Origin of the sequence: Corynebacterium sp. HMSC05E07 (assembly GCF_001807225.1) — a bacterium.
Classification (GTDB): domain Bacteria; phylum Actinomycetota; class Actinomycetes; order Mycobacteriales; family Mycobacteriaceae; genus Corynebacterium; species Corynebacterium singulare.
In genome coordinates this window covers 112,939-168,530 of record NZ_KV788202.1, presented here as the reverse complement: position 1 = coordinate 168,530, position 55,592 = coordinate 112,939, and the positions used below count along the sequence as shown (strand labels likewise).

Below are 55,592 nucleotides of genomic sequence, written 5' to 3'. Positions count from 1 at the left end.
TAGCGGTAGCGGAATCTGGAGGGGGCTTGTTGAGTCATAAAGTAAGGTATGTGCGGCAGTGAAATAACCGCATTACAGACTACCCCTTTCGCGGGGTGGGGCCTAATACAGCGATGGGGAAGCGGATTTCCTATTTTCCTTCCTGATCGTTAAGGTTAGTGAGGTTGCCCATGCATCACGCGTAGATGACCGTGGACAACACTGACAACTTCATTTCTGCGTAACGCCGTCACCGCCTACGGACGGCCGGCATGTCACGCGCAGGATAAATCCAAGGGCTGAACCGGCGCGCCGAACCTGGCGCGCGTCTGCACTGCCCGGTGACTAGAAAAGGAGCCAAAACATGGCTGTAAAGATCAAGCTGCAGCGTATCGGTAAAATCCGCAACGCTGAGTACCGCGTCATCGTTGCTGATGCACGCACCCGCCGCTCCGGCAAGGCTATCGAGAACATTGGTATCTACCAGCCGAAGCAGGAGCCGTCCCTGATCCAGATCGATTCCGAGCGCGCGCAGTACTGGCTGGGCGTTGGCGCGCAGCCGACCGAGCCGGTTCTCGCTCTGCTCAAGGTGACCGGTGACTGGCAGAAGCACAAGGGCCTGCCGGGTGCAGAGGGCACCCTGAAGGTTGCTGAGGAGAAGCCGTCCAAGCTGGACCTCTTCAACGCTGCTCTGGCTGAGGCTAACAATGGCCCGACCATCGAGGCCATCACCGAGAAGAAGCGCAAGGCCAAGGAAGAGGCTGAGGCTAAGGCTGCCGCTGAGAAGGCTGCCGAGGAGGCCGCTGCCGCTGAGGCTGCTAAGGCTGAGGAAGAGGCAGCAGAGTCTGAGTCCGCTGAGGCTGAGGAGTCTGCAGAGTCCGCTGAGTAAAAATCTCGCGACTTAAAAAAATTCCCCGTCGACCATCTGGTCGGCGGGGATTTTCTAATTCTTTGGATAGTTGAGGTAAGGATCCGAGGGGTTTTCGAACTCCAAGCCACGGATTGCGGCGGCGAAAACGGACGTCGCGATATCGCGCTTATGCTTATCTGACAGCGATGCTAGGTGGCCGCTTGTGCACAGGACTGTAAAGCCATGGACCGTAGACCATCCAGCGAGGCAGTTCTGCACCATGAACTCCCAGTCGGGTTCTTGGCCGATAGCCCGAGCGTATTGCCCCATGTAGTCATAAAAGTTGAACGCTGCTCGCACGCGCGGATCCTCGCCGGGGCCGTCGGTGGCGGCGGCGAGACCCGCGGGGATATCGAAACCACGGGATGCCATCATGCATTCGAAAAAGTTCTGCTCATCGTGGGCGTAGTCGAAGTAGGCAAAGGCAGCCGCCATCAGCTTGTCCACGATGGAGCCCTCGGTGTCTTGAAAAGCAGCGCTGAGGTTCTCGATGAGTTCGGCGGTGGCGATGTCCGTGACGGAGTCGAGAAGCGAGGATTGGTCTTTGAAGTGGCGGTAGGCTGCGGTGGGGGAGACTCCGACTGCACGGGTCGCGGCCCGGATAGTCACCGCCTGAGGCCCGCCCTCGCGGGCTAGAGTGATGGCCTCGCGGAGGATGGCCTCATGCAGGTTTCCGTGATGGTAAGGCTTAGGGTTGCTCACAATCTAATGATATTACTAAAAGTCTAGACATTCGCGCTAGTGTTCGGTGTTAACATGGTGAGCAGCATGAGCGCTGGTTCCTTGTCGCACGTGACGGCGTGGGGGACGTAGGCTGGCAGGTGCACGATCCGTCCAGGGACCAGTTCTTCCTTATTATCTCCACATCTAAAGGCCACGGATCCTCGCACAACCTGGACAGTGATGGGGTGTGCTGCTTTATGGTCGGGAAGCTGGTGGCCGGGCAAAAAGGAAAAGAGGATGAGATTGGCGCCGTCTGCACTCAAGACTCTCTTGACCGCCGGCCGTGGGCGTTGAGGGTCTGGCTCAGGGGCCTCATCGAGCAGGTTGAGTGTGGTGAGAGCAGAGCCGGTGTGGGCGGCATCTCCAAAGGTGGTGAGGTCATTGATGGGAAGCTCAGTCATACCTTTCTAGGGTAGCCCGTTAAGCTAGCAGGCATGGAACTACTTATTGGTCGCGTGGTGAAGTCCCACGGCATTAAAGGCGAGGTCGCCGTCGAGGTGACTACTGATTCCCCCGAGGCGCGCTATACCGTCGGTGAGGTTCTGCATGGCAAGCAAGGCAAGAAGGAGCACGAGCTCACTATCGCTACGGTGCGTCCTCACAAGGGCCGTCTGCTCATCAGCTTTGACGAGATTCCAGATCGCACGGCTGCGGATTCCCTGCGCGGCACGCAGTTCTTTGCCGCCCCCATCGAGGATTCGGACGATGATGGTTTCTACGATCATGAGCTTGAGGGGCTGCGCGTGATGCTGGATGGCCAGGATAGTGGGGAGGTTACTGGCGTGACCCACGGTCCGACTCAGTCTCTGCTCGAGGTGTCTCTGCACAGCGGCAAGAGCGCCCTTGTGCCTTTCGTGGAGGCGATTGTTCCCGAGGTTGACCTTGAAGCTGGTACCTGCACCATCACGCCGCCGGAGGGGCTGCTCGAGCTATGAGGATTGACGTAGTCACCATCTTCCCTGAGTATCTCGACCCACTGCGCCACGCGCTGCTGGGCAAGGCTATTGAGCAGGGCGCCCTTGCCGTCGGCGTGCATGACCTGCGTCAGTGGGCCACGGACGTGCACAAGTCTGTCGACGATTCTCCCTACGGCGGCGGTCCCGGGATGGTCATGAAGCCCGAGGTGTGGGGCCCTGCGCTTGACGACGTCTCCTCCGGCACCGCCTCCACCACCGATCTCGACAGTGCGCTCCCGCACCTGAGCAAGCCGCGTCACGACGATATCCACGGCGTCGAGGCGCGCGCGTATAACTCAGCCGAGGATGCGGACACGGACAAGCCCTTGCTCATCGTGCCGACCCCGGCCGGTAAGCCTTTTACGCAGGCCGACGCACAGGCGTGGTCGTCGGAGGAACATATTGTGTTTGCGTGTGGGCGCTATGAGGGCATTGACCAGCGCGTGGTTGATGATGCCGCCAAGCGTTACCGTGTGCGGGAGGTGTCCATCGGTGATTATGTACTCATCGGTGGGGAAGTGGCTGTGTTGGTTATCGCGGAGGCCGTGGTGCGCCTCATTCCGGGCGTGCTGGGAAACCGGCGCTCCCACGAGGAAGATTCTTTCTCCGACGGCCTCTTGGAGGGGCCCAGCTATACCAAGCCTCGCGAGTGGCGCGGACTGTCCGTGCCTGAGGTCCTGACCTCAGGCGACCACGCCAAGGTGGATCGCTGGCGTCGCGAGCAGTCTCTGGCGCGTACGCTTGAGCGCCGCCCCGAGCTGTTGGAGGCCGCCGAGCTCGACGCCGCGGACCACAAATTTCTCGACACCCTGAAGGAGAACACTGATGGACGTGAGCACTGACCTGTCGATTCTCATGACCGAGGCCGAATGGAACAAGGTCTTGGCAGATATGCCTGAACGTTTGCGTGAAGGAGGCGTTGAGCCGCGCGATATTAACGCGGAGATTGTGTCCTTTACCTGCGAGCCGGACAATATTCTGGTCAATGAGTACATGGACAATAACGGGCACCCACCGGTAAGCGAGCACGTGTGGCGCGTTATCGTCAACGGTTCATCGGACCTGCCGCTGACGAAGGTCACCGCGGCAGTCGCGGACTGCCTGCCGCCGCATACGCTGTGGTACGGCACCTCTGAAATCGGCCACACCGAGTTTGGGCTAGGCACCTCCTGCGCGTGGCAGGGCGGGGTATAGGGTAGGGAGGTCTTTAAGTCCCCGACCCACTAAGAAGAGGTTTTGTGAACATCGCAGCCACCATCGCCACCGAGCTGGGCGTCAAGGAATCTTTTGTTGCCGCAGTGCTCAAGCTCATGGCAGAAGGCAATACCGTTCCGTTTATTGCCCGCTACCGCAAGGAGGCTACCGGCGGGCTGGATGATTCCCAGTTGCGCGTCATCGAGGAGCGCTCCACGTACCTGCGTGAGCTGGAGGAGCGCAAAGAGACGGTCCTTGCTGCGATTGAGGAGCAGGGCAAGCTGACGGAGGAACTGCGCGCCCTCATTGCGGGGTGTGAGACGAAGGCTCGCCTGGAGGATCTGTACCTGCCCTATAAGAAGCGCCGAAAGACCAAAGCGGATATCGCGCGTGAGGCTGGTCTTGAGCCGCTGACGGACAAGCTCATTGAGAACCCCACGGCAGACCCAGCCGAGTTGGCGGGGGAGTATCTCACCGAAGGGTTTGAGGAGACCAAGAAAGCTTTGGACGGCGCGCGGGCAATCCTCGTGGACCGTTTCGCGCTTGACGCCGACCTAGTGGGTGAGGTGCGCGAGCGCATGTACACCACTGGCTCTATGGCAGCCGGCGTGGTGGAAGGTAAAGAGAATGAGGGCGCGAAATTCAAAGATTACTTCGAGTTCTCTGAACCGTTTGAGAAGCTGCCCTCGCACCGCATCCTGGCGCTGCTGCGCGGCGAGAACGAAGGTGTGCTGCAGCTCAACCTCGATGCCGGCGACGATGCAGTGTATGAGGGCCTCATCGCAGAATGCTTTGACCTCGATGTGGCCACCTCGCGCTGGCTTGCCGACGCCGTCCATTGGGGCTGGCGCACCAAACTTTCCATCTCCTCGGGCCTTGATGTCCGCATGCGCCTCAAAGAGAAGGCCGAGGAAGGCGCACTCAAAGTCTTTGCCACGAACTTGCGCGATGTGCTGCTGGCTGCCCCGGCAGGGCAGCGCGCCACTTTGGGCTTGGACCCGGGCTACCGCAACGGCGTGAAGTGCGCGGTTGTCGACCCCACAGGAAAGGTACTGGACACCACGATAGTCTACCCGCACCAGCCGCAGAAGAAGTGGGCTGAAGCGGTGAGGGAGTTGGCGTCGCTCAGCGCTGCCCATTCCGTCGATCTCATGGCCATCGGAAACGGCACCGCCTCACGCGAGACAGAAAAGCTCGCGGGAGAGGTTGCTGACCTCATCGCGCAAGCAGGTGGCACTCGCCCGAGTCCCGTGGTCGTGTCGGAGGCCGGCGCGTCCGTGTACTCAGCATCGCAGCTGGCTGCTGACGAATTCCCCGACATGGACGTCTCTCTGCGCGGCGCGGTGTCCATTGCGCGCCGCCTCCAGGACCCACTGGCGGAGCTCGTGAAGATTGACCCGAAGGCCATCGGCGTGGGGCAGTACCAGCACGATGTCAACCAGGTTGCGCTGGCTCGTACCCTCGACGGCGTGGTCGAAGATGCCGTCAACGGCGTTGGTGTGGATCTCAACACTGCCTCCGCGCCGTTGCTGGAGCGCGTGGCTGGTGTGAATTCCACGATTGCCGCCAACATTGTTGCTTACCGTGATGAGAACGGCACGTTTGCCTCGCGTAAGGAGCTCAAGAAGGTGCCGCGACTGGGACCGAAGGCTTTTGAGCAGTCCGCCGGATTCCTGCGCATTAATGGCGGTAAGGATCCGCTCGATGCCTCGGCCGTGCACCCGGAGGCCTATCCAGTGGTGGCGCGCATTGCGGAGAAGACTGGGTTGGGTGTCGCGGAGCTCATTGGAAATTCGCGTGTGCTGACCAAGCTCGCACCGGCGGACTTTGCCGATGACACGTTCGGTGTTCCGACCGTCACGGACATCATCGCGGAGCTGGACAAACCAGGCCGTGACCCGCGCCCGGAGTTCAAGACAGCCACCTTCAAGGAAGGCGTGGACAAGGTTTCAGACTTGAAACCCGGCATGATTTTGGAGGGGACCGTCACCAATGTGGCGGCGTTTGGCGCGTTTATCGATGTCGGCGTGCACCAGGACGGCCTCGTCCACGTCTCGGCCATGAGCCATAAGTTCGTCTCCGACCCGCATGAGGTCGTGCGCTCGGGCCAGGTGGTCAAGGTAAAAGTCATGGAGGTCGACGTGGAGCGCCAACGTATTGGTTTATCGCTGCGCCTCGACGATGAACCAGGGTAACCTGCTCCCAAGCGCCGCGGCGGCAGCGGTGGTGGCCGTGGCAATTCCCAGAACTCGCGCCGTAGCTCGAACCGCACGGGCGGCAGCCGTGGCCGCTCAGAACGCGGCGGCGGCTCGATGGCTGATGCCCTCAAGAAAGCGGGCTTTTAGCAGGATGGAGCCCTCGGCTAACCAAACGGTCGAGGGCGCAGGATCGCCGATGGTGCCCACTGGCCACGATGCGTCGGTCACACTTCGCAACCGGAAGGGGGGAATAGAGAAAGCGTAAAACTAACGCCCATAAGTTCACATTAGTAACTCCACTAGTGGTATGTTTGTGGAAACAAATGAAACAGTGGCCTCGCTCACGCTTGGCCTTCCGGTAAAACTCCCTGGAAGGGCGGCTACAAGCGGACCTAAACAATCACTTTGAGGAGGCAGGCATGGACCGTGAAATGGATTCGCGTCACGTGCACGGAGCGAATGGCGCTTCGCCAGTGAAGGGGGGCGGGGGAGCTGAGGGGAGCGAAGCAATGGGGTGGCACCGCGTTCTGGATTGGCGTCCCACGAGCACCTTATCGCGGGTACTCATCGTCTTTCTTCTCGTGGCGCCCATCATCGTCGCCGGCACCATGATGTGGGCAATGTGGGATCCCTCCAAATACATGCGCAACATTGACTTGGCGGTGGTGAATGAAGATGTGGGCGTTGATAAGCAAGGTGAGTTCACCAACTACGGCGATCAGGTCGTAGAAGGCCTCATGGAAACGGAGTACCTCAACTTTGCGGAGGTCACTAAGGAAGACGGCGATGAGGGCCTCTTGAAGGGGAAGTACCTCATGGTGGTGACCATCCCCAAGAACTTCTCCGAGCAGGCGGTCACCATCATCAGCGATAAGCCCGTGAAACCGGAGATTCATTTCGCCACCAACGATTACTACGGCACGAATGGTTCGGTAATTTCTTCGAGCCTCATCCCGCAAGTGCAGACCAGTGTGGAAAACGCGATTTCTAAAAAATATGCAGATCAGGTCATTGAGGGGCTGAATAAACTTAGTGATGGGCTGGGGACAGCCGCTGAAGGAGCAGGACGTCTTGATGAAGGAGCAGGCAAACTGCAGGACGGAGGCGGGCGGGCTGTCGAAGGTATCGCGAAGCTCGATGCCGGTGCAGGGGATCTCAACGATGGAACCGGCCAGCTGGTGAACGGTACGACCCGCTTGAATGACGGCGTCGGGCGCCTTGGCGCCGGTGCCGCACAACTGGATGACGGTGCCGCTCAGCTTGCGGACGGTTCGGACAAGCTGCTTGCAGGAACCGGGCGCCTTGCTGATGGCGCGGGACAAATCGATGGGGGCGTCAACCAGCTCACCGGTATGCTCATCCCGCTGCTCAAGCAGGCCCAGATGGTGGTCCCGAGCTTGGTACAGCTTGTTGATGTCTTGCGTAGTCTCGGCATGGCTGAGCAAGCCGATCAGCTCTACTCGCTGGTGTCGAAATTAGATCCGGCGGCAAGCGGAAACATGGTGGCGCAACTCGAGAAGCTGGCAGAAGGCACCGGGCAGTTGTACTACAACCTGTCCGACCCGAACTCGGAATACCTCGGTGGTATGACCGCACTGAATGACGGTGCCCATCGGCTGGCTGGCGGAACAAAGGAACTACGTAGCGGTGTAGGTGAGCTGAGCAACGGTGCCGCCCAGCTGCAGGATGGTGCTTCCCGCCTTCATGAGGGCACGGGCACGCTTAAGGACGGTACGAGCCAGCTTGCTGCTGGCGGAACCGAACTGAAGGATGGCATGGATCAGCTCAAAGCGGGGTCCAACGAATTGGCCACCAAACTTGCTGACGGTGCCGCCAAGGCCCCATCCATTACCCAGCCGGACACGTCCGCTCGCAACATGGCCGTGCCCATCAACTTCACCTCCTCAAATGTGCACCCGGTACAGACCGTGATCAACCCGGTCGATCCGACGCAGAAGACCATCACAGGTGGTGCCTCCATGCTCTTCGTTCTGGTCTTCGGCTTCCTTGTCATGCTGCTCCTCGCGATGACGTTGCCGTACTACCTAGGCCGTCGCGGCCAGGTCGCTACCAGCCCGGTACGCGGTATCCTTGCGGCCTTCGGCGTGGTGACGGGACTGAATCTCCTCGTGCTGGCCTTTATGGCCTTCATGTCCTCCACCATGGGGTGGGCTCCCGCAAGCTGGCCGATGATAATGCTGGTCATCGCAGCGATTGCTGCCGTGGGTGCTGCAACGTATCAGTTCTTCCTCGTGACCTTTGGTCGGAAGATTGGGGCCATTTTTGCGGTGGTCGCATTTGCACTAGGAGTCATGGTCTTCGGCGGAGTCTGGCCGGTGGCTGCGATTCCGCGCCCGCTGAGTGTGCTGCATCCGTTCCATCCGATGTCTTATGCGAAGAATGCGTTCACCCGCGCCACCGACGGCATCCACGACGGCACGTTCTGGGCCGGTATCGTAGTTCTGTTCATCGTGACTGCCCTGGCGCTGGTTGCATCGTGTGCGGTGTTCCGTGCCCGCCACCACGGCACTGCCCGCGTTCTGGATGAGCACCTTTTCCGCCCGAACGTTGTAGCAGGGGCCTAAAACATTGCGGGGTAGGCGGTGAGACCGCCGGGCAGGTTGCGCAGCTCAATGCCCATGTCAGCGGCTAGATCTGCGTAGCGCAGGGCGAATCCAGCGCTGCGTCCGCCTGAGGGACAGGCCACATAAACCAGTGAGGAGTCGCAGGACAACAGGGCGCCGCGGACGGAGTCATCGTCGGAGACGGTGTGCCAGGGCAGCGACACCGCGGGGGCTGGTGCGGTGGGGGTGTCGGAGATGTCGAGGAGGCAGGCGTGGCCGCTGCGAAGCTCAGGCGGTAGCGAAGGTTGGCCCGGAAGCGCGGTGACGAGTGCGCGGTCAGGGTCGGCACCCACCTGTAGTGTGCGAAAGCTGCCGGGAAGAGCCTCGTAGGACGTTACGCGTCCCACGAGCTCCGAGTGGTGCGGCAGCTGCGCGAGTGCGGCAATGGTGGCTGTGGCCATGATCCCAGCTATCACTGATGTCGTCGCTCCCAGTACGCCGGCGGTGGAGCATTCGAGCGCTTCGCCGTGGGGAGGCTCGGGGAAGAGATCACGCAGGCCCACGCCGCGGCCGTCGATGCAGTCTGTACCGGAGTGCCATAGCCCGGCCTGCCCACCATAACGAAGCACGGTTCCCCAGGCCAGCGGGGTCGAGGTGATTTCGCAGGCATCGGCGACGAGGTACTTCGTGTCGAAGGTATCGGAGCCGTCGAGAACGAGGTCGGCGCCAGTGCACAGATCAAGCACGGAGGAGGAATCTAGGCGCTTCTTCAGCGGGGTGATAGTGAGCTCGGGGTTGAGCTCACTGGCGCGGGCGGCAGCCACATCCGCCTTGGGCTTACCGACGTCTCCCGTACCAAACAGCACCTGCCTGTGCAGGTTGCTCACATCGATGGTGTCGGAATCGATGAGCGTGATGTGCCCGATTCCAGCCGCAGCCAGCTGTTGGAGGGCCGGGCAGCCGAGCCCTCCAGCGCCGACAATAAGGACGTGGGCGGCGTGCAGTCTCTCTTGGGCTTCGTCGCCGAAGCCGGGCAGGATACGCTGGCGGGCGGTGCGGGCGCGTTCGGTATCGCTGAGCACTGAGACCTCCGTGTCGTCGTGGTGTGGTGCGACTACAAAACCTGGTCAGCCCAGTTCGCTAGACCGTCGAAGGTGGACGATGCTTGGGCATGTTCGCGCTGGGGGATGCGTCCAGCGCTGCGGGCGAGCCTGCCGGCCTCCACTGCGTGGCGCATCGCGGTGGCCATGGCTTCGGGGTCTTGGCAGCGGTTGACCGCGCTGGCAAGAAGAACACCGGAGCACCCCAGCTCCATGGCGAGGGCGGCGTCGGAGGCGGTTCCTATGCCGGCGTCGACAAGCACGGGCACCGACGCACGCGAGCAGATGAGCTCGAGGTTGTGTGGGTTGAGAATGCCCAGGCCGGTGCCGATTGGGGCGCCGAGCGGCATGACGGCCGCAGCCCCGGCATCCTCGAGGCGCTGCGCGGCTACGGGATCGTCGCTGGTGTAGGCCAACACAGTGAAACCATCGGACGCGAGGAGTTCTGTGGCGTCGAGGGTTTCGAGGACGTCGGGTAGCAGCGTGTGTTCGTCGGCGATGACCTCGACCTTGACCCACGAGGTGCCCAAGGCTTCGCGGGCCATACGGGCGGTGAGCACGGCCTCGCGTGCGGTGCGACAGCCGGCGGTGTTGGGCAGCGGGGCGATGTTCAGTCGGCGCAATAAGTCGAAGACGCTCTCGCCGCTACTGGTGCCGGTGTGGCGCCGCATGGCTACAGTGGTGAGCTCCGTGCCGGAGGCAACCAGTGCGCGTTCCAAGGCATCGTGGCTGGTGGCACCGCCAGTGCCCATGATGAGGTGGGAGGAAAAAGTGGTATCAGCAATAGTGAGCATTTAGCCTCCTTGGACAGCAGTGAGGATTTCAACGACAGCGCCTTCCATGAGCTCAGTGGCTTCCCATCGCGAGCGCGGCACGACCTGCTCGGCGAGTGCGACGGCAGTGCCGTCGGCGGCGATGCCTTTCTCATCCAGCAGCTCGGCGACGGTGGACGCTGAGGTGTCATAGGGTTGGCCGTTGAGGGTGAGGATCATGGTGTCTCCTTGAAGTGTCGCAAGGGCGAACAGGCGGTGAGATCGATGCTGGACTCGGCGTGCTCGATGAGCTCTCGTGTGCAGCGCGCTGCGAGGGCTGTGAGCAGGATGCCGTGGCGGAAATAACCGGTAGATACGATGAGCTTAGCGCCCACGCGTCCCAGGTAGGGCAGGTCATCCGGGGTGCCTGGGCGGGCACCTGCACTGGCCTCAAGGAATTCGCATTCCTCGACGGCAGGGAGAATACGTAGGGCATCGCGCAGCAAGGCATAAACTCCGCCGGCCTGGGCAGAAGTGAGCGAATCCTCCCGGGTCGTGGCACCGATGGCCAGAGTGCCATCGAAGCGAGGAATGAGGTAGACGGGACGGTCCTCCACGAAACCACGAACCACGCGGGTCAAAAGCGGCTGTAGGTGATCCGGCACCCGCAAGCGCAGGATGTCGCCGTACACTGGGCGCAACTGGAGGGGCATGCGGGCAAGTCCCGCGGACTCAGCCCAGTCGATGTCGCGCTCCCCGAGGCCAGCGGCGAGCACGACGTCGTCGGCCTGGAAATCACCTACCGGGGTGGTGACGGTACCCGTGGAGGCATCGATAGCCTGGGCCGGCGTGCGAAACAGACGCACGCCCAGCGCTTGTGCGGCGCTACCGAGGGCCTCCGCCCACTGGCGAGGAAAAACCTGTGTGTCGCCCGGAATACTCACTGCGCCGGCTAGACGCGGAGAGAGAAGCGGCTCGGAGCGGCGGGCCTCGCGCACGGTGACGCGCTCGACCTCCATGCCGTGGAGGGATTGATAATCGGCCAGTTCAGTGAGATGCTGCGCGTCTGCGCGATCAGCCGCGACGACAAGCGTGCCCTCCGCGCGGTAGCCCGTGGGCACATCCGTGTGAGCGGAAACGAGGTCAATGAGCTCTGGGTACCACGCACTCGAGGCGCGCATGAGAGGAAAAAGCGGATCTTGTTGGTAGACCACCTCGGCAGCGGGCGCGAGCATGCCGCCGGCATGGTGTGTGGCGCCCGAAGCCGGTGCTGGGTCGAGCACGGTGACCTCGTGGCCGTGGGCGGCTAGCTCCACGGCGGTGGCCAGACCCACCACCCCCGCACCAACAACGATGACTTGAGAGTGCGTCGTGGTGCTCATCGCGAACCTTCATCGAAGCCGGAAATCAGCGACCGGCAGTAGGCTTCCGGGTCGGTGGCGTGCATGATGCCGCGCACTACGGCCAGGCCAGCAACACCCGTGGCCGCGAGGTCGGCGGCATCATCAGCGGTGACATCCCCAATGGCCACGAGCGGGACACGGGACAGTTCGGCTAGTTCGGGATAGGCCTCAAGGCCCAGCGGCGCGCGGCCGGAATCTTTTGTCGGCGTCGCCCGGAACGGCCCGCAGCCGATGTAATCGATAAGGTCAGCTACCTGGTTGGCGTTCTCCACGAGCTCGCGGGTGCCCGTGGTGAGCCCAATGATGGCTTCCGGTCCCAGCACGGCTCGAGCCTGCGCCACGGGGAGATCATCCTGGCCAATATGGACACCATGAACCGGCTCGCCGTCGTGGCGCAGCGCGAGGGCGACGTCGACGCGGTCGTCGATAAGCACACGCGTTTCTGGGTTGGCCGATGCCACCGCGCGGGCGACCTCCTTACCCAACAGGTAGAGATCGCGCGCTGTAATCGGCTTTGAACGCACCTGCACCACCCCGGCTCCGCCCCGGGCTGCTGCCGCAGCGATGCGCACGACTTCCGCTTGGGAGTCCGCGGCGCCCGTGACGAAATAGCAGCGCAGATCAGGCATGCGCGGTGTCTTCCTTCTGGTAAAGCTGTGAGCCCTGGGCCTTGAACTCCGCCGACTTGCGCTCTTCGCCCGCGCGGGCGGCAGCAACCACGTCTGGGTCGACGTAGGCCTGCCCCGGGAAGCTGGGCATGCCGAGGGAATCGGAGAAGGTGTCGCGGATGTCCTGGCTGATGCGCATGGAACAGAACTTCGGCCCGCACATGGAACAGAAGTGGGCGGTCTTCGCTGGCTCCGCGGGCAGGGTCTCGTCGTGGTAGGCCTGTGCGGTATCCGGGTCGAGGGAGAGAGCGAACTGGTCGTGCCAGCGGAACTCGAAGCGGGCCTTGCTCATCGCGTCATCCCAGGCGCGCGCCCCGGGGTGGCCTTTCGCCACGTCGGCAGCATGGGCGGCCAACTTGTAGGTAATGACACCGGTCTTGACGTCATCACGGTTGGGCAGGCCCAGGTGCTCCTTAGGGGTGACGTAGCACAGCATTGCCGTACCACCCATGGCGATATTCGCCGCACCAATCGCCGAGGTGATGTGGTCGTATCCCGGCGCGATGTCGGTGACCAGAGGGCCCAGCGTGTAGAAGGGGGCATCAGAAGCCCAATCCTGCTCCAGCTCGTTGTTTTCCTGAACCATGTTGAGCGGGACGTGACCGGGGCCCTCCACCATGACCTGGACGTCGTACTCCCAGGCGCGCCGGGTGAGCTCACCGATGGTCTTGAGCTCCGCGAACTGGGCGGTGTCATTGGCATCGGCGAGGGAGCCCGGACGCAGGCCGTCGCCGAGTGAGAAGGCGACGTCGTAGCGTGCGAAAATCTCACAGAGCTCGTCGAAGTTCTCGTAAAGGAAGGATTCCTTGTGGTGCGCAAGGCACCAGCCCGCCATGATGGAGCCGCCGCGAGAAACAATGCCCGTCACGCGCTCGGTGGTGAGCGGCACGTAGGGCAGCAGAACGCCGGCATGGATGGTCATATAATCCACGCCCTGCTCGCACTGCTCAATGACGGTATCGCGGAAGATCTCCCAGGTCAGGTCTTCTGCCACGCCGTTCACCTTCTCCAGAGCCTGGTAGATGGGCACGGTGCCAATCGGGACGGGGGAGTTGCGCAGAATCCACTCGCGGGTGGTGTGGATGTCATCGCCGGTGGACAGATCCATGACAGTATCCGCGCCCCAGCGCGTGGCCCAGCGTAGCTTCGAGACCTCTTCGGCGATGGAGGACGTCACCGCGGAGTTTCCGATATTGGCGTTGATCTTGGTGAGGAACTTGCGGCCGATGATCATCGGCTCCGACTCGGGGTGGTTGACGTTGTTGGGCAGGATGGCACGCCCGCGCGCGATTTCGGAGCGGACGAACTCTGGGTCGCAGTGCTCGCGGAGTGCTACAAACTCCATTTCCTTGGTGATGATGCCCTGGCGCGCGTAGTGCATCTGGGTGACGCGCTTGCCCTCCTTCGAACGCAGCGGCTGTCGGCGCTCACCTTTCCATTCCTGAGAGGCGGCACCGCGGCGCTCGGCGGAGCGGCCATCGTCGGCGAGGTTGCGGGCTCGGCCCTCGTACTCTTCGACGTCCCCACGCTCCGCGATCCACTCCGCGCGCAGCGCCGGAAGTCCTACCTCGGGCTCGCACTCTGGGCCGCGGGTGCGGTAGACGCGGAAGGGCTCGTTGGGCCCGGTGGGGGAATCATCCAGCTGGATTTCGGTCTCTGGGACCTCAAGGCCGTTCTCCCGAATGGGGGCGTAGGTGTGCTTGGGGTGGATTTCTCCGAGATCGGAATTGTGGGTTGGGTGATGGGTAGCCGTCATGGCTGCTCCTCTCTTCCTTCGCTGGTGCTAACCAGACAGGTTCGAACGGTGCAGGCGCGGTGTCAGCGCCACTCTCAGCCCACTTCCTGTGGGCACCCGTGGGGTATCAGTGCGTTACCCACCTTAGAATGCAAACAACATCCGTGTCAGGCGTTTGAAGCAATTTGTCCGGTGGGGATGGGATATGGAAAGATATCCCTGTTCTGTGTAACAGGCACGAACCGGTCAGCCGCCGTGAGGTGGCGCTAGGGTCCTCTGTCTTAAACTGAAAAGGAAAACATTCAATGGCAAACCTCATTGACAAGATCGACGCAGCCCAGCTGCGTGACGATATCCCGTCCTTCCGCCCGGGCGACACCCTTGACGTCAACGTCAAGGTTATCGAGGGCAACACCGAGCGTACCCAGCTCTTCAAGGGTGTCTGCATCCGCCGCCAGGGTGCCGGCATCCGCGAGACCTTCACCGTGCGTAAGGTTTCCTTCGGCATCGGCGTGGAGCGTACCTTCCCGGTGCACTCCCCGAACATCGCCTCCATCGAGGTTGTTCGCCGCGGCCGCGTTCGCCGCGCGAAGCTGTACTACCTGCGCGACTTGCGCGGTAAGAAGGCCCGCATCAAGGAGCGCCGCTAATCCTCGTGCGCTTCGGCCCTTCGTCTCTCACCATCGTTCGGTGGGGCGGCGGAGGGCCTGTGCTGTTTTAGGCCCGCGCCGCGCCGCCTTACCGAGATGTCGCGGGGCATTGCTAGGATTTAGCCCGTGAATAAAGACAAGGACATGACCGAAGATGTCGCTGAAGATGTCACTAAGGGTGCCGCGCGGGACAGTGCTGACGCGGACAGGGCTGACGCTGCTCGAAGTGAAGGCGCTGCGGTAGGGGGGACGTCGCCAAGCACTGCGGAGCCGGCTTCGGCGTCACGCGAAGACAAGAAGCAGATGCCGTGGTTCCTTGAGACCATCATCGTGGTGGTGTGCGTGCTTGCAGTGGTAGGCGTCTTCCAGAACTTCGTGGGCCGGCAGTACGTCATCCCGTCGGGATCGATGGAGCCCACCCTGCATGGCTGCACTGGCTGCAACAATGACCGCATCTTCACTGAGAAGGTTTCCTACTACGGCGACAAGGAACCAGAACCCGGTGACGTCGTTGTGTTCAAGGGCACCAAGGATTGGGATACCAACTGGCAATCGCCGCGCTCTGATAACCCTGTCATTCACCGCATACAGGACGCCCTGAGCTATGTCTCCCTGACTCCACCGGATGAGAACACGTTGGTCAAGCGCGTGGTGGCTACCGGTGGACAGACCGTCTCCTGTCAGGAGGGGGATCCTGCCGTCATGGTGGACGGTGAACCGATTGAGCAAGACTATGTCCAAGACCCGCCAACCTACCGAGTGGACGAAACCACCGGTTCCTATGCCTGCGGCGGTGCCTACTTTGGGCCCGTGACCGTGCCGGAGGGCAATATCTGGGTCATGGGTGACAACCGCACCGCCTCGGCGGATTCGCGCTACCACATGCAGGACGAGTACCAGGGCACCATTCCCGTGGAGAATGTACGCGGCAAGGTGATGTTTGTTTTCTTCCCCTTCAACCGCATCGGTGGGGTCGATGACCCGGACATCCAGTCCTAAGCGCTGCGCGGAGACCGCGCGGCTGCGCACCCGGGATGTGGTGTGGGCACTCGCGGTCACCTTCGCCGTGCTGGCGCTGATTCAGGCCTGCGTGGGGCGGATGTACCTCATTCCCTCCTCCTCGATGGAGCCGACGCTGCACGGCTGCCCCGGTTGCACGAATGACCGCATAGTGGTGCAGAAGGTCAGCTATTACTTCTCCGATCCTCGCCCAGGGGACGTCGTGGTCTTTTCGGGGCCGGACTCGTGGAATACCTCTTTCAACGTTGACCGCTCCCAAAATGTCATGCTGCGCGGTCTGCAAAACCTCGGTGCCGTGGTGGGGCTCGTGCCCAATGGTGACAACATCTTGGTCAAGCGCGTCATTGCCACGGGTGGACAAACCGTGTCCTGTGAGGAGGGTGACCCCTCCGTAATGGTGGACGGCCATGCCACGAATCAGGAGGTGGTGCTTGACCCACCGGAAATTCCCATTGATGACCGGGTTGGCTCACAGGCATGTGGCGGCGCCTATTTTGGTCCGGTCACGGTGCCGGAGGGGCACCTGTGGGTCATGGGGGATAACCGCACGAACTCCCTGGATTCGCGCGCACATCTGGGCGATAAGCTGCAGGGGACGGTACCCGTAGGCAATGTGCGTGGCAAAGTAGCGGCCGTAGTACTGCCGGTGAGCCGGGCGCAGCTCATCGACCACCCAGGGTTATGAGACGTCTCAAACAGAAGCGCACCTATGAGGTAGCCCTGTCAAAGGCCGGTTTAGGCCCAGTGGCAGGCGTGGATGAGGCCGGGCGCGGGGCTTGTTGTGGACCGGTGACTATTGCTGCCTGTATCCTTCCGGACCGTATTATTCAAGGCTTAGAGCGCCTTGATGATTCCAAGAAGTTGAGCCCCGCGGCCCGAGCACAGTTGGAGCCCGTCATCAAGCGTCGCGCGCTGGCGTGGTCCGTTGTGCACATTGACGCCGGGTCCATAGACACTTTCGGCATTCAGCACGCCAACGTCTCCGGCATGCGCCGCGCGGTGGCGCAGCTCGAGGTGCAACCACGCTATGTGCTTACCGACGCCCTCCGCGTCCCCGGCATCCCTGCCCCACAGCTGCCGATCATCGGTGGAGATGCGGCTGCGCGGTGCATTGCGGCGGCCAGCATCTTGGCCAAGGTGTCTCGGGACCGACTTATGGATAGCTTGGCGGAGCGCTACCCAGGCTACGGGCTGGGAAACCATAAAGGCTATGGCACCGCTGCGCACCAGGACGCCATTGCGCGCTTGGGAGCGACCCCGGAGCATCGGATGAGTTACCGCAATGTGGCAGGCGCTCATGCTCAATTCCTCGCGCGCGCCTGAGCCGTTCGGAGCGCTGCGGGAAGTAAGCTGAGGCACGTTCTGTCAGAAAGAGTGACAACGACCGGACATGTGAGCGAAGGAGAAGCACGCCGTGAGCGCTGAGGAACTCGATAACTACGAGGCTGAAGTCGAGCTGTCACTGTACCGCGAATATCGCGATGTGGTCAGCCAATTCTCCTACGTGGTGGAGACTGAACGCAGGTTTTACCTGGCCAACGCGGTCGAGCTTATTCCGCATACCTCGGGGCCAGATGTTTACTACGAGGTCCGTATGTCGGATGCGTGGGTATGGGACATGTACCGCTCCGCGCGTTTCGTGCGCTATGTCCGCGTCATCACGTACAAGGACGTCAACATCGAAGAGTTGGACAAGCCCGACTTCGTGCTGCCGGAATAAGCAGGTAGCCAGCAGCAGCTGAGTCCTCGCTCGGCTGCGGTGAGTGTGGATAACCGTCGGGGAGAGGGGGCTCAATCGGTGACCCCGGACTAGTTATCCACAGAACTATGGCTTCTTGGGGCCAGGTCCTCGCCAGGAGGGGCGTTACTGGGGTGTTCTGGACAGTGTCGTGAGATTAACGGCATAAGGAATGTGCTTGTGTCGTGCTTGCGGCGTGCAACGAACACGATCACTCCAAGGAGCACCTCCATGACCAGATCTACAGCGACCACGCCCCGCGTTGGGGACCTCCATGCGCCTATAGGGCAGACTATGCGTCCGAAGGACGCTTTAGGGCGCGCTGGTGAGAAATTCGCGGCCGACTTCTACCGGGCACGCGGAAGCCAGGTGATAGCCGCCAATGTCCACTATCGCGTGGGCGAGATTGACCTCGTGGTCCGAGAACCAGATGGAACCATCGTTTTCGTCGAGGTCAAGACCCGCGCCTCGCGCGAGTACGGCGTGGCGGAATCAGTGACGAAACGGAAGCTACAGCGCCTACGCAAGGCGGCCGCGCAGTGGCTGGATGGTAAGCCGATCTCCGAAATCCGCTTTGATGTCCTCGGCCTAGTGAAATCCGGCACCGACTTCGATGTCGAGTACTTCCAGGGGGTGGAGCATGGCTCTCGGTAGATGCGACACCATTGCGCTCGATGGCGTCCTGGCCAAAGTCGTGGTTGTGGAAGCCAACGTCGGCCCCGGGCTGCCTGGGGTTCATGTGGTGGGCTTAGGCGACGCTGCAATTTCTGAGTCCCGTGACCGCATCCGCACCGCGGTGAGTAATTCACGCCTGCCCTGGCCGAAAACCAAGGTGGTTGTGTCTATGTCTCCGGCTTCCTTACCGAAGGCAGGCGCACACTTCGATTTGCCCATGGCGTTGGCCATCCTGGCTGCGGGGCAAGCCGAGAATTGCCGGCTCAACGGCACTATTGTCCTAGGAGAACTAGGACTTGATGGACGTGTCCGGCCGGTCTCTGGAATTATCCCCGCACTGCTGGCCGCCCGTTCACAGGGCTATGACACGCTCATTATCCCGCCGGGCAATGCTGCCGAGGCAGCGCTTGTGCCAGGCATGCGGGTACTGGTGGCAGAGACCCTGTGGGATGCTTTTGCCTGGGCATGCGGCAATGATTGCTTGCCAGCGGCAGAGCACGTTGCGCGCGACGTGGTGCCTGTGCGCGAAGAATTAGCTGACTTCAGTGAGATTGCTGGGCAAAAGGAGGCAAAGTGGGCAGCGGAGGTTGCTGCAGCCGGCGGCCACCACGTCATGATGGTGGGCCCACCTGGCTCCGGCAAGTCCATGATCGCCTCCCGCTTGCCGAGCATCCTTCCGCGCCTGACCACGGATCAAGCGGTCGAAGCCACGGCTATTCATTCAGTAGCGGGTTCAGTGGGAACAGTCATTTCACGTGCCCCCTTTATTGCTCCGCATGCCTCAGTGACCAGGGCGGCGCTGATCGGCGGGGGTTCAGGTAGGCCACGGCCCGGCGCGGTGAGCCTGGCGCATCACGGCGTTCTCTTTCTCGATGAGGTCAGTGAGGTTCCCGCCCAGGTTCTCGATGGGTTGCGGGCACCTCTGGAGGAAGGCCAGGTACGGCTCGCGCGGGCGCGCCGGGAAGTAACCTTCCCTGCACGGTTCCAGCTTGTACTCGCGGCGAATCCGTGTCGGTGCGGTACAGAGGACCCGGCACGCTGCGAATGTAGATCAGTCGACAGAATGAACTATCTCTCTAATCTGTCGGGACCGCTGCGGGATCGTCTCGACATCGTGGTGTCACTGTCAGGACAATCAGCCGTGCTCAATGCCGAAGGGGAGGAGACCTCAGCGGTGATTGCTGAGCGCGTGGCGATGGCCCGCGAGCGTATGGCCCAACGGTGGGCATCCGATGGGCTCGACGTACTCATCAATGGAGCGGTGCCGGCATCCTATTTGCGCCGCCACCGGCCTGCGGCGGAGTCCGCTATGGTCATGCTCGCGGCCTACCTGGCCGAAGGAGAGCTGAGCCAACGCGGAGTCGACCGCGTTCTGCGCCTGGCCTGGACGTTGGCGGATCTGGAAGGTTCACAGCGCCCGGACCTCGACCATGTCAGTAGAGCGCTCGATTTGCGTGGCTCCGGCACTATTGAAAGGTTGGCGGCATGAGCGAGCTCAATCTGTCGACGCCCCAGCACACGTGGGCCTACCTTAACCGCGTGGTGGAAGGCCCGTCCCCCGTACTTCATGGATTGCTTACCCACTATCCAGCGGAGGAAATCGCGCATGGAATCTACAAGGGAGAGGATTGGATAGGTCCGCTGCGTCAGACCACGGCGTCGCGCCGTGACTGGCTCCGCCAAGAGGAGGACCTAGCTGCTGCCGAGGCGGTAGGGGCTAGACTCATTACTCCGGAGGATACCGAGTGGCCAGGCGAGGAATTCTCCAGTGCTTTCGGTTTCTATCAACAAGGCGTGGTGGATGCTCCTGCGACCTTTGACGATCAAGCGGTGCCACCCCACAGCCTGTGGGTACGCGGCAGCAATCTGCGTGAGACATTGGCACAGTCGGTGGCGTTGGTTGGCACTCGGGCGATAAGCCGCTATGGATGGGAAGCTAGCCGTCTCCTCGCTGGCGGATTAGCCTCACACCAGTGGACGGTGGTTTCCGGCGGGGCAGTAGGCGTGGATACCGCGGTACACGAGGCCGCTGTGGAAGCTGGCGGGCAGACCGTGGCCGTGGCTGCCTGCGGCATTGATATTTCCTACCCGGCGCGCAATGCCTCACTTTTCAAGCAGATCGCCGGTTCTGGTTGCGTGGTGTCGGAGTTCGCGCCGGGAACGCGGCCGCAGCGATTCCGATTCCTCTCTCGCAATCGCCTCGTGGCGGCGATGACTGCTGGAACCGTCGTGGTGGAAGCTGGTTTTCGCTCAGGGGCACTGAACACGTTGAACTGGGCCGAAGCTTTGGGGCGAGTGGCCATGGCGGTACCAGGGCCGATAACGACGTCTGGGTCGCTAGGGTGCCACCAGCGCATCCAAGAAGGGCGCGCCCAGTTGGTCGCCTCGGCTGATGAAGTGCGCGGCTTGGTGGGGCAAGCCGGAGCCGTGGACGCAGCGGGGCAGTATGAATTGGAGTTTCAACCCACGGCAGTGCAGCGCCTCTCGCGCAACGAACTCAAGGTTTATGACTCGACCCCTCCGGAAACTGCGGATTCGGGCGCTAGTGCTGAGGACATCGCGGCTGCAGCGGGGATGCGGGTTGCCTTAACGGTGCACCTGCTCGTGGCGATGCAAAAGATGGGGGTGATAGCGCGCTCGGGGGCGCTGTGGCAGCGCACATGAGTAGACTTATGAGTCATGAGTGGCGCAAGTGAAAGAAGTGGGCGGCGCGTAGGTGGGCAGCTAGGTGAGGCAATTGAGGATTTCGCCGAGCACCAGCGCATCGTACGCGGCCGTTCCGAGGCCACCGTGCGCGGATACTGCTCCGATCTGCGGCTTTTGGCTTGCAGCGTGCCTGATTTTCAGTCTTTCACATTGAGCTCCCTGCGTGCGTGGCTAGCCCAAGGCGTTGAAGAGGGTAAATCGCGCTCCACGCTGGCACGGCGCACTGCTTCCGTGCGTGCGTTCTCGGCGTGGGCGGCGCGCGAAGGTCATCTTGACGCTGATGTTGCCCAACGTCTTGTTACACCAAAAGTAGGCAAGCATCTGCCCACGGTCATGTCTCCCACTGCAGCTGGCGAGCTGATGGGCAATGCGGTCTCTTCGGACGAGGTTCACTATTTGCGTGACAGTGCCATGCTCGAATTTCTCTATGCCACTGGCGTGCGTGTAGCCGAGATCGTGGGCCTTGACGTGGACGATGTTGACCTCTCACGCCGTACCGCACGCGTGACAGGTAAAGGAAACAAGCAACGCGTTGTGCCTTTTGGCGAGGCGGCTGCCGACGCGCTCACCGCGTGGCTTTCTGCCGGCCGTGCCCAGTTAGCGGGGCAGACAGAAGCAATGTTCGTAGGAACTCGTGGCGGCCGCATTGATGCCCGTCAAGTTCGGCGTGTTGTTGAGCGTGCCGCCCAGGTTAGTGGTGCCTCGGGGCTTACTCCGCACGGCCTGAGACACTCCGCGGCAACGCATTTATTAGAAGGCGGCGCGGATCTTCGTATGGTCCAGGAATTATTGGGCCACTCATCGCTCCAAACAACGCAGGTCTATACGCACGTCTCGGCACAGCGTCTCAAGGACGTGTACGCGCAATCCCACCCACGGGCTTGAGTCGAATGATGGGTTCTCCCAGCAGACTCAGTGGATCAATGTAGTCGTCGCGGCCTTCAATAGCTCCCCAATGCAGCCCAGGATAGCCATCGACGGAAGGTGCGAGAGTCCCGATAACCTGTCCTTCGCTCACGTGGTCGCCCTTTTCCACCCGCGCGTGGACGGGCTGGTAAGTCGTGCGGATACCGTTAGCGTGCGCGATAGACACCACTGGTGTGCCGGCCACGGAACCAGCGAAGTGCACGACGCCATCGCCCGCGGTTCGTACCTTGCCGCCTACGGGTAAGGCCAGATCCACTCCACGGTGGCCGGCCAGCCAACGCTTTTCTGGTGGTTCGAAGCCACGGACAACTTGCGTGGCGGTGGGTGTCCCGGTAGTGGGATCGACGAAGGCGGCGGAGAGGGGTACGGCGATAAGCGCCGACCAGAGAACGACAACAAGCGCGACGGTGACGGTGAGAGGATGAAGGCGGTGAACCATGCTCTCAGCATGACTGTGGGGTGACATTGAGGGAAGAAGGCAGCGATGCCCTGTGGATAACATGTCAACGATGGTGCTTATGGTGAAGCAGTGAAGAACTGTGTGAAACCTTCAACAAAGAGCATGTGAAAATAGGCCTGTCGTTTTGGACTCCTCATGGTTGCGGTATTAAGCTGGCCGTCAGCAGTCTGTGTTCACTGTGCTTGTGCTTCCCTTCGGGCACGATGTCCTCGGAGCATAAAGGTAGGAACATCGGATTGACTACGCGCGGCGAAGTAGTCGCTTCCTGGGTTAAGGGAGAGACAGTCCGTGGTTGACGTGGTCCCCATGTAAATGGGGTGTTGGCCTGGGCCTTCGTTGCTAGGGTGCGGAATAAAACACCGCACAATTTTTGTAAAACCGAAACAACCTAAAAGAAAGCGAGCGAATCATGGCAGTTGTAACCATGCGCGAGCTCCTCGACGCTGGTGTCCACTTCGGCCACCAGACCCGTCGCTGGAACCCGAAGATGAAGCGCTACATCTTCACCGACCGTAACGGCATCTACATCATCGACCTGCAGCAGACGCTGACCTACATCGATGAGGCCTTCGAGTTCGTCAAGGAGACCGTTGCGCACGGTGGCACCATCCTTTTCGTGGGCACCAAGAAGCAGGCTCAGGAAGCAGTTGCTGAAGAGGCAACCCGCGTTGGCATGCCGTACGTGAACCACCGCTGGCTGGGCGGTATGCTCACCAACTTCCAGACTGTCTCCAAGCGCCTCAAGCGCATGAAGGAGCTGCAGGCCATGGATGCCGCTGAGGACGGCTACAAGGGCCGCACCAAGAAGGAAGTTCTCATGCTGAACCGCGAGCGCATCAAGCTTGAGCGCGTTCTGGGCGGCATCGCCGAAATGAGCAAGGCTCCGTCCGCACTGTGGATCGTTGACACCAACAAGGAGCACATCGCGGTCAAGGAAGCTCACAAGCTCAACATTCCGGTTGTGGCCATCCTGGACACCAACTGCGATCCGGATGAGGTCAACTTCCCGATCCCGGGCAACGATGACGCTATCCGCGCCACCAAGCTGCTCTCCGGCATCATTGCTACCGCAGTGGAAGAGGGCAAGAAGGCCCGTGAGGAGCGCCAGCTTGCACAGGCTAAGGAAGCCGCTGGCGATTCCGCTGAGAAGGACGCTCGCGACGCCGCTGAGGCTGCCGCAGCTTCCGACCCGGCCTCCGCCGACAAGGCTGAGGACGCCGAGAAGTCCGCAGAGTAATCTGCGTCCCCTAAGCCCCCGCACCGCGTGGTATTTATCACCCGCGGCGATGGGGGCTTTTCTCACGCGCCCGACCAAGGCGTGTGACACGCCACCACATGCACACTGTGCCGCGTGGTGTTCCACGCGTTACCCTCGCGGGGGAGTTGAAGAATCACTAACACCCCCTCAACGCGACGTGGTGGTAGCGATTCAGCTACGCTGTTTCATCGAATACCGTTTAATTCCAAGGAGGAACGCTCCAACTATGGCGAACTACACTGCTGCAGACGTTAAGGCATTGCGCGAGGCTACCGGCGCCGGCATGCTCGATTGCAAGAAGGCCCTCGACGAGTCTCAGGGTGACTACGACAAGGCTGTCGAGTACCTGCGCATCAAGGGTGCAAAGAACGTATCCAAGCGCGCTGAGCGCGAGGCTACCGAAGGCCTCGTTGCCGTATCCGGCAACACCATGGTCGAAATCAACTGTGAGACCGACTTTGTAGCTAAGAATGATGCCTTCAAGGCTTTCGCTACCAAGATCGCCGCAGCAGCTGGCGAGGCCAAGGTCAACTCCGGCGAGGAGCTGAACAACCTTGAACTCGACGGCAAGAAGGTCTCCGAGGTCGTTGACGAGGAGTCCGCAAAGACCGGTGAGAAGCTGCAGGCACGCCGCGCTGTCACCATCGAGGGCGACAACGTTGCTGTCTACCTGCACCAGCGTTCCGCTGACCTGCCGCCGGCAGTGGGTGTTCTCGTGTCCTACGAGGGCAACGAAGAGGGCGCACACGCTGCGGCCCTGCAGATTGCTGCGATGAACGCTGAGTACCTCACCCGCGAGGATGTCCCGGCTGAAATCGTGGAGAAGGAGCGCGAAATCGCTGAGGCTACCACCCGCGAGGAGGGCAAGCCGGAGGCTGCCCTGCCGAAGATCGTGGAAGGCCGTCTCAACGGCTTCTACAAGTCCGTCGTTCTGCTTGAGCAGGCTTCCCTGTCTGACTCCAAGAAGACCGTCAAGCAGGTTGCTGAGGAAGCCGGCACCACCATCAAGAGCTTCGTTCGCTACGAGGTAGGCGCCTAAGCCCTCTCTAAGCATCACGTGCTTTTAGCGCGCGTCCCCCTTACTCCCTCCCGCGTCTGCTGGGATGAGAGAGAGGGGGACGTTGTCGTTTGGGGGCGTCGCCAAGCACTGCGTGGGGACAGGCGCGGGTGAATATTTATGACGACGGCACCTATGGTTAAGATGGAACAGAATAATTCAAGTGCTTACCTCGGATGCTCAATTTGGAGCACCGCCACGCGTGAAGGAGACGATGAAGGCCGTGACCACCCCTGAATCGAAGCGAACCGGATACAAGCGAGTCATGCTCAAGCTGGGCGGTGAGATGTTCGGCGGAGGCAAGGTCGGCATTGACCCCGACGTTGTGGAAAACGTCGCCCGCCAGATCGCTGAGGTGGCCAGTCAAGGCACCGAGATTGCCGTTGTCATCGGCGGAGGCAACTTCTTCCGAGGCGCCGAACTCTCCCAGCGCGGTATGGACCGTGCCCGCTCTGACTACATGGGCATGCTCGGCACCGTCATGAACTCCCTAGCACTCCAAGATTTCCTCTCCCAGCAGGGCATTGACTGCCGCGTTCAGACCTCCATTAACATGGCGCAGATTGCGGAGCCCTACCTGCCGCTGCGAGCTGACCGCCACCTGGAAAAGGGCCGAGTCGTCATCTTCGGCGCCGGCATGGGTATGCCGTATTTCTCTACCGATACCACCGCTGCACAGCGCGCTCTGGAAATTGGCGCAGAGGTTCTTTTCTTGGCTAAGGCCGTTGACGGTGTGTATTCGGCAGATCCGCGCACTAACCCGGATGCGGAGCTCTATTCCGAAATTACCCCGCGTGAGGTCATCGAGAAGGGCTTGAAGGTGGCTGATGCCACCGCATTCAGCCTCTGCATGGACAACAACATGCCGATGCTGGTGTTCAACCTCCTCACCGAAGGCAACATCAAGCGCGCTGTCAATGGTGAGAAGATCGGCACGCTAGTCCAGTCTTAGTACAAACCAGCCGCGACCTGCTAGATTCTTTCCCAGAACTTTTAACTATTTCAAGGGAGTTGTAAACCCTCATGATCGACGAGATCCAGCTCGAAGCAGAAGAGCACATGACCGCCTCGGTGGAGCACGCCCGCGAGCAGCTTCTCACCATCCGCACCGGCCGTGCGAACCCCTCCATGTTTAACGGCCTGGTGGCTGACTACTACGGCGCTCCGACCCCGATTACGCAGATGGCCACCATCTCTGTTCCGGAGCCGCGCATGCTGCTCATCAAGCCCTACGAGCAGTCCATGATTCACGAGATCGAGAACGCTATCCGTAACTCGGATCTTGGTGTTAACCCGACTAATGACGGCCAGGTACTGCGCGTCACCGTGCCGCAGCTGACTGAGGAGCGCCGCCGCGACATGGTCAAGATGGCCAAGAGCAAGGGCGAGGATGGCAAGATTGCTATTCGCAACATCCGCCGCAAGGCCATGGAGCAACTCAAGAAGCTTCAGAAAGATGGCGATGCAGGCGAGGATGAAGTCATCGCCGCCGAGAAGGAGATGGAGAAGATCACCTCCGGCTACATCGACCAGGTGGACAAGCTCGTCGCCAACAAGGAAGAGGAGCTCATGGAGGTTTAACCTCCTTTAATGAACTCCGATTTGCCGCCGCGCCAAGGCACCGACCAGCACGGCGGCCTTTTCTGTGTAGGAACCCACCACGTGACAAGGAGCTAGCGTGACCACTGAGCACTCGCGGCATACCCGCCGAATGCCCAAGCCAAAAAATAGCGCGGGCCGTGATCTGCCCGCCGCCATTGGCGTCGGAGTGGGACTGGGCGCACTCGTTGTTTTCGCGGTCTGGGCCGGGCCCTTTGTGTGGTATCTCGTTGTCGCTGCGGCCCTTGGTGTGGCCATGTGGGAGGTTCTCACCCGTCTTCGGGAGCATTCCTACCAGGTACCACGCACGCTGCTTATCGTCCTGGGCCAGGCGATGGTGTGGGTGTCGTGGTTTCTCAACGCCCCGGGGCTCGTAGCGGTCTACGTGGTGGCTGTTTTGGCGCTCATGTTTGGCCGTCTTTTCCACAATGGGCGGCACCGCCCACCGATTAACTATCTTCGCGATATGTCCGTCGGTATCTTCGTGCTGACCTGGATTCCCCTCTTCGGAACCTTCGCGGCAATGCTGTCTCGGGTGGAGACGCCCTTTGCCTCAGGAGCGGCGTCAATCGTGGTGTTCATGCTCTGCGTCGTAGCCTCCGATACCGGCGGCTTCATCGCTGGCGTTATGTTTGGCTCACACCCTATGGCCCCCGCGGTAAGTCCTAAGAAATCCTGGGAAGGCTTCGCCGGCTCGGTCATTTTTGGCACTGTGACCGGCGCGCTGTGCTTTGCTTTTCTGCTGCACCACACCCCCTGGGTGGGCGCCCTCATGGGCCTCGGCCTCGTGTTTTGCGCTACCTTGGGCGATCTGGTGGAGTCACAGTTCAAGCGCGAACTGGGAATCAAGGATATGTCGGCTCTTCTGCCAGGACACGGCGGCATCATGGACCGCCTTGACGGCATGCTGCCGTCCGCAATGGTGACGTGGGTGGCCATGAGTTTTCTGACCACCCTCACGCCGTAGCGTCTGTTTGTTGTTTAGCGCTTGGCCTGCTTGCGCACCTGACGGCGCAGCTCGAACATGCGCCAGCCACCGACGAGCGCCATGATGAGCGCACCCGCAATCGCGCAGATCAGGTACGTGACGCCGGCCGGGAACTCGACGGACCAGTTGAGGAAGTTTAGCGGTACCTCATGCTGGTTCTGAAGAATGAAGATGATCAGCACGATGAGGAGCAGGAAGCCCACGATGAGGGCAATCCAGGTGCTGGCGGCGAAGGAGCCCTTTACCTTGCCATCGGACCCGTCTGTGGTGGTTGCCGGGGACGTCTCAGTGGTGGATGCCGGGGTGGTTGCGGGCGCATCGTACTCAACGGCGCTCGGGGTTGGTTCCGCTGAGCCAGTGGTGTCGTAGCTAGGGGTTTGTGCGTCATTGTCCGTGAGTGATTCATTCTCAGGGAACGTACCGGACGTGGGGCGGAAGTCTTCAGAGCGATTCTCGGGATTTGTCATACATCTATTAAATAGGTCAACATGTCACTTTCGCCACTTCAGCGGTACTTCGATTGGATAATGTGGCTAAAAACGTGGAAAATGGGCTTCACCATGGCTGAACCACTGAAACTGAATTTCTCCGCTCCGCGTCGCGGTCTACCCCCGAAGCACTTCGCGGACTTGACCGAGGACGAGCGCATCGAGGCACTCGCCGAACTTGGCCTGCCCAAGTTCCGAGCCAAGCAGCTGGCCAAGCACTACTACGTCCACCACACTGCTGACGTCTCCGAAATGACGGATATCCCGGCCGCGTCCCGTGAGGCCGTCCAGGAGAAGCTCTTCCCGGAGCTCATGACGCCCATTCGCCAGACCTCTACGGACGATGGTGAAACCACCAAGTCCCTCTGGCGTCTGCACGATGGCACGATGCTGGAGTCGGTGCTTATGCGTTACCCAGGCCGCGCCACTTTGTGTATTTCTTCGCAGGCTGGCTGCGGTATGGCGTGCCCCTTCTGCGCCACGGGTCAGGGAGGCCTCGACCGGAACCTCTCGACCGCCGAAATCGTCGAACAGTTCCGTCACGCTGCCCGCCTCATGGAAGCAGAGGGCGGTCGCCTGAGCAACGTCGTGTTCATGGGCATGGGCGAGCCGCTGGCCAACTACAAGCGCGTAGTCCAGGCTGTTCGCCAGATAACCGGCCAGGACCTCACTGGTTTCGGACTGTCTCAGCGCAACGTCACCGTGTCTACAGTGGGTCTGGCGCCGGCTATCCGCAAGCTGGCCGATGAAGACCTAGCCTGCACCTTGGCCGTATCTCTGCACACACCGGATGATGAACTGCGCGATAGCCTCGTACCCGTTAACAACCGCTGGCCGGTCGACGATGTGCTCGATGCCGCCCGCTACTATGCCGATAAGTCTGGCCGCCGCGTCTCTATTGAGTATGCGCTTATCCGTGACAAGAATGACCAGGACTTCCGAGCGGATATGTTGGGCCAGAAACTGCATGCAGCGCTGGGTTCCAAGGTTCACGTGAACGTCATTCCGCTCAACCCCACCCCGGGCTCCGAGTGGGATGCAGCGCCGAAGGCACGCCAGGATGAGTTCGTTCGTCGCGTCATCGCTCAAGGCGTGCCCTGCACGGTGCGCGACACTAAGGGCGATGAGATTGCCGCGGCCTGCGGCCAGCTGGCAGCTGATGAACGGGAGACTGCGTAACCAACGGCTTACAGTTGTCTAACAATGGTGTCGCGTTGACGATGTGAGACAACGCGACACTGTTGATGCTTGATATCGTTAAGGGCTATGACTCACCCTTATCGCGAGACACTTGTGCCGGATCCGCGAAGCCAGGCTTTGGCCGTACGCGACTTCTGCAAATCCTTTGGTAATCAGATAGCCGTCAATCACCTCAACCTCGATGTTCCGCGCGGCTCCATCTATGGAATAGTGGGGCCGAATGGTGCAGGTAAGACCACCATGCTCACCATGGCCTGTGGCCTGCAGCGCCCCGACGCCGGTCAGAGCTTTATCGCTGGCCATGACGTGTGGGCAGAGCCCATCCCAGCCAAGCAGTCCATGGGTCTGCTCATGGATGGTGCTCCTGTCTTCGACCGCCTGACTGGCGCCGAGTATCTCCACTACTTGGGTGCGCTGCGCAAGCTGGATCGTGAGGAGTCCCTGCGTCGTGCGCAGGAGCTTCTCGACGCCCTCTCCCTCGCCGACGCCGCCGACAAACGCATCGTGGATTATTCCGCCGGAATGACGAAAAAGATCCTCTTGGCTGGTGCTGTCCTCCACAACCCAGAGGTTCTCATCCTCGACGAACCGCTAGAAGCGGTGGACCCGGTGTCGGGACGGCTTATCCAGCAGCTGTTGCGTGCGTATGCCTCGCGCGGCGGCACGGTGATTCTGTCCTCACATGTCATGGAGCTGGTTGAAGGCGTGTGTGACCACGTCGCCATCATTAACGGCGGGCAGGTCATTACTGCCGGCCACGTCGATGATGTGCGGCAAGGGCAGAGCCTTTCTGACCTGTTCATCGCGGCCGTGGGCGGGCGCGACTTGGATGCCTCGAAGTTTGGATGGCTGCGCTCACCGTCACAAGGCATGCACGATGCAGAGGGAGGGGAGTAATGACCTCAACACTCTTCCGACTCCATCGCACTTTGTGGTGGCGCAGTGTGTCCTCCAATGCTTCGTCCATCATGATGATGCTGATGATGGCCTTGTACGGCTTTATCGGAGTAGTCAGCCTGCTCCTGATGGCGTGGACGGACATGTCAGAGCCAGGCAATGGCTATCATTCCCTGACCCTTGGAGCAGCCGGCGGCATGCTCATCTACGTTGTGCTCGCCATCTTCATGCCGGCGGGGGAGAACCAGCTATCACCGTCCACACTCGGTGCGCTTCCGCTGACCCCAAAGGAGGTGTACCCGGGACTGCTCTGGGCTAGTGTGCTGACGACTCGTGCACTTTTGTCGGTACTCTTTTCCACGGTGTATGCGGTGGCCGGAGCCATCATACTTGTGCTGCAGGGAGCGGCTTTGTACGCGTTTCCCTTTGTCGTCGGCATGATTCTGGCATGTATCACCACCATTGTCTTTGGCGAGTGCGTGGGATTCATTGCCTCCGCCATTGCTAACTCCCAAAAAGCGGGCGTCCAAGTCGCTGTGATGATCGTCATCGGCCTGCTCGTGTACGGCATCCTTCAATTGCAATCTGTGCTGGAGACCCTTCCCTCTCTCGGAGTCATGGGTTCCATCGCCGCCTGGACGCCATTCGGTGCTGCGGTGGGGTGGGGGCTTTCGCTTGCCGCTGGTAACCTCATCGCCGCCTTAGCCCAACTACTGATCGCGGTTCTCACCGTTGTTGCGCTGTTCTGGCTGTGGGCGGGGCAGGTTGCCAGGGTCATGCAGAACCCCGAGGCCGGCAGCGAGCATACCGCCGAAGTAACAGGGGAGGGAGTGTCAGCTTTTGAGCTTGGCACGTGGTCGTATACGAGTCCAGCCGCGATGGAGTTCACTCGCGCATTGCGCTATATTCGCCGTGATAGGCGCCTTATGGGCATGATTGTCGTGCTGCCTTTGTTCGCCATCTTTGTTTTTTACCAGCTGTGGCGCGGCGATGACTTCGTGGCCTTCTTTATGTTCTGTTTCAGCGCCGTCATGATGTCGACCATCCTGGCCAACGATTATGGATTTGACGGTCCGTCGAACTGGGTGAGCATGGTCGCACCAGTTCCCCCGCACACCATTTTGCACGCCCGGCATCTTGCCCACATCGTGGGCCCTTTCGCAGTCCACCTCGTCGTAGCGCTGATTATCATTATCTGTGCTGAGGACACACGCATCGCAGCGTTGGCAGTAGCGGTGGGCATCGGTACCTTTATTTCAACGGCCGCCATCAGCATGGGGCTTACCGTGCTCAATCCCTATCCTCTGTCGGAGCCGGGGGCCAATCGCTGGAATGACAAGTCTGGTTATTCGGGTGGCGCTTTCCTCGCAGCGTTTGCCGGCATGCTCCTCGCTTGGATGCCGGTGGTGCCGGGCATTATTGTTTCGTGGATGGCCTATGACCATGGCTGGCCGCTCTTTGTGGGGCCTGTTGTGTCCCTGCTTTTCCCGGTGATTGCCTACGTCGTGGTGTGGCGACTGGCCGGAAACTACGCGGACAAGCACATGCCCGAGATCTACTCCAAGGTTGATCACTACGTGAGCTAGCATCCTTGTGTGTGGGCATCAATGACGTGCGCACAAGAAAAGCTCCCCCGTTTCCACTCATCGTGGAAAGCGGGGGAGCTGTGTTTGTGAGGCGATTTCTCTTACTGAGAAACCGGCTTGGCGGCATGGCGGCCGCTGGATACCGGGGTGGCATCGACACCGGTGGTCGCAGCAGCAGAGGTGCCGCGCAGGTGAGTGAGGCGGGACGGCTCAATGTTGAGGGCGCGCAGCTCATCATCGGTCAGAGCCGCGTAGACGTTGTGAACGGTCTTCTGCTCGTAGGCCCAGTCCGGCTCCTGGTGGCCCACCGGCTTGTTGCGGGCGGTCAGGGTGCGAACCTGGGAGAGCTTCGGCTGCAAAGCGTAAATCACCAAACCGAGAGCGATAACTACGGCAAGGGCAATGAGCCAGATGGTCTCCACGTGGCCCTTGTGGTTACCGAAGTTGTAGGCCAGCAGGAACAGGACAGAAATCCAGCCAGCGATCTGAACGCCCGAGCGGCTGATGCGGGACCAGCCAAAACCTGCAGACGGGACGTCGTCAGTGGATATGCCGTCGAAAACCTGCGATGCCGGCTTGTGGGAAGACACTTACTCTCCTTTGTCTGTACACGCAGCTCACCGCAGGACTAGCGGAATCTAGTTGAGGTAAGCGCACGAAAATGCCAGTTATTCTGTGTAGTAGTTTAAAACATCCCGCCGCCAACCGCGATTAAACACCCCCGCGGGATTATCTTCGGCCATCGTGCTACTCCGACTAGGGTTAACAGGGTGAGTACCCAACGCATTCTTATTCTCGGATCTACTGGCTCGATCGGCACCCAGGCACTGGAGGTTATCGCAGATAACCCGGAAAAATTTACGGTCGTCGGTATCGCCGCCGGCGGCTCGAATCCGCAGCTGGTCATCGAGCAAGCCCGTGCTCTCAATCTTTCGTTTGACCACGTGGCCGTCGCAAAGCCAGAGGCGGCACGTGAGGTCTCCGATGCACTCGGCGGTACCGTGCTCTCCGGCCCGGACTCCGCAGAGCAGCTCGTTCAGACCGTCGATGCAGACAAGGTCCTCAATGCGCTGGTGGGCTCGATGGGGCTGAAGTCCACCATTGCCACCCTGGAGAAGGGGGAGGTGCTGGCGTTAGCCAACAAGGAATCCTTGGTGGCGGGCGGCTCCATCGTGACCCGCTTGGCCACCGACGGCCAGATTGTTCCCGTTGACTCTGAGCACTCCGCGATGGCGCAGGCCTTACGCGCGGGCAGCGGGGCAGAACTCGATCACCTGGTCCTCACCGCTTCCGGTGGTCCTTTCCGTGGCTGGACCCGGGACGAGATGTGGGATGTCACCCCGCAGCAGGCTGCTCAGCACCCGACGTGGTCCATGGGGCAGATGAACACGCTGAACTCTGCCACGCTGGTCAACAAAGGGCTGGAGCTCATTGAGGCGACGCTGCTTTTCGGCGTCCCCGCGGACAGCATCGAGGTCACGGTCCATCCCCAGTCCATCGTTCATTCCATGGCGACTTTTACCGACGGCTGCACCATGGCCCAATGCTCCCCGCCGTCCATGAAGCTGCCTATTTCCCTGGCCTTGGATTGGCCGCATCGCGTGCCCGGGGCGCAACCGGCTTTGGACTTTTCCACCGCGCATGAGTGGCGCTTCGAGCCGCTGGATGATGAAGCTTTCCCCGCAGTGCGTCTTGCCCGAGAGGCGGCTGCTGCGGGAGGCACACATGCAGCCGTGTATAACGCAGCGAATGAGGAGGCAGCTGCGGCCTTTCTTGCTGGTCGGATTCACTTCCCGGAGATTGTTGACGTTGTTAGCCACGTCCTTGGGGAGGCTGCGCAGTTTGCTGGTGTACCCTCAACCGTCGATGACGTCCTCACCGTGGAAGGTGAGGCCCGCCGCCGCGCAAATGCGCTGGTAGATTCACTCGCTCATTAGAAAGCCCCCTCACTTATGGCAAACGTCCTGGGCATCATTCTTTTTGCTCTCGGAATCGGCATTACTGTGGCGCTCCACGAGGCCGGTCACATGCTCACCGCGCGTGCTTTTGGCATGCGCGTGCGCCGCTTCTTTATCGGATTCGGTCCTCGCGTGGCGTCGTTTAGCCGCGGCCACACCGAATATGGACTTGCGGCATTCCCTGTCGGTGGTTTCTGCGATATCGCAGGCATGACTGCTCAGGACGAGTTCCTCACTGCGGAAGAAGAGCCCCATGCCATGTACAAGAAGCCGTGGTGGCAGCGTGTCATGGTACTGGCCGGCGGAATCACGGTCAATCTTTTGCTGGGCTTTACCATTCTGCTCATCATCGCGATGACCACGGGCCTCCCGAACCCGGACGCGGATGTGCGCCCACGTGTGGGTAAGGTGTCCTGTGCCGCGGACCAGAATATCGATGGCGAACTCGAGCCCTGCCAGGGGATGGGGCCGGCGGGAGAGGCCGGCGTCGAGCCTGGCGATATCGTTCTGGCGCTCAACGGTGAGACGATGGACTCCTTTAGGCAATTGCGCGATTCTGTCATGCAGCATCCAGGAGAGACCGTCACTCTCGAGGTGGAGCGCGATGGTGCGATCCGGGATTTTGATATTCCACTGGCCACCGTGACGCGCCTTAATGCTGAGGGAGAGCTCGTCACTGTTGGCGCTATCGGTATGACCAACCAGACCATCGACATCGTGGAGACCTACTCCTTTATTGAGGCCTTCCCCGCCACTGCCCGCTACACAGGGCATGTTCTCGATGCGACGGTGCAGGGCATTGCGCAGTTCCCCGCGAAGATCCCCGGCGTCGTGGCCTCTATTTTCGGCCAAGAACGCGATGTCAACGGACCCATGTCTGTCGTCGGCGCTTCCCGCGTGGGCGGTGAACTCGTGGAACGCAGCCTCTGGTCGTACTTCTTCATGATGCTGGCGTCGCTGAACTTCTTCCTTGCGCTGTTCAACCTCATTCCACTCCCGCCTTTCGACGGCGGCCATATCGCCGTCATTCTGTACGAAAAGGTGCGCGATGCCGTGCGGCGCCTTTTGGGCAAGGAACCGAAGGGCCCGGCGGATTACACCAAGCTCATGCCGATTACCTACGCCCTCGCGTTCCTTCTCATGGCGGTAGGTGCTCTGATTATCATCGCCGATGTGATCAACCCGGTTCGCCTCTTTGGCTGAGCGCAGGCGGTGCTAGAGTGGGGGCGTTAAACCCCGATTATCCAAGGAGCGCACATGTCGACCCCCATCGGTCTTGGAATCCCTGACGGCCCACCCCCCACCTTGGCGCCGCGCCGCAAGACGCGCCAGCTGATGGTCGGCCAGGTAGGCGTGGGCTCAGAACACCCCATCTCCGTGCAGTCGATGACGACGACGAAGACGCACGACGTCAACGCCACCCTGCAGCAGATCGCGCAGCTTACGGCCAGTGGCTGTGACATCGTTCGCGTGGCCTGCCCGAAGACGGTAGACGCGGAAGCTTTGCCCGCAATTGCGAAGAAATCGCCGATCCCGGTCATCGCGGATATCCATTTCCAGCCCAAGTATATTTTTGCTGCCATTGATGCCGGTTGTGCTGCCGTGCGCGTCAACCCGGGTAACATCAAGGAATTTGATGGACGCGTCAAAGAAGTGGCTAAGGCTGCAGGTGATGCCGGCATCCCGATCCGCATCGGCGTTAACGCTGGTTCGCTGGATAAGCGCATTATGGACAAGTACGGCAAGGCCACTCCAGAAGCACTTGTGGAGTCTGCACTCTGGGAGGCCGGCCTCTTTGAAGAGCACGGCTACGGCGACATCGCCATCTCCGTGAAGCACAATGATCCAGTCATCATGGTGGAGGCTTATCGCCAGCTAGCTGCGCAGTCTGATTACCCGCTGCACCTCGGTGTGACTGAGGCAGGCCCGGCTTTCCAGGGCACTATCAAATCCTCCGTCGCTTTTGGCGCGCTGTTGGCTGAGGGTATCGGCGACACCATCCGTGTGTCGCTGTCCGCAGATCCGGTAGAGGAGATCAAGGTGGGAGACCAGATTCTGCAGTCGCTGAACCTGCGTCCCCGCAAGCTGGAAATTGTGTCGTGCCCGTCCTGCGGACGCGCCCAGGTGGACGTGTACAAGCTGGCCAACGAGGTCACCGAAGGTCTCGATGGCATGGAGTTCCCGCTGCGTGTGGCCGTCATGGGATGTGTTGTGAATGGTCCCGGCGAGGCACGCGACGCCGATCTCGGTGTGGCCTCTGGTAACGGTAAGGGCCAAATCTTCGTCAAAGGTGAGGTCATCAAGACCGTCCCTGAGTCCAAGATTGTGGAAACCCTCATCGAGGAAGCCATGCGTCTGGCTGAGGAGCAGGGCCTTGAAGCCGTCGAGGGCGCCAAGGCTGAGGTTCGCGTCACTCAGTAAGCACCTTTCGCGGTGTGGGGCGGCCGTCGTGTCGCCTCCACCTGCTACACTGCCCAAACATGAAGAGGTTGGTGGCGCTGCTGGGCGCAGTAAGTATCGCGGCGTCCTCGGTGGTTGCCTGCACTCCGAAGCCGGTCTCGGCGGAACCTGTGGCCGAGCAGTTCCTCGAGGACATGGAGACCCGCAACAACGAGGAACTCGCCGCGCTTATCGACGATCCCTCGACCGCCACCTCAACCCTCGACGCCACCTTTGCTGGCCTTCAAGCCGAGGGACTCGACGTGGAGCTGACTGGCGTCGAACAAGAGGATGCCCGCGCCACCGCTCATTATTCCGTGACATGGACCCTGCCGCGTGACCGTACCTTGCGCTATGACACGTCCATGCCCTTGACCCGCAAGGACAAGGAATGGACGGTGCGCTGGCAGCCCAGCATTGTGCATCCTGATTTGGGTGCGCACCAGCACCTTGAGCTGCGTTCTATTGCTCCGAAGCGGGCTGGTGTCGTGTCTTCTGATGGCGTGGAGCTGATGTCACCCGGCCTGCAGTACCGCCTGGTTGTCGATACCGATGCGGCGGGGGATTTGCGCCCGCTCGCGGCTAAGATTTCTAGCGCTCTGGGTCAGGCTCACCGTGACGATGAGTCGATTCCCGAGGTGGATGCAGGTGAGCTAGCAGAGAAGATGGGCGAGGTAGATGGGTCCTACTCGGTCGCCGTCCTCAGCGATGCGCAAGTCGGTCGAGTTCGCCCAGCGTTGGAGAATCAGAAGGGCATTCGTTTCAACGAAGAACCGGCACTCATAACCCGCGATACTGGCCTCGCACCAGATATTCTCGCCCGTGTTCGCTCCATGGTCTCCGAAGAGGTTAACGGCACTAACGGATGGTCTGTGTCCGTGGTGAACGAACATGGTGCTGCGCTGTCCGATGTCGAATATCACGAGCCTGAGGCCGCTCCGTCCATTAAGGTATCGCTGGACTACGACGTGCAGCGCGCGGCCCAAGAAGCAGTTAATCTGCGCTCAGAGTATGAAGCGATGATTGTTGCCATGCGGCCATCGACTGGCGAGATTCTCGCGGTAGCCCAGACTCCTGAAGCCGATAAGAAGGGTAATATTGCCCTGCAGGGCCAGTACCCTCCGGGCTCGGGGTTTAAGATTGTTACGGCCGCGGGGAGCGTCGACAAGCACGGGCTCAACCCCGATTCCATCGTGCCGTGTCCCGGAACCAAGGACCTGTACGGGCGCATCGTGACGAACTACAACGGGTTCTCGCTGGGTTCTGTAACGCTGCGCGAAGCTTTTGCTCAATCCTGCAACACCACATTTGCTGAGATTTCAACGAACATGGACAAAGGTGAACTGCAGAAGATTAGCAAGCAATTTGGTTTGGGCATCGACTACGAGATTCCTGGCTTGTCGACGGTGACGGGTTCCATTCCAGAAGGGGAGACGCCTCTGGACCGTACTGAGGCCGGTTACGGTCAGGGCCTTGACCTTGCCTCTCCTTTTGGCATGGCGCTTGTGTCCTCTACTGTCGCGGCCGGCAAGACGCCTACGCCTACCTTCATCGAGTCCCACAAGACAAAAACCTCTGAACAAGTCGAACCGCCCAGTCCAGAAACGATTAATCAGGTGCGCGACATGATGCGCCAAGTGGTCGTCGGCGGTACAGCTGCAGGTATGCAAGCCGGGGGCACTATCTATGGCAAGACCGGTGAGGCGGAAATCAACGAAGGATCACACGCGTGGTTCACCGGTTACCGTGACGACGACATCGCGTTCGCCACGCTCGTAGTGCTAGGCGGTGGCTCCACTATTTCGGTCAACATCACGGATAATTTCCTCCAGCGTCTCGATGAATATCGCGCTGAAGGTCACGGCGACTTACCCGTGGCCGGGGAACAGCAGCCGCCTTTGTGAGCCTTGAGGCTACAGGGCTACCATGGGTAGTCATGACTACGCGCGCGAAGCTGAAGCAAGAAAAAGATACTCCTATCCGCACAGTTCCGAAGGACATCGAGCGCCCTGAATACGTGTGGAAGGACACGGTGCAGGAGGCCCAAGGCGAGCCCTTCATCCAGACCCCGGAGGTCATCGAAGCAATGCGTGAGGCATCCCGTATTGCTGCCAACGCCCTCCAAGAAGCTGGCAAGGCCGTAGCACCTGGTGTTACCACGGATGAGGTGGACCGTGTGGCTCACGAGTACATGTGTGACCATGGTGCTTACCCCTCCACACTGGGATACCTGGGTTTCCCGAAGTCGTGCTGTGTGTCCCTCAACGAGATTGTCTGCCACGGTATCCCGGATACGACGGTGATTGAGGACGGTGACATCGTCAATATTGATGTCACCGCCTTCAAGAACGGAGTCCATGGTGATACGAACGCCACTTTCTTGGCTGGCAACGTTTCTGAGGAGCACAAGCTGCTTGTGGAGCGCACCAAGGAAGCAATGATGCGCGGCATCAAGGTAGCGAAGGCCGGCCGTGAGATTAACGTTATTGGCCGTGTCATCGAGTCCTACGCCAAGCGCTTTGGGTACAACGTGGTGACAGACTTTACCGGCCATGGTGTGGGCCCAACCTTCCACAATGGACTCGTCGTCCTGCACTACGACTCCATGACCTATCGCGACGTCTTGGAGCCGGGGATGACCCTGACGATTGAGCCGATGATTAACCTTGGCTCCCTCGACTATGAAATCTGGGACAACGGTTGGACCGTGCAGAACACTGATGGCAAGTTCACGGCGCAGTTCGAGCACACCATCGTCATCACTGAGGACGGCAATGAAATCCTCACCCTGCCGGGTGAGCTTGACTAAGAGCTAACCGCTGGCACACCAAACCAACTAAGTAACCCAAGGGCCCTAACTGACGCAGATCCGCTAGATTTTGGCGGCGAGTTCAAGATCTGCGTCAGTTAGGGTCCTTGCCTTGGGCCTTGAAGAGTAAAAGCGCCCCACTCCGGAATGGAGTGGGGCGCTGTTTACGGCGCTAAAGAATTAGCGGCGGAAGAACGGATCCAGAACGTGTGCCGGAACGATGTGGTTGTACACAGCGAAGTTGTAGGCAGCGAACAGGGCGCCAGCAATAGCGGTGCCGAGGGAAGCGTAGAGGCCCTCGCGAGCAGCCTTAGCCCAGGTCGGGTTGGTGGTGTCATCAGCAACGTTCTCGCCGAAGAGATCGGCGCCAGCTACGTCCTGGTCAGCGTCGGTAGCGTCGCCCCACTTGGAGGACAGGGTGGCGTCGCTGTCGTCAGCCTGGACCTTGTCGTTTGCGGAGGAGAGCTCGGAGGAGAGGGTGGTCTCCTCGGTCTCAGCTGCGAAAGCAACGGAGGTGCCAGCGAAAGCAACGGAAGCGGCGGTTGCAGCAGCAACGGCGGCGGTGCGGAAGTTACGCATGAAGTTTAAGCCTTTCGGAAAAGTGTGTGTGAGTCAGACGTCTTAGAAGGACGGGCCGTGGACGAAGAAGTTGTAAACGACGCCGATGAGGCCCATGACGGAAGCGACTGCGCTAGCAACGCCAACACCGTAAGCGGTCTTGGCCCAGGTCGGCTGACCCTCGAAGGTCTCCGTCGGGCGAGACTCATCAGCGTCGCCGTACTCGGACTTGGAAGAACCGAAGAGGGCACGGCCGTTGGCCTTGGTGCCAATGTTGTCGTCCTCAGAGATGTTGAACTGGCCGCCAACCTTGGAGGACAGGGAGCCCTCCGGCTTGTCGTATGGCTGGCCAGACTCAGCGTCGTTGATGGCGGTGGTGGTGTTGGAGCCGTCGAAAGTAGCTGCGGTGGCAACGGTGGTGCCGCCGAAGACAACTGCGAGAGCGGTAGCGCCGGCGAGGGCTGCATTGCGGATACGCATATCAAATGTCCTTAAAGTCGTACGTTCAAGGTCTCCTAGTGGAGATGCCTAGATTCACAGGGATAGGGATGAGTTGGTATCCCCAGAACACACTGAGCCGGTGAGAGCATCGACTCATTCCGGTGTCTGTATAAAACGTAGCCAACAGCTACTCAAAATGCACGTTTGTTGGAATATTTACCTTGGTAGGGGTGCTTGTTACCCCCCAAATGTAGTTGGGTTCTGGACGTACGCTGTGAGAAGTTACCGTTGTAAAGGGTGGCATACCGTGCGATTTACCAATGGTTACGTGGCAGCATTCCCTGTGAAGTGAAATGCATCACAGCGGTGAATCTATTTACCACTCGAGGCCGAGTACAGCATTTTCTACGACCTCGGGCAGGGCCGGGTGGATCCAATACTGTGAACGGGCAAAGCTCCGCATGTCGATGCCATATGCCATCGCGGTGATGAGCTGCTGAATCAGCGTCGAAGCTTGCGGTCCCATGATGTGGGCTCCGAGGAGTTTTCCTGATGCACGGTCAGCGACCAGCTTGCAGATTCCCGTCGAGTCCTCCATAGCCCAGCCGTAGGCAACATCCCCGAAGTTCTGGATCTTAACCGTGACCTCGTAGCCCTGCTCGCGGGCTTGTGCTTCTGTGAGGCCCACCGTGGCAATCTGTGGGTGAGTAAAGATGGCTGAAGGGACGTGCTTGTGCGGCATAGCGCGCAAGTCCTCTGGGTGGAGAAGGTTGTGCTGGACTGCACGCTGCTCAGCGTTCGCAACGTGCTTGAGCATATACGGTGAGGAGACATCTCCAAGGGCCCAGACGCCATCGCACGTGGTGCGGCCAAAGTTATCGACCTTGATGCGACCATCGCTGCGCACCTCAATGCCACTGGCCCCGAGATCCATCTGGTCGCCATTGGGACGGCGGCCCGTGGCGACGAGGATGGCATCGGCTGCAAGGACAGTTCCGTCATCAAGCGTGAGGCGAACGCCCTTTCCGTCGGATTCGAGGGCCGTTCCGGTGCCGGTATGGACATTAAAGCGTTCGCGGGCGATCTCAGTGAACCGTGTGCTCACATCCTCGTCGAGGAAGCGAAGGAGTTGTTCGGAACGGTTGACCACGGTAACCTCCGTGCCCAAGCCGTCGAAGACGTGGGCAAACTCCATTGCGATGAAGCCTCCGCCGACGATGATGAGGCTCTTTGGCTGCTGGGGCAACCGCATGATGTCTTCGTTGGTGTGGACGGGGACTGGGGTGCTTGCATACGGCTCAGGAAGAATCGGCCGCGATCCGGCGGCGATAACAATCTGTTCGCCGGTGATGATGTCGTCACCGCACTGGAGAGTCTTCGGGCCAATGAAGCGAGCGTGCTGGTCAAAAACCGTGATGTTGGGAGTCTCATCGCCGCGCCGGTACGCTTCGCCCCCCTCGGCGATCTGGTCGATGCGGTTGTGGAAGACGCGTTCGACGATGCCGTTCCAATCCACTGCATCTACATGGGCGCTGACCCCGAGGCGTTCGCTCTCGCGGGCTGCGAGAGCAACGTCGGCGGCATAAACGTACATCTTTGTGGGGATGCAGCCGACGTTAAGGCAGGTACCGCCGAATGTTCCCTTCTCAATGATGGCGATGCTTTTGTCATCAAGGTCAGGCGAAGGAATGGAATTTCCGGAGCCGGTGCCGATGATGACGAGGTCAAAGTGCTGTGGGGTAGTCATAGATGCCATTCTAGGCTGCGTTGACTACTCAACCGGTACGACCGTGCGGAGCCACTCGGTAGCGGCAGAGAAGGCATCATCAAGCGGCTCGGGGCGCGACAGGAAAAGATCATGGCGTCCGTCTTTTACCACGTGGAGGGTGTACTGCGAGCTGAGCTCCTTGGCCCAGCGCTGGCTTTGGCGCTGATCGACGACCGTGTCCGCCGTGTTTGCTGATTCTGAATACTTCTTGCCCAGTTCCGATCTATGTGACGTCATGGTCAGCAGTGGTACGCCGATGTCGACGTGACCCGAGTGAATGGCGTCGAAACCCTTGAACACAGCTGCGAGCCAGCCGAGATATTTCGCATGCCCGCCCAGGGGCTTGAACGTGAGGTCGAAGTCCCAATCGCCGTGCTGGCTGGAATGCACGGACTCGCCGTACGTGGTGAGATCCCCGGCAGGGATTTCGAAGCGCGGAGCGATTGTGGCGCCGGCATAGATTGCGTACTTTAGCGCCTCATAGGCGGCATCCGAGACACCCATCATGGCGAGCCACGGGCTATTAAAAATTACGCCGGCAATGCGCTTGAAACGCGCGGAATCCGTTCGGCGAAGACGATCGAGCCACAGGGCAACGATCGTGCCTGCGGTGGAGTGTCCCATGATCACTACGCGGGAATGTGGGAGCGCGTCGAGCGCTGCATTGAGATCCGCATCGTAATAGCGAAGGTCACTAATGTAGTGCCACGTCTGGCCTTCCTGTCGGGAGCGACCGCACTTGCGGAGATCTAGCGCGTAGAACGCGTAGCCCTGCTCGTAGAAGTATTCGGCGACGTGGCTGTGGAAGAAGTAGTCCGTCATGCCGTGAACCCACACGAGGGCTGGTCGATCGTCGTAGGCGGCGTCTGCGTCACCGCCGGGGCAGTAGCGCACCAGTGTGGCGCGGACATCCCCTTCACCGTCGGGATCAGCGCCAAGTTCGAGGGGGACGGACTGGAAATCAGGTCCGAGAATGTCCTCGGCCCACGCGAGTTCATTAATAGTCATGACCCATATAGTAGGCTCTTGAACTAAATGAGTGCTCCGGATCGCGCTCAGGTGGGGGATATGGTCTGCACCACAAAGGGGGTAACTCGCTGCGGATCGGGCATTTCTTTCTTACAGAATGCCTATTTCACCCCAAGGGGCGTAAGGTGAAGATAATGCTTGACGGATCTCCCTCTACGGGTGATCTGCGTGCCGGCTTGGTTCCTAGCATCGTCGAGCGCTTTCTCACCGCGCTCTGTGTAGCCCGACTACGCAGGGCACTTGACCACATCGAATACATCGACTCAAAGAGGTAATAAGTACAGTGTCCTCCGATAAGAAGACAGCACAAGTAGTAGACGAGGTTGAGGTTGCCCTCATTGGTGCGGGTATTATGAGCGCCACCCTCGGCGCCATGCTCCGCGAGCTCGAGCCGAGCTGGACCCAGATGGTCTTCGAGCGCCTCGATGGTCCCGCGCTTGAGTCGTCCTCCCCGTGGAATAACGCCGGTACCGGCCACTCTGCACTGTGCGAGCTGAACTACACCCCAGAGAAGAACGGCCGTATTGACGTTTCTAAGGCCATGAACATTAATGAGAAATTCCAGATTTCTCGCCAGTTCTGGTCTCACCAGCTCAACAACGGCATTCTCACCGACCCGAGCGCCTTCATTAACCAGGTCCCGCACGTGTCCTTCGCTCAGGGCTCTATCCAGGTGGATTACCTCAAGCGTCGCTTCGATGCGCTCAAGGACAACCACATGTTCCCGAACATGCAGTTCAGCGATGATGACGCTACCTTCCAGGAAAACCTGCCGCTCATGTCTGAGGGACGTGACTTCAACTCCCAGAAGGTTGCTATCTCGTGGACCGACGCTGGTACCGACGTGAACTTCGGTGCCCTGACTAAGCAGTTCTTTACTGCAGCTAAGGCCGCGGGTACCGAGATTCGCTACGGCCACGAGGTCGTTGATATTAAGCGCGATGGCTCCAAGTGGCGTGTGACCGCCAAGAACCTGCACACCGGAGACTATGAGGCAGTCCACGCCAAGTTCGTCTTCGTCGGAGCCGGTGGCTACGCCCTGGATCTGCTGCGCAAGGCTGGTGTTCGCGAAGTCTCTGGTTTCGCGGGTTTCCCGGTCTCTGGTCTGTGGCTGCGTTCCAAGAACCCGGAGCTCGTGGAGAAGCACAACGCCAAGGTCTACGGCAAGGCTGCCGTCGGCGCTCCGCCGATGTCCGTGCCGCACCTTGATACCCGTGTCATTGACGGTGAGAAGGGACTACTGTTTGGGCCGTACGGAGGTTGGTCGCCGAAGTTCCTCAAGAAGGGTTCTTACTTCGACCTGTTCAAGTCCATCCGCCCTGACAACATCACCTCCTACCTTGGCGTTGCCGCCCAGGAGTTCGGCCTGACCAAGTACCTGGTTTCTGAGGTTCTCAAGGACTTCGACAAGCGCGTCGAGACCCTCAAGGAGTACGTCCCGAACGCTGATCCGAACGACTGGGAGACCGTCATCGCTGGCCAGCGTGTCCAGGTCATCAAGCCGGCCGGTGCGCCGCAATTCGGCTCCTTGGAATTCGGCACCACTCTCATCAACAACCCGGAGGGCAACATCGCAGGCCTGCTCGGTGCTTCCCCAGGTGCGTCCATCACCCCGGCCGTCATGGTTGAGTTGTTGGAGCGCTGCTTCGGTGAGCACATGATCCAGTGGGGCGACAAGATTCAGGAGATGATTCCGTCCTACGGCATTAAGCTCTCCAAGGACAAGAAGCTCTACAACGAGATGTGGGACTACACCCAGAAGACCCTGCAGCTCGAGAACAAGTAGTCAGTCAGTCAACTCTCAGGAACTGTCAGGAAGCGTTCAGTGCTGTGGAACGCTTCCTCAAGGAGAACGCTCCATACTTATGTTGTGCGTTTGAGAGAGCGCATGCGAGAGATAGAGAGAACCCCAGCTGCGCGGGGCGGTCGGCCTGAGAAACCGACCGGGAGCGCAGCAGTGAGAGATAGAGACACACCGGCGCCCCGAGCCTCCGTTTCCTTTCCGGCGGAGACCTCGGGGCGCCGGTGGTTTTCTTTTGTCGGTGCAGCCGCAGGAGAGAGGGTCGGAGGGAGCCTAGGTGCCGCAGAACGTGAGATAGCCCTCGGTGCCGCCGGGCTGCTCGTATTCCGCCGCGGCGTCAAAGGGGTGAGTCGCTGCCTGGAGGAAGCGGTAAAACTCGGACACATCAGCCAGAGCTGCTTCCACGAGGCGTGGGCGAGGCACAACCCGTGGAGTGGATGCTGTAAGGACGTCGACGTCGAGGGTGCTAGTGCAGTATTCATCCACGAAGCGGTCATCGCCGAAGAGTTCGTACGCCGCAGCGCGGTCGCCGGAAGCAGCTGTCACGAGGGCAAGGTTGGCCTGTGTGAGATCCGGACGGGAATGCTTAAGCGCTCCGGTGTACTCCTCGAAGAGTTCCTCGGGGAGCTGAAGACGGCGGTGTGCTTCGTCCCTGCGTGCGCGTTCATAGCGCTCGCCGAAGGAATTGATGGCATCCTGCGCCCAGGTGAGGGCGGTGTTGGGGGAGTCGTCGAAAAGCGGCAGTAGCGACTCCGCTAAACGAGCCAGGTTCCAGCCCACGATGTCCGGCTGGTTCCCGAAGCGGTAACGGCCCTGTGTATCAATAGAACTAAAGCATGTATCGAGGTCGTAGTCTTCCATGAAGGCACATGGACCATAGTCAATCGTTTCACCGGAGAGGGTCGTGTTATCGGTGTTCATGACGCCGTGGATAAAGCCCAGCTGCATCCAGTTGGCCACGGTGGCAGCTTGGGCCTCCATGACCCTGGTAAAGAGAGCACGATGGTCAGCGCCAGGGTAGTGGCGCTCGGTGGTGTACTCCGCGAGCTGTTTGAGCAGGCCGGGTTGTTCGGATTGGGCTGCGAAGTGGAAAGAGCCCACGCGGATGTGGCTGGAGGCTACGCGCACGAGGACGCCGGCTTCCTCCACAACCTGGCGCTGGAGGGGCCGGCCGGTGGCGATCACCGCGAGAGAGCGCGTGGTGGGGACTCCGAGCGCATGCATGGCCTCGGAGAAGAGATACTCGCGCAACATAGAGCGCAGTGTGCCGCGACCATCGGAGCCATAGCGAGAGTACGGCGTGAGCCCGGTTCCCTTCGCATGCAGGTCCCAGAGTCCCGCCGGATTTTGTGGGGTGGTGGGGCCGGTCACCTCGCCGAGGAGGAGCGCGCGGCCGTCTCCCATGGATGGGTTGTACTGCCCAAACTGGAACCCGGCATAGGCCATAGCATCGGGAGTTTCTGGCCCGCGTCCGAGGAGAAACTCAAGGCCCTGGTTTGTGCGCAGCCATTCCGGGTCAAGGCCTAGCTGGGTAGCTAGGTCCTCATTGAGCACGATGAGGCGTGCGGCGGGCTGTTCCTCGCCGCGGGCAGCGGACACCATGCTGGGAAGACGGTGAGCAAAGTCGTGATGGAGTTCAAATGGAAGAGAAGAAGCGGCCATCTTAGGACTCCATAGTTCCGCGCACGCGAATGTGGGCCTCGCCGCCAACCCAGATGTTGTCGCCATCGTCGGTGATGTACACGCGGCCATCGCGGCCCACCTGAGAGCCTTGAGCGGCGGTATAGCTAGCGGGCACGGCGTTCTTGGCGCGGAGGAATTGGGCGGCGCCGCCATTGAAGGAACCAGTAACGGGGTCCTCGAACTGGGCGGTGATGGCGCGCACCTCGTAGGCGGGGCTAGTGTCGCCGGTCAGTCCGACCACCCCTACCTTGACGCCTGGCGTCGGCGTGGGAGTGAGTGCACGAACGGCATCGGCAGACTCCAGCTGCACGAGACGCCAGCCCGGGCCGTTATCGACCCACCCGGAGTCCACAACGTCAGCGACGTCGACGCCGAGGGCCGAGGCGGCTTCATCAAGCTCAGACTCAGAAAGTTCCCCCTCGCGCACCAGTGGTGGGGTAGCGAAGGCGAAACGGCCTTCCTCTTGGCGCACCGTGACAAGACCCACGCCGCATTCTTGAACCAGAGTTCCGGTCTTGCCGTGGAGCTCAGCTACGACGCGGGCGCTGCCGAGCGTGGGGTGTCCGGCAAAGGGGTATTCCTCGTGCGGGGTAAAAATCCGCACGCGATAATCCGCAGCTGGGTCAGTAGGTGAGCACAGGAACGTGGTCTCAGAAAAGTTGGTCCAGTGTGCGATGCGCTGCATCTCCTCGGCGCTCAAATCGTCAGCGTCAGCAATCACAGCGAGTGGATTTCCACTGAAGGGGCCGGTGGCAAAGACATCTACTTCGAAGAATCGGTGCTGCATGGACTCCAAGTCTAGTCGCACGGTGCCGCACGGAGGTCTACTCTGGGCTGCATGAGCGAAGCACTCTTTAGCCGCGTCGAGCCGATCCAGACGATGGCGGACGGAACCGTCAAGCAGATCAACCCCTTCTCTGGGACTGAGGTGTGGACAGTTCCTGGCCGCGGCAACCGCCCGTTGTCGCACTCGGCTAAGGATCCACAGCCGTTGACAGCTGATGCGCATACTCAGACCTGTGCATTCTGCTCAGGGCGCATGCTCGATACTCCGCCGGAAAAGTCTCGCATTCTCCCTTCTGGGGAGATCCAGAGCGGCCTGCTGCCGCATGAGCTCGACAGTTCGACTCCGGCTTTCCGCCGTGTTCCCAACTTGTTTGAGATTGTTTCTTATGATTATTGGCACGACAACTACGGCTACACCATGGACCCGGATTTGGCCCGTCATAAGGAACGCTATGAGGCTGATGAAGCCGGGCGTGCGCACGTGCTCAATGTGGTGCGTACGAAGCTCAAGGCCGCAGGCAGGGACGCCGCGCTTGACGACGACTCCCTCCTCGCCCTCGCTGATGGTTTCTTCGGCGGCGGCCACGATGTCATCATCGGTGCGCGGCACTTTGTGGACGGCGCGACGGATGACAGTCAGCTCGCGTCCTCCGGCACACTGAGCCCGGATGAGCACTTCTTGCTGACGACCTTCACGGCGGAATCCACGCGGGAGCTTTATCAGCGCAACCGCTATGCGGCCTATGTGGCCGTCTTTCAGAACTGGCTGTCGCCCGCAGGCGCATCCTTTGATCACCTGCACAAGCAACTCGTCGCCATCGATGCTCTGGGAATGGCCGCTAACCAGGAAAACGCCATTTTGCGCAAGCACCCCAACATGTACAACGACTGGGCGGTCGGCTACGCAGCCAAGCGCAACCTAGTCATCGCGGAGAACGAGTACGCCGTGCTCTTCGCTGGCTTCGGTCACCGCTATCCCACCTTGGAGGTGTACTCCAAGTCGCCGTGTTGTGAGCCATGGGAGCAAAGCCCCGGCGAGGTCCGCGGCATGTCTGATCTCATTCACGCAGCCCACGCGGCTGTGGGCCCCGATGTGGCCTGCAATGAGGAATGGCATCACCGCCCGCCGAGCATGGATCTGCCGCAGCCGTGGCGCGTCATGATCAAGCTGCGCGTGTCCACCCTCGCCGGCTTTGAAGGCGGCACGAAGGTCTACATCAACACCATTGATCCGTGGAGCCTGCGCGATCGTATTGTGGACGCTCTCTTCCGACTTCGCGAGCGCGGGAAGATTGCCTCCGGTATCGCCATCGCCACTGAATGCGAGCTCAAGCGCAACAGTTTGCGCTATCACCCGCTGGTGTAATCGGCTAGGTTTAATCCACGTAGGTTTGTTCGCCGCCTGCGTGAAGATAATTGCGGAGGTATGGCAGCGCTAGGGCAACTGTACCGTGCCGTGGGGCGTCGATAAGCCCCTGTTCTAGCAAACGCGCGCGCACTTCACTGAGAGACGTTGTTGTTGTCTTGAGCTCGTGAGCGATAGCACCGGAGGTGGCCGTTCCAGCTTCATCTGCTATGTCTGCCAGCGCGTGTAGGTACTCAAGTTGGCGTTGGCTTAGTGCACGTACCGCAGGATCATGCACATGCGTTCCTATTGTCGTGATTGCCTCATCGAGAACAGCGTCAACGGTTGTTGAGGAAATGGTCGTTTCACTGGCTTGTGACGCGGCGTTCCAGGCCAAGTACCCGATGAGCTGGATGAGGAAGGGATAACCGTGGCTAGCTTCAGTAGCGCGGTCGGCAGCTTCGTCGTTGAAAGCAATCGATGTTAGTGCTGCCGTATCTTTGAAAGCGCTGGTTGTAGCTTGCGGGTTGACAGGTCCAAGGTGAAATCGGCGGGCACGGCGCAAAAACGTTGTTCCCGGTAGGTGTAGAAGCTTGTCAACACCAGCAGTAAGCCCTGCCATCACAATGGCAACGTCGAGTTCATCGCGAACAAGATGCTGGAATGCGACTGCGATGTTCTCAAGGTCATGAGGATCGGCGTCTTGAATCTCATCGATAGTAAGTAGAATTCCGCTGTCTTTGAGATGAGCGGAGAGTTCACGCAAGCGTGATTCCAATGTTGGCACCGGTGGCGTACCGATCTCTTCAGTACCAATGCCACCGAGGCCCGCAATGCGAATGTCCTTGATTCGACGGGTTGATGGAGAAGACAGCTGGTTGATCTTTTCTGGAATGATGGAGTCGATGAGCTGAGTGACTGAATTGCTTCGGCCACTGACTCGAATAACAGCCCATCCTTGTTGGGCTGCGAGGTCCTCGAGCTCAGTCAACAGGACTGTTTTGCCCATCCCACGATGGCCGCTAATAAGCATTGCGCGATTGGGGTTTCCAACTCCGCCGCCGAGCCCAACCGTGAAGTCATTGAGAACTGCACTGCGGCCAGCCCACTTTAGCGGGCTAGCGCCAAAGGTTGGGCGAAAAGGGTTTCCAGTCATACTGAGAGTATATAGCAGTCAGATAAATTGATAAATAGATAAATCGGCGGGCGTTGATAAATTGATAAATAGATAAATCAGACCACGAGCACCAGCTCGCTGCCGCGCAGTTCGGTGCGCATGCCCGCGTCCTGAGCTATGTGGGCGGCGTCCTCGATGGTGGCCACCTCATCGCCGTGCAGAGCCAGCACGCGGGCGAGCTCGCCCTTGTAGTGCTTGTTGAAGTGGGAGACCACCTTGCGCGAACCATCCTCTTGCACTGTCTCCACGCGCACAGTGGCGGCTTCTTTGAGCTTGCCCAATTGTTGGTAGGTGCCCGAGCGCATGTCGAAGAGGAACTCGCCTGCGGCGACAAGCGCACGCAGCTCTTCGGTGATGGCCGTGCCCCAACGAGACTTCAGAGTGCGCCCACCCAGCTTGGTGCCACCGGAGAGGCGGTAGTGCGGAATGAGGTCATCGGCGCTCAGCAATCCGAAAAGTGCGTCGCCGACAGCGAGGTGTTGACGCGCGTCGGAGGGCAGACTAGGTGCATCGAGGGCGTCGTACAGCACGCCCGTGAACCGTTCCAGAGCAGGCATGGTGGGAGAAGACTCCAACTCGCGATTGGACTCGGCCTCACCGCGCAGCTTCTGCGAAATCTTCAGTACGGCGAGGGCCTCATCGACCTCAAGGGATGACAACTCAGCGGCAATTTCTCGGCGTATAGGCGTCAACTCAGGAAAGGAGAGCGCGTCCCAATTCACGGGTGCGCCGTGGCCGCCATGGGCCTTGGTCTCAGAAGGAGGGAGGATGATCAGCATGGCTACATGCTAGCGATGTAGACTGAACAACCATGATTACACGTCTTTCTGAGCTTTTCCTCCGCACTCTTCGTGAGGATCCGGCTGATGCCGAAGTACCCAGCCACAAGCTTCTCGTCCGTGCAGGTTATGTGCGCCGCGTCGCGCCAGGCGTGTATACGTGGCTGCCGCTGGGTCTGCGCGCGATGCGCAAGATTGAGGACGTTATCCGTGAGGAGATGAACGCCATCGGCGGCCAGGAAATGCTGTTCCCGGCCCTGCTGCCGCGCGAGCCTTATGAGACCTCGAACCGCTGGACAGAGTACGGCGATAACCTCTTCCGCCTCAAGGACCGCAAGGGCGCTGATATGCTCCTCGGGCCCACACACGAGGAAATGTTCGCCACCGCGGTGAAGGACATGTACTCCTCCTACAAGGACTTCCCGGTCACGCTGTACCAAATTCAGACGAAGTATCGCGATGAAGAGCGCCCGCGCGCCGGTGTTCTGCGCGGCCGCGAATTCACCATGAAGGATTCCTACTCCTTCGATATGTCTGACGAGGGCCTTGATGAGTCTTATGCTCGGCACCGCAAGGCCTACCAGAACATCTTCAACCGCCTCGGCATCGACTACGCCATCTGCAAGGCCACCTCCGGTGCGATGGGTGGCTCGGCCTCCGAAGAGTTCCTCGCGGTCTCCGAGGTCGGTGAGGACACCTTCGTGCGTTCCACTGAGGGCGACTACGCCGCTAACGTGGAGGCAGTCGTCACGCAGGCTCCGGAGGAAATTCCTTTCGATGGTTTGCCGGAGGCCCAAGAGCACGAGACCCCTGATGCGGAGACCATCGAGTCTCTGGTGGAGTGGGCCAAGAGCGCGGGCGTCACTGTTGACGGGCACGCGGTCAGCGCTGCCGACACCCTCAAGTGCATGATGATCAAGGTGGCCGCTCCCGCGGCCACGGAAGAAGAGAAGGAATGGGAGCTGGCTGCGGTCCTTATTCCCGGTGACCGTGGCTTGGATGAGAAGCGCCTCGAGGCGTCCCTGGAGCCGGCTGAGTTCGAGCTTGCCGGTGAAGCTGACTTTAAGAAGAACCCCTTCCTGGTCAAGGGCTATGTGGGTCCGCGCGCACTCAACGCTAACGAGGTGAAGGTTTACGCCGATCCCCGCGTGGTGTCGGGCACTGCCTGGATTACGGGTGCGGATGCCCCGAACCGCCATGTTGAGGGATGCGTCGCTGGACGTGACTTCACCGTCGATGAATACATCGAGGCCGCTGAAGTCAAGGAAGGCGACCCAGCCCCGAATGGTCAGGGCACTCTGACCTTGGAGCGCGGCATTGAGCTCGGCCACATCTTCCAGCTGGGCCGCAAGTACACCGAGGCCTTCGACGTGCAGATCCTGGATGAGAATGGCAAGCGTGCTGTTCCGACCATGGGCTCTTATGGCATCGGTGTCACTCGTATGCTTGCGGTTCTGGCGGAGCAGCGCCACGACGAGAAGGGCCTTAACTGGCCGGTGGCTGTGGCTCCGTATCAGGTGCACGTGGCCGTGGCCAACAAGGATGCTGCCGCCATGGAGGCAGGGCAAAAGCTCGTGGAGGACCTAGACCGCGCGGGAATCGAGGTGCTTTTCGACGATCGTCCGAAGGTCTCCCCAGGCGTCAAGTTCAAGGACGCTGAGCTGCTCGGTATGCCGTTTATTGCTATCTTGGGACGCTCCTTCGCTGACGGCATCATTGAGCTGCGTATCCGCGGTGGTGAGACCCGTGAGGTCCCTGCTGACGAGATCGTCGATACCCTCACTGAGCTCATCCGCGGATAAGAGGGGAGCAAGCGTAGGCTAGCGGGCATGAGTTCACACAAGCCCGTCCTGACATATCCGATGGCCGGCGCCCTTTCCACAATGGGCATTCTGCACTTTGCTAAGCCAGAGCCATTCGAGTCGATCATTCCCCCGCAGTTGCCGGGACCGGCCCGCTTCTACAACTTCACTTCTGGTGCCTGGGAAGTGGTGACAGGTGGGCTGCTGGCCAATCCCTCGACGCGCAAGGTCGGCGGCCTGTCCGCCTTTGCTTTGCTCGCAGCCGTCTGGCCAGCGAACTTCTATCAGGCCTACAAGGACCTTTCGAGCGGCAAAGCGTCGACCGGCAAGAAGATCTATCACGCGGTGCGCTTGCCGCTGCAGATCCCGGTGATGCGCTACGCCTGGTCGCTGTACGCGGACAAGAAGTAGGCCACACGCTTAGGCGGTGTGGAAGCGGTGTGATTGCGCCGCAACCGCGATAAGCCAACGCTGCCACGCCGCCGTGGCTTCAGCCTCGCTATCGCTTCCTGCAGTCGCCGCGGCCTGCGTGGCAGCATCGGTCCACTTCAGAGTGTCATTGTGTGCGACGGTGTCGATGAATTCACGTGCTGAATCTGCATCCTGGGGTAGTGCCCCACCGGGGGATTGATATGCCGCTGCGGGCTGGGGCACAGCGCCAAGCTTGTCCAGAACTACCTGCAGCTCCAGAATGCGGTGTTCATGTACGTCGAGGCGCTCATCGATGGTCTCCTCCAGCTCCGGTGCAGCGTAGGAGCGCGCGAAGTCGAGGGCGTAGACCTGTTGGTATTCCCACTCGAGGAGATCGACTGCGTGGTCTCTTTCAGGCTTCGTTAGTGCCGGGGCCGCGCCGAGCTCGTCACCAGTCCACGCTTCCAGGGCGATGGCCTGGGCCACGACAAGCGCACGGGACTCCGAGGACACGTGGTCGAGTTGTTCTTCGGTGGACGTGGAGGCGTCGTGAAGCACTGTGGAAACATCGGCGGCCTCACGCGGCGCCACGTCCCTGTCAACCGCACAGGAACGTGGGGCTTGACCGTTCTCATCCCGTCCGCACAGGCGATCAATTTCCCCATAGAGTTCTTCCGCGTGCTGCGAGCGTAACGCCGCCGCGTCGGCATCGAGCGCCTGTAAAGCTTCAGCATCGGCGCTCGCGGCATGAGCGAGGGAGGTCAAGGCGGGATCCGCGCGCGGACCAAAATAGTCCACAACGGCATTGGTGGCTTGGCAGCCACTGAGCCACGGCGCGGCTACGAGGGCGAGGGCAGGCACAACTACTCGGCGGTTCACGCGATAGACCCTACCCGTGTGGCCTAGTCTAGAGCGCATGGCATTCCCAACACCCGCGCAACTTACTGACATCCTGCAGCCAGTCGTCACCCCACGCGGCCTCGACATCGAGGACGTGAAGACCACGAGGGCTGGCAAGAAATCCCAGGTCATTATCCGCGTTGACGGTGATGAGCGCCCGAGTTCAGACCTTATCGAGGAGTTGTCTCAGGAGATTTCAGCACTGTTTGATGCGAAGGAAGACGCCGGTGAACTGAACTTTGGTGCCGGCTACACGCTCGAGGTCTCAACCCCCGGCGTGGACTTCCCACTCACCGCCGCACGTCACTGGCGCCGTAACCGTGGACGGCTCGTGGGCTTCGCGCTTGCCGACGTCCCCGATACCACCCACGTCGCTCGCATCGGTGCTCTTTCAGAAGACGAAGAATCCGTGGCGCTCGTCACGACTGTGAAGAAGGAGGTGCACTACCAGATCGAGCGATTGGAAAACCTCACCCGTGCGGTGGTAGAAATTGAATTTGCTCAACCTTCAGCACAGGAGCTGGAGGCGACTAAGCAGACGTTCGATTTCGCCGAGCAGAACTCGGCAACCCGAGAGGACTAATAAGTGAATATTGACCTAGAGGCACTTCGTACGATTCAGCGCGAGCGTGACGTCCACGTGAAGGACCTGCTCGAAGCCATCGCGGGTGCCCTTTTGTATTCCTATCTGGATTACCGCACCGAGTCAGCCGAGACTAAGGCAGCAGGCACGAAGTCACGTGTCGACATCGATGCAGATTCCGGCGCGGTGGCGGTCATTGTCACGGAGAGCGATCCCGAAACTGGTGAGGTCATCAGCGAATACGATGACACCCCAGAGAACTTCGGCCGCATCGGTGCGCAGGCTGTCCGTGACGCCATCCTGCGCAAGCTGCGTGAGGACGAAGCTGAGCGCACCTATGATTCCTATTCTGAGCTCATCGGCACCGTCGTGTCTGGTGTGGTGCAGCGCGACATTCACGCCAACAAGCGTGGCGTTGTTGTGGTGCAGCTGGGTACCGAGCACGATTCCCAGGACGCCATTCTCCTGCCTGCCGAACAACTGCCGGGGGAGAAGCTCGAGCATGGCGATCGTGTCAAGGCCTACGTGGTGGGCGTCAACCGCACTGGTGCGAAGGTGCAGATTACGCTGTCGCGTACTCACCCGGAGCTGGTGCGTGGTCTTTTTGAGCTGGAGGTTCCGGAGGTTGCTGATGGCACCGTTGAGCTCATCGCGATCGCCCGTGAGGCGGGGCACCGTTCCAAGGTGTCTGTCGTGGGACATGCGAAGGGCCTGAACGCCAAGGGTGCTTGTATCGGTCCCAAGGGTGCGCGAGTGAGCAACATCATGCGCGAAATTGGCGGTGAGAAGATCGACATTATCGACTTCAACGAAGATCCCAGCGTATACGTGGGCAATGCGTTGGCGCCGTCCAAGGTTGTACGCGTGGAGATCCTCGATGAAGAAGCGCAAGTGGCCAAGGTGACCGTGCCGGACTACCAACTGTCCCTAGCCATCGGCAAGGAAGGCCAGAACGCTCGTCTGGCTGCCCGCCTCACGGGCTGGAAGATTGATATTCACTCTGACGCAGCGCGTGATTAACCCGCGGCGGAATTAAAGGTTTGGCGTATTTTCGCGTAGACTAGACAACGGCCCACATGCAGGAATGCTGTGGCGTAGTAGCAGTGGCGAAACAACGTAAGGAGTTGGATGTCTCAAGGACAGCGACTCCGAACCTGTATCGCTACGCGCCAGAAGCATCCCGACACGGAACTGCTCAGGGTTGTCGCCGATAGGGACGATCCCGAAGGTCGCCGTGTCGTTCCGGACCCGCGTCGCCGGCTCCCTGGGAGGGGAGCATGGATCAGACCAGATCTGGAAGCAGTAGCGCTGGCGGAGCGAACTCGTGCCTTCAAGCGCGCGCTCCGAATGTCCACTGACGTGGACACAGGTCACGTACGTGAGTACCTTGCTGCCCAGCAGCAGGTGCCGTCGGCGGGCGTCAGTCCGTGCGACCCAGAGTTAAAAAGGAAGACCGAACACTGATGAGCGCACAACCATGAAGCAGCATCAGCGATGACAGTCCATAGCCATTAACTAGGGGTCAAGCCGTATTTTCGCGGCCTTGGCTCCTAGGAAGATTAAAGAGGAGACAAGTGCCCGGAAAGCTACGTGTACACGAGTTGGCAAAGCAGCTCGGTGTAACCAGCAAGGAACTACTCGCCACGCTGAAAGAACAGGGCGAGTTCGTGAAAACCGCATCCTCGACCATCGAGCCTCCGGTGGTTAAGAAGATGCGCGCGCACTACGAAGCTAAGGAAGCTCAGAGCGGCGAGAAGAAGGATAAGCCTGCAGCTTCCGGCTCCAGTGCGCCTAAGCCTGCAGCAAAGAAGTCTGCAGAGAACAAACCGGCAGAGAAAAAGCCCGCTAAGCCCGCTGCGCCGAAGCCAGGTGCTGCAGCTCCGAAGCCGGGC

The 55,592-nt window shown here is 60.4% G+C and carries 56 protein-coding genes, 1 pseudogene and 1 riboswitch (1 of these 58 running past the window's edge); of the genes and pseudogenes, 36 read left to right on the top strand and 21 right to left on the bottom strand.

The window, feature by feature from the left end:
- On the bottom strand, nt 1-38 hold the start of the coding sequence (locus HMPREF3149_RS01010; RefSeq protein WP_042531410.1) for an acyltransferase family protein. The gene continues 2,218 nt to the left of window position 1, outside the view; only the first 38 of its 2,256 coding nucleotides appear in the window; it begins with the start codon at nt 36-38; the stop codon falls past the left edge of the window.
- Nucleotides 39-343: 305 nt separating this feature from the next.
- Between HMPREF3149_RS01010 and rpsP the strand changes: the two genes are divergently transcribed.
- Nucleotides 344-868 (top strand): 30S ribosomal protein S16, encoded by a 525-nt coding sequence (gene rpsP, locus HMPREF3149_RS01005; RefSeq protein ID WP_042531408.1) that lies wholly within the window; start codon nt 344-346, stop codon nt 866-868.
- A gap of 54 nt (nt 869-922) precedes the next feature.
- On the opposite strand, the gene HMPREF3149_RS01000 is transcribed toward rpsP, so the two are convergent.
- Both HMPREF3149_RS01000 and HMPREF3149_RS00995 read right to left on the bottom strand, forming a co-directional pair.
- Nucleotides 923-1,591, bottom strand: a complete 669-nt coding sequence (locus tag HMPREF3149_RS01000; protein WP_070535843.1) for a TetR/AcrR family transcriptional regulator — start codon at nt 1,589-1,591, stop codon at nt 923-925.
- A gap of 23 nt (nt 1,592-1,614) precedes the next feature.
- A complete protein-coding gene (locus HMPREF3149_RS00995; RefSeq protein WP_042531404.1) occupies nt 1,615-2,013 on the bottom strand; it encodes a cupin domain-containing protein in 399 nt (132 codons plus the stop codon).
- A 33-nt stretch (nt 2,014-2,046) separates the two neighbouring features.
- Between HMPREF3149_RS00995 and rimM the strand changes: the two genes are divergently transcribed.
- The 5 genes and pseudogenes from rimM to HMPREF3149_RS00970 all read left to right on the top strand — a co-directional run bounded on the left by rimM (nt 2,047) and on the right by HMPREF3149_RS00970 (nt 8,545).
- Nucleotides 2,047-2,547 carry a ribosome maturation factor RimM gene (gene rimM, locus HMPREF3149_RS00990; protein WP_070535840.1) on the top strand — a complete coding sequence of 167 codons (501 nt, stop codon included), beginning with the start codon at nt 2,047-2,049 and terminating at the stop codon, nt 2,545-2,547.
- A complete protein-coding gene (trmD, locus tag HMPREF3149_RS00985; RefSeq protein ID WP_070535837.1) occupies nt 2,544-3,410 on the top strand; it encodes a tRNA (guanosine(37)-N1)-methyltransferase TrmD in 867 nt (288 codons plus the stop codon). Before rimM ends, trmD begins: the two co-directional genes overlap by 4 nt.
- Nucleotides 3,394-3,762 (top strand): hypothetical protein, encoded by a 369-nt coding sequence (locus HMPREF3149_RS00980; protein ID WP_070535834.1) that lies wholly within the window; start codon nt 3,394-3,396, stop codon nt 3,760-3,762. Before trmD ends, HMPREF3149_RS00980 begins: the two co-directional genes overlap by 17 nt.
- A gap of 44 nt (nt 3,763-3,806) precedes the next feature.
- Nucleotides 3,807-5,954: pseudogene (locus HMPREF3149_RS00975) on the top strand (Tex family protein); the annotation flags it as partial.
- Nucleotides 5,955-6,469: 515 nt separating this feature from the next.
- Nucleotides 6,470-8,545: a YhgE/Pip domain-containing protein gene (locus tag HMPREF3149_RS00970; RefSeq protein ID WP_246819907.1), complete on the top strand. Its 2,076-nt coding sequence runs from the start codon at nt 6,470-6,472 to the stop codon at nt 8,543-8,545.
- Here the strand turns inward: HMPREF3149_RS00970 and HMPREF3149_RS00965 are convergent.
- The 6 genes from HMPREF3149_RS00965 to thiC all read right to left on the bottom strand — a co-directional run bounded on the left by HMPREF3149_RS00965 (nt 8,542) and on the right by thiC (nt 14,203).
- A complete protein-coding gene (locus tag HMPREF3149_RS00965) occupies nt 8,542-9,606 on the bottom strand; it encodes a ThiF family adenylyltransferase (RefSeq protein ID WP_070535828.1) in 1,065 nt (354 codons plus the stop codon). The genes HMPREF3149_RS00970 and HMPREF3149_RS00965 overlap by 4 nt on opposite strands.
- A 32-nt stretch (nt 9,607-9,638) precedes the next feature.
- On the bottom strand, nt 9,639-10,418 hold the full coding sequence (locus HMPREF3149_RS00960) for a thiazole synthase (protein ID WP_070535825.1): 780 nt from the start codon (nt 10,416-10,418) through the stop codon (nt 9,639-9,641).
- Complete coding sequence (thiS, locus tag HMPREF3149_RS00955; RefSeq protein ID WP_070535823.1) at nt 10,419-10,616, bottom strand: sulfur carrier protein ThiS; 198 nt, start codon at nt 10,614-10,616, stop codon at nt 10,419-10,421. It abuts the gene before it with no gap.
- Nucleotides 10,613-11,758, bottom strand: coding sequence for a glycine oxidase ThiO (gene thiO / locus HMPREF3149_RS00950; protein WP_070535820.1), 1,146 nt, complete (start codon nt 11,756-11,758; stop codon nt 10,613-10,615). The genes thiS and thiO overlap by 4 nt, the downstream gene beginning before the upstream one ends.
- Nucleotides 11,755-12,408: a thiamine phosphate synthase gene (locus HMPREF3149_RS00945; RefSeq protein WP_070535817.1), complete on the bottom strand. Its 654-nt coding sequence runs from the start codon at nt 12,406-12,408 to the stop codon at nt 11,755-11,757. Before HMPREF3149_RS00945 ends, thiO begins: the two co-directional genes overlap by 4 nt.
- Nucleotides 12,401-14,203, bottom strand: a complete 1,803-nt coding sequence (gene thiC, locus HMPREF3149_RS00940; protein WP_070535814.1) for a phosphomethylpyrimidine synthase ThiC — start codon at nt 14,201-14,203, stop codon at nt 12,401-12,403. Before thiC ends, HMPREF3149_RS00945 begins: the two co-directional genes overlap by 8 nt.
- Nucleotides 14,199-14,313, bottom strand: a riboswitch (TPP riboswitch). Its footprint overlaps the gene before it by 5 nt.
- Nucleotides 14,314-14,487: 174 nt before the next feature.
- Between thiC and rplS the strand changes: the two genes are divergently transcribed.
- The 9 genes from rplS (at nt 14,488) to HMPREF3149_RS00895 (ending at nt 21,856) form a co-directional block, all read left to right on the top strand.
- Complete coding sequence (rplS, locus tag HMPREF3149_RS00935; protein ID WP_042531383.1) at nt 14,488-14,832, top strand: 50S ribosomal protein L19; 345 nt, start codon at nt 14,488-14,490, stop codon at nt 14,830-14,832.
- A 303-nt stretch (nt 14,833-15,135) separates the two neighbouring features.
- On the top strand, nt 15,136-15,831 hold the full coding sequence (gene lepB, locus HMPREF3149_RS00930; RefSeq protein WP_042533312.1) for a signal peptidase I: 696 nt from the start codon (nt 15,136-15,138) through the stop codon (nt 15,829-15,831).
- Nucleotides 15,809-16,537: a signal peptidase I gene (gene lepB / locus HMPREF3149_RS00925; RefSeq protein WP_042531381.1), complete on the top strand. Its 729-nt coding sequence runs from the start codon at nt 15,809-15,811 to the stop codon at nt 16,535-16,537. The genes lepB (HMPREF3149_RS00930) and lepB (HMPREF3149_RS00925) overlap by 23 nt, the downstream gene beginning before the upstream one ends.
- Nucleotides 16,534-17,175 (top strand): ribonuclease HII, encoded by a 642-nt coding sequence (locus HMPREF3149_RS00920; protein ID WP_070535811.1) that lies wholly within the window; start codon nt 16,534-16,536, stop codon nt 17,173-17,175. Before lepB (HMPREF3149_RS00925) ends, HMPREF3149_RS00920 begins: the two co-directional genes overlap by 4 nt.
- 91 nt (nt 17,176-17,266) lie before the next feature.
- Nucleotides 17,267-17,572 (top strand): DUF2469 domain-containing protein, encoded by a 306-nt coding sequence (locus tag HMPREF3149_RS00915; protein WP_005528899.1) that lies wholly within the window; start codon nt 17,267-17,269, stop codon nt 17,570-17,572.
- A 249-nt stretch (nt 17,573-17,821) separates the two neighbouring features.
- Complete coding sequence (locus HMPREF3149_RS00910; RefSeq protein ID WP_042531376.1) at nt 17,822-18,244, top strand: YraN family protein; 423 nt, start codon at nt 17,822-17,824, stop codon at nt 18,242-18,244.
- A complete protein-coding gene (locus HMPREF3149_RS00905) occupies nt 18,231-19,754 on the top strand; it encodes a YifB family Mg chelatase-like AAA ATPase (RefSeq protein ID WP_070535808.1) in 1,524 nt (507 codons plus the stop codon). Before HMPREF3149_RS00910 ends, HMPREF3149_RS00905 begins: the two co-directional genes overlap by 14 nt.
- Complete coding sequence (dprA, locus tag HMPREF3149_RS00900) at nt 19,751-20,929, top strand: DNA-processing protein DprA (protein ID WP_042531373.1); 1,179 nt, start codon at nt 19,751-19,753, stop codon at nt 20,927-20,929. The genes HMPREF3149_RS00905 and dprA overlap by 4 nt, the downstream gene beginning before the upstream one ends.
- A gap of 15 nt (nt 20,930-20,944) precedes the next feature.
- Nucleotides 20,945-21,856: a tyrosine recombinase XerC gene (locus HMPREF3149_RS00895; RefSeq protein WP_042531370.1), complete on the top strand. Its 912-nt coding sequence runs from the start codon at nt 20,945-20,947 to the stop codon at nt 21,854-21,856.
- On the opposite strand, the gene HMPREF3149_RS00890 is transcribed toward HMPREF3149_RS00895, so the two are convergent.
- Nucleotides 21,819-22,337: a M23 family metallopeptidase gene (locus HMPREF3149_RS00890; RefSeq protein ID WP_042531368.1), complete on the bottom strand. Its 519-nt coding sequence runs from the start codon at nt 22,335-22,337 to the stop codon at nt 21,819-21,821. The two genes, HMPREF3149_RS00895 and HMPREF3149_RS00890, sit on opposite strands and share 38 nt — an antisense overlap.
- Nucleotides 22,338-22,767: 430 nt before the next feature.
- Here HMPREF3149_RS00890 and rpsB point away from each other — a divergent pair, with 430 nt between their 5' ends.
- The 5 genes from rpsB to HMPREF3149_RS00865 all read left to right on the top strand — a co-directional run bounded on the left by rpsB (nt 22,768) and on the right by HMPREF3149_RS00865 (nt 27,239).
- Nucleotides 22,768-23,595: a 30S ribosomal protein S2 gene (rpsB, locus tag HMPREF3149_RS00885; RefSeq protein ID WP_042531367.1), complete on the top strand. Its 828-nt coding sequence runs from the start codon at nt 22,768-22,770 to the stop codon at nt 23,593-23,595.
- Between the two features lie 247 nt (nt 23,596-23,842).
- Nucleotides 23,843-24,655 (top strand): translation elongation factor Ts, encoded by an 813-nt coding sequence (gene tsf / locus HMPREF3149_RS00880; RefSeq protein WP_070535806.1) that lies wholly within the window; start codon nt 23,843-23,845, stop codon nt 24,653-24,655.
- 232 nt (nt 24,656-24,887) lie between these two features.
- On the top strand, nt 24,888-25,625 hold the full coding sequence (gene pyrH / locus HMPREF3149_RS00875) for a UMP kinase (RefSeq protein WP_042531363.1): 738 nt from the start codon (nt 24,888-24,890) through the stop codon (nt 25,623-25,625).
- A gap of 71 nt (nt 25,626-25,696) precedes the next feature.
- A complete protein-coding gene (gene frr, locus HMPREF3149_RS00870) occupies nt 25,697-26,254 on the top strand; it encodes a ribosome recycling factor (RefSeq protein WP_042531361.1) in 558 nt (185 codons plus the stop codon).
- 130 nt (nt 26,255-26,384) lie between these two features.
- Complete coding sequence (locus HMPREF3149_RS00865; RefSeq protein ID WP_201773999.1) at nt 26,385-27,239, top strand: phosphatidate cytidylyltransferase; 855 nt, start codon at nt 26,385-26,387, stop codon at nt 27,237-27,239.
- Nucleotides 27,240-27,253: 14 nt separating this feature from the next.
- Here the strand turns inward: HMPREF3149_RS00865 and HMPREF3149_RS00860 are convergent, their stop codons facing one another.
- Nucleotides 27,254-27,727 (bottom strand): LapA family protein, encoded by a 474-nt coding sequence (locus HMPREF3149_RS00860; protein WP_042531359.1) that lies wholly within the window; start codon nt 27,725-27,727, stop codon nt 27,254-27,256.
- A 93-nt stretch (nt 27,728-27,820) separates the two neighbouring features.
- Between HMPREF3149_RS00860 and rlmN the strand changes: the two genes are divergently transcribed.
- The 3 genes from rlmN (at nt 27,821) to HMPREF3149_RS00845 (ending at nt 31,431) form a co-directional block, all read left to right on the top strand.
- Complete coding sequence (gene rlmN, locus HMPREF3149_RS00855; RefSeq protein WP_070536083.1) at nt 27,821-28,927, top strand: dual-specificity RNA methyltransferase RlmN; 1,107 nt, start codon at nt 27,821-27,823, stop codon at nt 28,925-28,927.
- 87 nt (nt 28,928-29,014) lie between these two features.
- Nucleotides 29,015-29,845 carry an ABC transporter ATP-binding protein gene (locus HMPREF3149_RS00850; RefSeq protein ID WP_042531358.1) on the top strand — a complete coding sequence of 277 codons (831 nt, stop codon included), beginning with the start codon at nt 29,015-29,017 and terminating at the stop codon, nt 29,843-29,845.
- Entirely contained in the window at nt 29,845-31,431 is a 1,587-nt protein-coding gene (locus HMPREF3149_RS00845) for an ABC transporter permease (RefSeq protein WP_070535803.1), read from the top strand. The genes HMPREF3149_RS00850 and HMPREF3149_RS00845 overlap by 1 nt, the downstream gene beginning before the upstream one ends.
- Nucleotides 31,432-31,532: 101 nt before the next feature.
- Here HMPREF3149_RS00845 and HMPREF3149_RS00840 read toward each other — a convergent pair whose 3' ends face one another.
- Nucleotides 31,533-32,021, bottom strand: coding sequence for a DUF2631 domain-containing protein (locus HMPREF3149_RS00840; protein ID WP_070535800.1), 489 nt, complete (start codon nt 32,019-32,021; stop codon nt 31,533-31,535).
- Between the two features lie 180 nt (nt 32,022-32,201).
- Here HMPREF3149_RS00840 and dxr point away from each other — a divergent pair, with 180 nt between their 5' ends.
- From dxr to map, 5 genes are read left to right on the top strand one after another with little or no spacing between them, the layout of a single operon-like run.
- Nucleotides 32,202-33,368: a 1-deoxy-D-xylulose-5-phosphate reductoisomerase gene (gene dxr / locus HMPREF3149_RS00835; RefSeq protein WP_070535797.1), complete on the top strand. Its 1,167-nt coding sequence runs from the start codon at nt 32,202-32,204 to the stop codon at nt 33,366-33,368.
- Between the two features lie 15 nt (nt 33,369-33,383).
- Nucleotides 33,384-34,592 (top strand): M50 family metallopeptidase, encoded by a 1,209-nt coding sequence (locus HMPREF3149_RS00830; protein ID WP_070535794.1) that lies wholly within the window; start codon nt 33,384-33,386, stop codon nt 34,590-34,592.
- A 54-nt stretch (nt 34,593-34,646) separates the two neighbouring features.
- Nucleotides 34,647-35,810 (top strand): flavodoxin-dependent (E)-4-hydroxy-3-methylbut-2-enyl-diphosphate synthase, encoded by a 1,164-nt coding sequence (gene ispG, locus HMPREF3149_RS00825; protein ID WP_070535791.1) that lies wholly within the window; start codon nt 34,647-34,649, stop codon nt 35,808-35,810.
- A gap of 59 nt (nt 35,811-35,869) precedes the next feature.
- A complete protein-coding gene (locus tag HMPREF3149_RS00820) occupies nt 35,870-37,732 on the top strand; it encodes a penicillin-binding transpeptidase domain-containing protein (RefSeq protein WP_070535789.1) in 1,863 nt (620 codons plus the stop codon).
- A 32-nt stretch (nt 37,733-37,764) separates the two neighbouring features.
- Nucleotides 37,765-38,637, top strand: coding sequence for a type I methionyl aminopeptidase (gene map, locus HMPREF3149_RS00815; RefSeq protein ID WP_042531345.1), 873 nt, complete (start codon nt 37,765-37,767; stop codon nt 38,635-38,637).
- A 180-nt stretch (nt 38,638-38,817) separates the two neighbouring features.
- Here the strand turns inward: map and HMPREF3149_RS00810 are convergent, their stop codons facing one another.
- The 4 genes from HMPREF3149_RS00810 to HMPREF3149_RS00795 all read right to left on the bottom strand — a co-directional run bounded on the left by HMPREF3149_RS00810 (nt 38,818) and on the right by HMPREF3149_RS00795 (nt 42,412).
- Entirely contained in the window at nt 38,818-39,216 is a 399-nt protein-coding gene (locus HMPREF3149_RS00810; RefSeq protein WP_042531343.1) for a hypothetical protein, read from the bottom strand.
- 42 nt (nt 39,217-39,258) lie between these two features.
- Nucleotides 39,259-39,675 (bottom strand): hypothetical protein, encoded by a 417-nt coding sequence (locus HMPREF3149_RS00805; protein ID WP_042531341.1) that lies wholly within the window; start codon nt 39,673-39,675, stop codon nt 39,259-39,261.
- A gap of 337 nt (nt 39,676-40,012) precedes the next feature.
- Nucleotides 40,013-41,392: a mycothione reductase gene (mtr, locus tag HMPREF3149_RS00800; protein ID WP_070535786.1), complete on the bottom strand. Its 1,380-nt coding sequence runs from the start codon at nt 41,390-41,392 to the stop codon at nt 40,013-40,015.
- 15 nt (nt 41,393-41,407) lie between these two features.
- Nucleotides 41,408-42,412, bottom strand: a complete 1,005-nt coding sequence (locus tag HMPREF3149_RS00795; RefSeq protein ID WP_070535783.1) for an alpha/beta hydrolase — start codon at nt 42,410-42,412, stop codon at nt 41,408-41,410.
- A 304-nt stretch (nt 42,413-42,716) separates the two neighbouring features.
- Here HMPREF3149_RS00795 and mqo point away from each other — a divergent pair, with 304 nt between their 5' ends.
- Complete coding sequence (gene mqo, locus HMPREF3149_RS00790) at nt 42,717-44,219, top strand: malate dehydrogenase (quinone) (RefSeq protein WP_070535779.1); 1,503 nt, start codon at nt 42,717-42,719, stop codon at nt 44,217-44,219.
- A gap of 288 nt (nt 44,220-44,507) precedes the next feature.
- On the opposite strand, the gene HMPREF3149_RS00785 is transcribed toward mqo, so the two are convergent.
- Together HMPREF3149_RS00785 and HMPREF3149_RS00780 are read right to left on the bottom strand one after the other, a co-directional pair.
- The gene (locus HMPREF3149_RS00785; RefSeq protein WP_070535776.1) at nt 44,508-45,896 is read right to left on the bottom strand and encodes a protein adenylyltransferase SelO family protein; all 1,389 of its coding nucleotides are present in this window, start codon (nt 45,894-45,896) and stop codon (nt 44,508-44,510) included.
- 1 nt (nt 45,897) lies between these two features.
- A complete protein-coding gene (locus HMPREF3149_RS00780; RefSeq protein ID WP_070535773.1) occupies nt 45,898-46,704 on the bottom strand; it encodes a PhzF family phenazine biosynthesis protein in 807 nt (268 codons plus the stop codon).
- 51 nt (nt 46,705-46,755) lie between these two features.
- Between HMPREF3149_RS00780 and HMPREF3149_RS00775 the strand changes: the two genes are divergently transcribed.
- A complete protein-coding gene (locus tag HMPREF3149_RS00775; protein ID WP_186302089.1) occupies nt 46,756-48,069 on the top strand; it encodes a DUF4921 family protein in 1,314 nt (437 codons plus the stop codon).
- A gap of 10 nt (nt 48,070-48,079) precedes the next feature.
- Here the strand turns inward: HMPREF3149_RS00775 and HMPREF3149_RS00770 are convergent, their stop codons facing one another.
- Together HMPREF3149_RS00770 and yaaA are read right to left on the bottom strand one after the other, a co-directional pair.
- Nucleotides 48,080-49,204, bottom strand: a complete 1,125-nt coding sequence (locus HMPREF3149_RS00770; protein WP_042531328.1) for an AAA family ATPase — start codon at nt 49,202-49,204, stop codon at nt 48,080-48,082.
- A 77-nt stretch (nt 49,205-49,281) separates the two neighbouring features.
- Nucleotides 49,282-50,004, bottom strand: a complete 723-nt coding sequence (gene yaaA, locus HMPREF3149_RS00765) for a peroxide stress protein YaaA (RefSeq protein ID WP_070535770.1) — start codon at nt 50,002-50,004, stop codon at nt 49,282-49,284.
- A 32-nt stretch (nt 50,005-50,036) separates the two neighbouring features.
- On the opposite strand from yaaA, the gene HMPREF3149_RS00760 reads away from it, so the two are divergent.
- The gene (locus tag HMPREF3149_RS00760; RefSeq protein WP_070535767.1) at nt 50,037-51,806 is read left to right on the top strand and encodes a proline--tRNA ligase; all 1,770 of its coding nucleotides are present in this window, start codon (nt 50,037-50,039) and stop codon (nt 51,804-51,806) included.
- 27 nt (nt 51,807-51,833) lie between these two features.
- A complete protein-coding gene (locus HMPREF3149_RS00755) occupies nt 51,834-52,217 on the top strand; it encodes a DoxX family protein (RefSeq protein ID WP_070535764.1) in 384 nt (127 codons plus the stop codon).
- Between the two features lie 9 nt (nt 52,218-52,226).
- Here the strand turns inward: HMPREF3149_RS00755 and HMPREF3149_RS00750 are convergent, their stop codons facing one another.
- Entirely contained in the window at nt 52,227-53,096 is an 870-nt protein-coding gene (locus tag HMPREF3149_RS00750; protein ID WP_070535761.1) for a hypothetical protein, read from the bottom strand.
- A 37-nt stretch (nt 53,097-53,133) separates the two neighbouring features.
- On the opposite strand from HMPREF3149_RS00750, the gene rimP reads away from it, so the two are divergent.
- The 4 genes from rimP to HMPREF3149_RS13825 all read left to right on the top strand — a co-directional run.
- A complete protein-coding gene (gene rimP / locus HMPREF3149_RS00745; RefSeq protein ID WP_070535758.1) occupies nt 53,134-53,700 on the top strand; it encodes a ribosome maturation factor RimP in 567 nt (188 codons plus the stop codon).
- Nucleotides 53,701-53,703: 3 nt separating this feature from the next.
- Nucleotides 53,704-54,720, top strand: coding sequence for a transcription termination factor NusA (gene nusA / locus HMPREF3149_RS00740; protein ID WP_070535755.1), 1,017 nt, complete (start codon nt 53,704-53,706; stop codon nt 54,718-54,720).
- Nucleotides 54,721-54,828: 108 nt separating this feature from the next.
- Nucleotides 54,829-55,164, top strand: coding sequence for a YlxR family protein (locus HMPREF3149_RS00735; protein WP_042531314.1), 336 nt, complete (start codon nt 54,829-54,831; stop codon nt 55,162-55,164).
- 110 nt (nt 55,165-55,274) lie between these two features.
- On the top strand, nt 55,275-55,592 hold a 318-nt coding region (locus HMPREF3149_RS13825), incomplete at its 3' end, for a translation initiation factor IF-2 N-terminal domain-containing protein (protein ID WP_246819906.1).

Bases quoted from the DNA above. Each gene is read 5' to 3' on its own strand.
- HMPREF3149_RS00735 (WP_042531314.1), top strand. From the start codon at position 54,829: ATGTCTCAAGGACAGCGACTCCGAACCTGTATCGCTACGCGCCAGAAG.
- trmD (WP_070535837.1), top strand. From the start codon at position 2,544: ATGAGGATTGACGTAGTCACCATCTTCCCTGAGTATCTCGACCCACTG.
- rimP (WP_070535758.1), top strand. From the start codon at position 53,134: ATGGCATTCCCAACACCCGCGCAACTTACTGACATCCTGCAGCCAGTC.
- map (WP_042531345.1), top strand. From the start codon at position 37,765: ATGACTACGCGCGCGAAGCTGAAGCAAGAAAAAGATACTCCTATCCGC.
- ispG (WP_070535791.1), top strand. From the start codon at position 34,647: ATGTCGACCCCCATCGGTCTTGGAATCCCTGACGGCCCACCCCCCACC.
- HMPREF3149_RS00760 (WP_070535767.1), top strand. From the start codon at position 50,037: ATGATTACACGTCTTTCTGAGCTTTTCCTCCGCACTCTTCGTGAGGAT.
- HMPREF3149_RS00780 (WP_070535773.1), bottom strand. From the start codon at position 46,704: ATGCAGCACCGATTCTTCGAAGTAGATGTCTTTGCCACCGGCCCCTTC.
- HMPREF3149_RS00905 (WP_070535808.1), top strand. From the start codon at position 18,231: ATGGCTCTCGGTAGATGCGACACCATTGCGCTCGATGGCGTCCTGGCC.
- HMPREF3149_RS00770 (WP_042531328.1), bottom strand. From the start codon at position 49,204: ATGACTGGAAACCCTTTTCGCCCAACCTTTGGCGCTAGCCCGCTAAAG.
- HMPREF3149_RS00860 (WP_042531359.1), bottom strand. From the start codon at position 27,727: ATGACAAATCCCGAGAATCGCTCTGAAGACTTCCGCCCCACGTCCGGT.
- HMPREF3149_RS00970 (WP_246819907.1), top strand. From the start codon at position 6,470: ATGGGGTGGCACCGCGTTCTGGATTGGCGTCCCACGAGCACCTTATCG.
- pyrH (WP_042531363.1), top strand. From the start codon at position 24,888: ATGAAGGCCGTGACCACCCCTGAATCGAAGCGAACCGGATACAAGCGA.
- HMPREF3149_RS00920 (WP_070535811.1), top strand. From the start codon at position 16,534: ATGAGACGTCTCAAACAGAAGCGCACCTATGAGGTAGCCCTGTCAAAG.
- HMPREF3149_RS00850 (WP_042531358.1), top strand. From the start codon at position 29,015: ATGACTCACCCTTATCGCGAGACACTTGTGCCGGATCCGCGAAGCCAG.
- HMPREF3149_RS00805 (WP_042531341.1), bottom strand. From the start codon at position 39,675: ATGCGTATCCGCAATGCAGCCCTCGCCGGCGCTACCGCTCTCGCAGTT.
- HMPREF3149_RS00945 (WP_070535817.1), bottom strand. From the start codon at position 12,408: ATGCCTGATCTGCGCTGCTATTTCGTCACGGGCGCCGCGGACTCCCAA.
- rlmN (WP_070536083.1), top strand. From the start codon at position 27,821: ATGGCTGAACCACTGAAACTGAATTTCTCCGCTCCGCGTCGCGGTCTA.
- HMPREF3149_RS00830 (WP_070535794.1), top strand. From the start codon at position 33,384: ATGGCAAACGTCCTGGGCATCATTCTTTTTGCTCTCGGAATCGGCATT.
- lepB (WP_042531381.1), top strand. From the start codon at position 15,809: ATGACCCGGACATCCAGTCCTAAGCGCTGCGCGGAGACCGCGCGGCTG.
- HMPREF3149_RS00980 (WP_070535834.1), top strand. From the start codon at position 3,394: ATGGACGTGAGCACTGACCTGTCGATTCTCATGACCGAGGCCGAATGG.
- rimM (WP_070535840.1), top strand. From the start codon at position 2,047: ATGGAACTACTTATTGGTCGCGTGGTGAAGTCCCACGGCATTAAAGGC.
- HMPREF3149_RS00755 (WP_070535764.1), top strand. From the start codon at position 51,834: ATGAGTTCACACAAGCCCGTCCTGACATATCCGATGGCCGGCGCCCTT.
- HMPREF3149_RS00810 (WP_042531343.1), bottom strand. From the start codon at position 39,216: ATGCGTAACTTCCGCACCGCCGCCGTTGCTGCTGCAACCGCCGCTTCC.
- HMPREF3149_RS00820 (WP_070535789.1), top strand. From the start codon at position 35,870: ATGAAGAGGTTGGTGGCGCTGCTGGGCGCAGTAAGTATCGCGGCGTCC.
- thiS (WP_070535823.1), bottom strand. From the start codon at position 10,616: ATGATCCTCACCCTCAACGGCCAACCCTATGACACCTCAGCGTCCACC.
- HMPREF3149_RS00785 (WP_070535776.1), bottom strand. From the start codon at position 45,896: ATGGCCGCTTCTTCTCTTCCATTTGAACTCCATCACGACTTTGCTCAC.
- lepB (WP_042533312.1), top strand. From the start codon at position 15,136: ATGCCGTGGTTCCTTGAGACCATCATCGTGGTGGTGTGCGTGCTTGCA.
- rplS (WP_042531383.1), top strand. From the start codon at position 14,488: ATGGCAAACCTCATTGACAAGATCGACGCAGCCCAGCTGCGTGACGAT.
- rpsB (WP_042531367.1), top strand. From the start codon at position 22,768: ATGGCAGTTGTAACCATGCGCGAGCTCCTCGACGCTGGTGTCCACTTC.
- HMPREF3149_RS00995 (WP_042531404.1), bottom strand. From the start codon at position 2,013: ATGACTGAGCTTCCCATCAATGACCTCACCACCTTTGGAGATGCCGCC.
- HMPREF3149_RS00795 (WP_070535783.1), bottom strand. From the start codon at position 42,412: ATGACTATTAATGAACTCGCGTGGGCCGAGGACATTCTCGGACCTGAT.
- yaaA (WP_070535770.1), bottom strand. From the start codon at position 50,004: ATGCTGATCATCCTCCCTCCTTCTGAGACCAAGGCCCATGGCGGCCAC.
- mtr (WP_070535786.1), bottom strand. From the start codon at position 41,392: ATGGCATCTATGACTACCCCACAGCACTTTGACCTCGTCATCATCGGC.
- thiO (WP_070535820.1), bottom strand. From the start codon at position 11,758: ATGAGCACCACGACGCACTCTCAAGTCATCGTTGTTGGTGCGGGGGTG.
- tsf (WP_070535806.1), top strand. From the start codon at position 23,843: ATGGCGAACTACACTGCTGCAGACGTTAAGGCATTGCGCGAGGCTACC.
- rpsP (WP_042531408.1), top strand. From the start codon at position 344: ATGGCTGTAAAGATCAAGCTGCAGCGTATCGGTAAAATCCGCAACGCT.
- HMPREF3149_RS00910 (WP_042531376.1), top strand. From the start codon at position 17,822: ATGACCAGATCTACAGCGACCACGCCCCGCGTTGGGGACCTCCATGCG.
- HMPREF3149_RS00960 (WP_070535825.1), bottom strand. From the start codon at position 10,418: ATGCTCACTATTGCTGATACCACTTTTTCCTCCCACCTCATCATGGGC.
- thiC (WP_070535814.1), bottom strand. From the start codon at position 14,203: ATGACGGCTACCCATCACCCAACCCACAATTCCGATCTCGGAGAAATC.
- HMPREF3149_RS00865 (WP_201773999.1), top strand. From the start codon at position 26,385: ATGCCCAAGCCAAAAAATAGCGCGGGCCGTGATCTGCCCGCCGCCATT.
- frr (WP_042531361.1), top strand. From the start codon at position 25,697: ATGATCGACGAGATCCAGCTCGAAGCAGAAGAGCACATGACCGCCTCG.
- dprA (WP_042531373.1), top strand. From the start codon at position 19,751: ATGAGCGAGCTCAATCTGTCGACGCCCCAGCACACGTGGGCCTACCTT.
- HMPREF3149_RS00890 (WP_042531368.1), bottom strand. From the start codon at position 22,337: ATGGTTCACCGCCTTCATCCTCTCACCGTCACCGTCGCGCTTGTTGTC.
- HMPREF3149_RS00895 (WP_042531370.1), top strand. From the start codon at position 20,945: ATGAGTGGCGCAAGTGAAAGAAGTGGGCGGCGCGTAGGTGGGCAGCTA.
- HMPREF3149_RS00845 (WP_070535803.1), top strand. From the start codon at position 29,845: ATGACCTCAACACTCTTCCGACTCCATCGCACTTTGTGGTGGCGCAGT.
- HMPREF3149_RS00775 (WP_186302089.1), top strand. From the start codon at position 46,756: ATGAGCGAAGCACTCTTTAGCCGCGTCGAGCCGATCCAGACGATGGCG.